Genomic DNA, 53,753 nt, shown 5'->3' on the forward strand with positions numbered 1-53,753 from the left:
GCAACATCATGGAACGCCTGCCGAAAGAGCATCATGCGGCCACCCGTCGGGTGCTGCGCCAGGCCTGGGAGCTCGATGACGCCGACAAGGCCGAAAAATTGATCCGCAATCTCGCGCGTCGACTCGACCAGCAATGGCCCGGCGTAGCGGCGAGCATCCTCGAAGGCCTCGACGAAATCCTGACCGTCGTCCGGTTGAAGCTGCCGAAGGAGCTTCGTCGATCGCTCGCCTGTACCAACATCGCCGAGAACATGATGGGCACCATTCGCCGCGTCACGCGCAACGTCAAACGCTGGCGGGATGCCGGTATGGCCTTGCGATGGGTCGCGGCCGGCATGATCGAGGCCAACAAGGGCTTCCGGCGATTGAAGGCGCATAAGCAATTGTCGGTTCTGCGTGCGGCCCTTCAAGCTCACCACGATCGCATGACGATCAAGCCCGTTGCCCATGTCACGAGGGCCGCGTAATCATTCGTTCCGGCAACGTCGGCCCGACGTAGTTCAACAGCGATCGGGACATCTCCACGGGCGGGGTAGGGACAGCGTCTGCTCCAGCGCAACCAAACGGCGCCGAGTCGCACCCACACTGCTTCCGATCAATTTTCGCCAACACTCAGCAAGGGAAAGGAGAGTGCTTTGGCTTAGTCCAGTGCGCTGTTGTCTTGATGCAATTGTGTTCGCCACGTGTGGCGACGACGACGCCCGCAGCGTGGTCGATTCTTCAACGCGGTACTTCCTGTCGCGGCTTTCAAGGTCTCGGATAATCTTCTCATTCTATCGCGCTTCGTCTGGACTTGCCCTGCCAACATTCTTGCGCCTCTCATGTGCGTTTGGCCTGACATTGGCTTTTATGCACTGTTTTCTATCTACGCCCACGTGTCTGGTCATGCTGGTGTCTCCAATCGCTTTAAGGCAAAGGCCCAGTTTAGAGGGGCGACGATGAGATGGGGCCGACCTATTTTGGTAGGTGCCCTTCATTACTTCTCGCAGATATAACTTAGTGACCCTTGAGAATTTGAGCCTCATGGGAGCAAAGGTGGCCAGCCCCAATCCTTGTGACCGGGTTGGCCACCAGCGCTTGCGACACCATGCCTAGGGCAGCTACAGGCCAAAAATGCATATATTGGAGCGGCATATCACGACCCTGCGGTCGCAAGCGCTTGCGGTGCTTGTAGCCAAGCAGGTCCGTGCCTCCGATCAGTCTCTGGGACTATCAGATCGCAAGGTCGCCACATTGAACATGGACGAAGTCCAGGCAATGCTAACCATACTCGATTGCATGAAACCCAACCTGCGGCCGAAGGAAGCACGGCAGATCGCTGCGCGCATACGCGCGCTTTTAGAGGGGGCGCATGAGTGTCAGCCGGTTCGGGTAGCATGTCTGTGAGCCCACTAGTGTGAGCTCTCGGTAGGTTGTCCAACAGGTCATGAACGAGGAAGCTGGAGTTAGCGAAGGTTTAGCCCACTCCTGGAGAATTGATAGGCATGCATAAGGACGCGGCTTTGACGCCGAGAGATCGGGAAACCATGGTGCCGAGCGTGAGAGCCTGACAAAGGCCAACCACGCTGCAATTCAGGCCAAGTCCGTCGCCAAGTGGGTCAAGCGTTCCGCAAGGGCAGGTGTCGATAGCGTGATCGCTCTACAAGGTTTCTTTGAACGCCGAGCCAAACTCTGCCTGCCACATGCGCCGAAGTCGGAGTGCGACGACCATGAACGTGAACATCCCGTGAGCTGACACATCGATATCAAAAAGCTGGGCAAGTATAACCGTGCCGGCCGGTTGAAAGAGCAGCCTGCGGGTACGCGGCGAAGAACCTGGCCAGGATTATGTCGGCATCTAAATCGAGGATGCCTCCCGAAATACCTTCAGCAAGGCGATGAAGAGCGATCGTCAGGGCTGCGCCGCGGCCGTCCTCAAGCCGGGGACGCCACAAGCGTCGGCGTCAAGACCAGCAAGTCAGGACCGACAACGGACCCCGCTACGAACCTTTGCTTCCCGCTAAAGCGGGCGAACGCCTCGGCCTCGAGTAAATCGGCACCAAGTTCTATTGGCCTCTTTAGCGATCGAGATCTGCTGCTGCGGTGCTTGGAAATGCGATCTTTGTCAGGCCGCAGTATTAGCTGCTCTAGAGCAGACCGGATCGGTCGCCGACAGCGGCAGCCGGTCGGCGAATCGGCGGAAGCCGACGCACGCCTGCATTACTAACAGACAAGCGAAGAAAGTCTCGCGGCAATGATGGCGCAACTAAAAGGATTTTCATCCATTCCCGGGCCAAATTTGAGCCGTCGATTTCTTTTTCTCTTGTGCAAGTTGACAATTTTCTTCCACGCTCTCTAGGAAGTACCGTTTGCGCGGAAGGCTGAATTTCTTCAAACGAGAACAGTATACGCCGCGAAGCATGAGACGGAGGCAATCTTCATTACCACGGTTCCATCAGCCCTCGATCCACCCCCTTATCTCGCAGCGGCCCTCCACCATGAAGATCGTAAACATCCGCAACAAGAACTCCGGGACGCGGTCAGTTAAGTTAAAGCCGAAGAGGTTCACCTGCGTTTCGCAGCAACTAGACTGCTGATCACCCGACATATTCGATCATTTCGTCGCTGTGGATAGCTATGACTTCGAAGTCGTCGGCGAGTTAACCGAAGTTCAAGCTTTGCCACATTCGCACCTGCAAAATCGAACTGAGGTCCAAATGAGCCACGTTTCGGAGAAGCCGATCGATCGCATCACAATTCCCATGCTGCAGCGGTGGAAGCAGGACGGTCGGCGTCTCGTCATGACGACTGCCTACGACGCGGTTGCGGCGCGTATCGCGGATCCGTCCGTGGACATCATTCTTGTCGGTGACAGTGTGGGTAACGTTTGCCTTGGATTCGAAAATACGCTTCCAGTGAGCGTTGCGATGATGAACCATCATCTGGATGCCGTGGTACGTAGCAAGCCTCGTGCTTTACTCGTCGCCGATATGCCGTTTCTAAGCTTCCACGTCAGCGTCGAGGAAACGATACGCAATGCCGGCGGATTCCTGCAGCGAGGCGCAGCTGCAGTGAAACTCGAGGGCGGTGGCAAGAGAATCGAGATGGTACGGGCCCTCGCCGATTGCGACATTCCTGTGATGGGTCATCTGGGTCTTATGCCTCAGAGCGTTAACGTGATGGGCGGCTTCAAAGTGCAGGGTCGGAAAGCGGATGAAGCGTTGCGTTTGCTCGATGATGCTCACCTTCTGCAGGAGGCCGGCTGTTTCGCCTTGGTCTTGGAGGGCATTCCGGCCGAGCTTGCTGCTCGAGCTACCAAGTCCTTGACAATACCGACAATCGGGATCGGCGCCGGCCCGGACTGTTCAGGCCAGGTGCTCGTGTTTCACGACGTACTGGGCCTCACTGGAGGTCATCGCCCCAAATTCGTTCGCGCCTATGCAGAAGGCTTTCAGCATTTGCATGATGCGCTCTCGCGCTGGGCCGCGGATGTCCGCGGTGGTGCATTCCCGGGACCGCAAGAGTCCTATAGGCTTCCCGAAGGCGTCGGAGAGTCAATTGCCACCTGGGCGCCGTCCAACCCAACTTGATATAGAGCTCCACATGCAAACAATCACGACGGTCGCTGAACTTCGCCGTACTCTCGCTAAATCCCGCGGCGCCAATCGACGGGTCGGATTGGTGCCGACAATGGGCTATCTTCACGATGGCCACATGGTGCTGATCGCGGCGAGCCAGGCGCAATGCGACGTCACGGTCGTCAGCATCTTCGTCAACCCCACTCAGTTCGGACCAAACGAGGATCTCAGCAGCTATCCGCGCGACTTTCTACGTGATGAGGAACTGTGCCGTGATGGCGGTGTTGCGATCCTCTTCGCGCCGGATACACAGGAAGTTTATAGGAGCCATTTCGAAACCTTCGTTGAACCGGGCGACCTCGCCAAACCTCTGTGCGGAGTCCTCAGGCCTGGGCATTTTCGCGGTGTCGCGACCGTCGTATGCAAGTTGTTCAACATGGTGCAGCCCGATGCCGTATTTTTTGGGCAGAAGGATTTTCAGCAATGCGCAGTCGTGCGTCGCATGGTGATTGATCTCAATCTCCCAATCGAGATGGTCACTGTACCAACCGTTCGCGAACGCGATGGGCTCGCAATGAGCAGCCGCAACCGCTATCCCAGCAAAGAAGAGCGTCAGCGGGCTCTTGCGATCAACCGGGGACTATCCGCCGCGCTCGACGAATTTCGCTCGGGAGAGCGCAACATAGAAAAGCTGATTGCGGTCGCCAAGGGGCATTTAGAGGCAGTTGACAGACTGCAGTATCTTGAACTTGTCGACGGTGACACGCTCAAAACCGCCGATAGTCCACTGCGGCGCCCCGCGGCGCTTTGTGCGGCAGCCTACGTTGGCTCAACGCGTCTGATCGACAACGTCTTACTGGGTTGCCAACTCGGTAGCGAAATGCGTGGCTAAACCGCGCGCAGCATATTGAGCGGCAAGAAATGCTCAAAGCACCTCCGAAAGGCGCGTCGAGCTGGTAGCGAAGGGCCAACTCCAACGCAACTTTGTTTAGCGACTTAGCGAGGATAGGTAGCCGGTGCGCATGGAATATTGTGGGACCTAAAACTTTGTGTCCGGCAACATCACCAGATTTGCTCTACGGCGATCAGCGATCAATTCGACAAACCTTCGTATAGTGCTCTATAGCTCAGGCTATATCACCCATTTACCTTTGTAGAGTTGAGCGCCGGTCACGTCGCCTGTACTTTCGACGTCGAACCTCAATCATTGGTCTGCGGGTCAGTGCGAAACCTGAGCTGCTGCCTTGCATAATTCGTTAAGCTCCAATCAGTCGTTACGACGAACATCTGGAGTCAGGACCTCCGGCTGAGAAGACAGGGGCTTTATAGCAGGCGCCGATCATCGAGACGAGGATTTAGCCATCAGAGCAGCGGAATAACATTCACTCGAGCGACGAACATGGAAGCGAAGGATAGTGCGTCCGCACCCGCGAGCACGTGAGCTCTTAGAGTAGCCAATAGCGCGTCCCTCGTACCGGGGGCTAGCACAGCCGCAGCATTGGTGATCATTGCCGCTTTATAAGTGCGGCGAATTTGCATCCCACTCTTGATACATGAGTTGATATGGCATTTACCGAGCTTTTCATCAAACGTCCGGTATTGTCTATCGTCGTCAGTTGCTTGATTTTGCTGATCGGCTTGCGCGCGGCCACCGTACTGCCGATCCGGCAATATCCCAAGCTATCTAATACGGTCGTCAATATCACGACGTCCTATCCTGGCGCTTCTGCCGACATGATCCAGGGGTTCATCACCTCTCCCCTGGAGCAGGCTGTCGCGTCCGCCGGGGGGGTTGACTACATTAGTTCCTCGTCTGTGCTTGGTACTTCGACCATCAAAGTCTACATAAAGCTCAATTTTGATCCCAACGAAGCGCTCACGGAGGTGCTCTCCAAGGTCAACTCAGTCAAATACCTGATCCCAAAGGAATCAAGTGATCCAGTTGTCACGAAGTCGACGGGTCAGAAGACTGCTGTCATGTACATCGCCTTCTCCAGCGAGGAACTGGCGGCAAGTGCGATCTCCGACTATCTCTCACGCGTTGTGCAACCGGTTATCTCAACGGTCGACGGCGTTGCAGCGGCAGACATTCTGGGCGGCCAGAATTTTGCGATGCGGCTATGGCTTGATAGTGCGAAAATGGCCGGGTACGGCGTGTCGCCGGCTGAGGTTTCGGCTGCAATCGCCGCTAACAACTTCCAGGCCGCGGCGGGTCAGACCAAGGGCTATTTCACTATCTCCGATGTCACGGCAAACACGGATCTGCGGAGTATCGAAGATTTCAAGCGCATGATCGTGAAGGCCAATGACGGTGGCTTTGTGCGCATGGAGGACATTGCGGTAGTGGAGCTTGCCGCGCAGACTGCTGACGTTAGTGTCGCGATGAATGGCGAGCACGCGGTCTTTGTCGGCGTGCAGGCGAGCCCGCAAGGAAATCCTCTAAACATAGCGCGAGGCGTTCGAGGGCTGTTGCCAGAAATTGAGCGTAACCTGCCGCCGTCATTGAGAATGAAAGTAGCCTACGACTCCACCAAATTTATTCAATCATCGATCGATGAAGTTGAGAAGACGCTCATTGAGGCCGTCGTGGTCGTTGTGGTCGTGATCTTCCTGTTCTTGGCCTCGCTGCGCTCGGTCATCATTCCTGTTGTCACTATTCCGTTGTCGCTCGTTGGTGTCTGCAGCATGATGCTCGTGCTGGGGTTTTCATTCAATCTCTTGACCCTCCTTGCAATGGTACTCGCTATCGGTCTCGTAGTCGACGACGCGATAGTGGTGGTAGAGAACATTCACCGCCATTTAGAAGAAGGTGCAACGCCGCGAAAGGCTGCCACAGCTGGAGCGCGCGAGATCGTCGGCCCCATCGTCTCGATGACGATTACTTTGGCTGCGGTGTATGCCCCAATCGGATTTCTGGGCGGCCTCACCGGTGCGCTGTTTCGCGAGTTCGCGTTTACGCTAGCGGGAGCGGTGATCGTCTCGGGCGTGATCGCTTTGACGCTGTCGCCGATGATGTGCTCGCTCCTCCTGAAGCGCGACGAGGAGGGACGGTTTGCACGATTTGTGAACCGTGGGTTCGGCGCCATGACACAGTGGTACGGCCGCAAGCTCGACCGCTCGCTTGACTATCGACCGGTTACGGGCCTGTTTGCGCTAACCATGCTTGGCCTCGTCGGCTTTCTCTATATGCACACTTCCAAAGAACTCGCCCCCGAGGAGGATCAAGGGATCGTATTCGCTTTAACGAAGGCGCCGAAATACGCCAACATCGACTACCTCGACTATTACGGCACCAGGCTCGAAAACGCGTTCCAGAAATTTCCAGAGACTGACTTGAGCTTCGTGCTCAATGGCGTTAGCGGCCAGCAGAGTGGCCTCGCGGGCATGCTGCTCAAGCCCTGGGACGAGCGCAAGCGATCATCGATTGTACTAAAGTCCCTCGTCCAGGCCGAGCTGTCAAAAATCGAAGGCATCAACGCGTTTGCCTTTAGCTTGCCTCCGCTTCCGGGCGGTTCGGACGGGCTACCAGTGCAGATGGTGATCAATTCAACCCTTGGCTTCCAATCCATCTATGAGCAGATGTCAAAGCTGAAGGATGCCGCGCGAAAGAGCGGCCTGTTCATGGTGAGCGACTCCGACCTGGAGTTCAACCAGCCGGTGGTACGAATCAAGGTCGATCGATCCAAGGCTAACGAGCTTGGCATCACCATGCAGACCATCGGGAATGCGCTTGCCACGTTACTGGGGGGAAACTATGTGAACCGCTTCAATTTGCAGGGCCGCTCATACCAGGTGATCCCGCAGGTTCCCCGAGGGGAACGTCTGGTGCCGCAAGCAATCGGGAGCTATTACGTAAAGAACGCGACAGGCTCAATGCTTCCACTGTCTACTGTAGTCTCCATCGAGACCGCCACCGATCCGAACGCGCTCACCCACTACAACCAGCTCAATTGCGCGACTTTTCAGGCAGCGCCGATGCCTGGCGTCACGATCGAACAGGCTGTGGATTTCCTGGAAGCCGAGGCGAAGAAACTACCCGCAGGCTTCAGCCACGACTTCCTGGCCGACGCGCGCCAGTATGTGCAAGAGGGTAATCAACTGGCCATTACATTTGTATTTGCACTCATCATCATATTCTTGGTGCTTTCGGCTCAGTTCGAAAGTCTGCGCGACCCGCTCATCATTATGATCAGCGTGCCGATGGCAATTGTCGGCGCGTTGATTCCGCCGTTCTTTGGCTGGGCGACCATGAACATCTACACCCAGGTTGGACTGTTGACACTTGTCGGGTTGATTTCTAAGCACGGCATCCTGATGGTTGAGTTCGCCAATGAGCTGCAGCTCAATGAGAGATTTGACCGTCGCTCGGCTATAGAGATGGCGGCGCGCGTCCGATTGCGCCCAATATTGATGACCACGGCGGCGATGGTCACGGGCTTCATCCCCTTGTTGACTGCAACGGGAGCTGGAGCGGCGAGCCGCTTCTCGATCGGGCTCGTCCTCGCCGCCGGCATGTCTGTCGGCACTCTGATCACGCTGTTCGTTCTCCCAGCCTTCTACGTGGCGATCGCGTCCGATCACCGTGACGACGCGAGCGCCGACCACGCGAACCTAACCGAGCTCGACTTCACCGGCACTGCTGATGCCGAGATGGCTAGGTAATGACATCAAATAGATGTGGGTTTGCTCCGTGGTGCGCGCGAAGGAGCCTAGGACCGCTTCAAGTTACTGGCGCGTCGAGACTTCGCGCACTTGGCGCCGAGCTGGGCGCCTCATCTGCTCGGAGAAGAATACTTCGGTGGTCCGCTGGTGGCTGCTAGGCGAAGCGGCGCCGGATATTCACGGCATCGGAACCAAGCTCGACCCACCGGAGGGGGGCAAAAGACAGTTGGTGCTCTCTTGATAAAAAGGTGGATTTACCAATCATCGTGAATGGCTCGGCCCGCCATTCGGATCGTTGGTGGGGTTGCTCTAATCCGTGATGCAGGCGTCCTTTTCGAGAACAAGCCGATCACTCTTGTGCCCTCGATCGCTCTCAATGCGAAACGCCCGGTATGCCAGCTGAATGCCCTCCTTGAGCGAGGTGGTGGCGCGCCAGCCGAGCCCGGATAGCCGACTGACGTCGAGCAGCTTGCGCGGCGTTCCGTCGGGGCGCGACGTGTCGAAACTGATCTCACCGCGAAAGCCGACGGCGGCCGCAACCATGAGTGATAACTCGGCGATGCTGATGTCCTCGCCGGTGCCGATATTGACCGGTTCTGGCGAGGAGTAGGTCTTCATCAAATGGATGCAGGCGTCGGCGAGATCGTCGACGTAGAGAAATTCGCGGCGCGGCTTGCCGGTACCCCACACCACGACGTTGCTTCCGCCCGCAATCTTGGTCTCGTGGAAGCGGCGGATCAGCGCGGCCATGACGTGGCTGTATTCGCGGTGATAATTGTCGCCAGGCCCGTATAGATTGGTCGGCATCACGCTAATGAAATCGGCGCCGTACTGCCTGCGATACGCCTCGGCCATCTTGATGCCCGCGATCTTGGCGATTGCATAGGGCTCGTTGGTCGGCTCCAGCGGGCCGGTCAGCATCGAGTCCTCTCGCAGTGGCTGCGGCGCCAGGCGTGGATAGATGCAGGAGGAGCCGAAGAACATCAGCTTCTCGCATCTGTTGGCATGGGCAGCCTGGATCACGTTGCTCGATATTGCGAGGTTGTCGTGGAGAAACTCGGCGCGCAGGGTGTTGTTGGCGACTATACCGCCGACTTTGGCTGCGGCGAGGAACACGGCCTGCGGCCTCTTCGCTGCAAACCAGGCAGTCACCGCGGCTTGGTCACGCAGGTCAACCTCGCTTCGTGACACCGTCAAGAGATCGACCTGCTCGCGTGCCAGTCGGCGCATCAGAGCCGCGCCGACCATGCCGCGATGGCCGCCGACGAAAACGGTCTTGCCTTTCAGCTCAAACGCCGCGATTGCCATTTGCTGCGTCCTGTCTGGCTTGGACGAGATCGCTGGCGACCATTTCCTTCACCATTTGCGAGAACGACGTTTTCGGCGCCCAGCCGAGTTTTTCGCGCGCCTTGCTGGCGTTCCCGATCAGAAGATCGACTTCGGTTGGACGGAAATAGGTGGGATCGACCTGTACCAGGGTCTTGCCAGAAGCCTTATCAACGCCGACCTCCTCGACGCCCTTGCCACGCCATACGATGCAGCGCCCGACCTCGGCAAACGCCAGCTCGACGAACTCGCGGACAGACCGCGTCTGGCCGGTCGCAAGCACGAAGTCGCCGGGCTCGTCCACCTGCAGGATCCTGTGCATGCCTTCGACGTAGTCGCGGGCATGGCCCCAGTCGCGCTTGGCGTCGAGATTTCCGAGATAGAGCTTGTCCTCGAGGCCGACCTCGATGCCGGCGACGGCGCGGGTGATTTTTCGAGTGACGAAAGTCTCGCCGCGGGTAGGACTCTCATGATTGAACAGGATGCCGTTGCTCGCGAACATACCATAGGCCTCACGGTAGTTCACCGTAATCCAGTAGCCATACAGCTTGGCGACGCCATAGGGCGAACGCGGATAAAATGGCGTGGTTTCCGTCTGTGGCACCTCTTGCACGAGGCCGTAAAGCTCGGAGGTCGAGGCTTGGTAGAAGCGCGTCTCCTTTTCCATGCCGAGAATGCGGATAGCTTCCAACAGGCGCAGCACACCGATCGCGTCGGCATTGGCGGTGTATTCCGGGCTCTCGAAACTGACCTGGACGTGGCTCTGTGCGGCCAGATTGTAGATTTCGGTCGGCCGAATCTGCTGCACTAGCCGGATCAGGTTGGACGAATCGGTCATGTCTCCATAGTGCATTAAGAACGGCACATCGGCGGCATGCGGGTCCTTGTAAAGATGATCGACGCGCGCGGTGTTGAAGGAGGACGACCGGCGCTTGACCCCATGCACGGTGTAACCGAGACCGAGCAAATGCTGGGCGAGATATGCGCCATCTTGCCCGGTGACACCAGTAATCATCGCGACGCGCCGGTTTGAATTGTGAGCCACCATGATGTCTCGCTTACTTGCGCCGAAAGAGTTCGCTATGAAAAGCCATTGCGTAGTCGCTTCCCGAAAATCGAGATGCGCACGCGCGCGCCAATCTCACTAAAGGAGCGCGATCGTTAGCCCCTGTCATACACCTCATGAAGGAATACAACACCATATACGTTGATTTATAGATGGACCTGCCAACACATTGAACTTAAGGGGATGAAACTCAGGCGACGTCGCAACGGCGATGATCCTAGGCAGGTGAGATGAATTGTAAGCGCCGGTACGCCCGCTCGGGCGCGCTTTCCGGCTGGCTATATTTCCAATGAGACAGATGGCGTCCATCTGTGAGGCTTATCTGTCCTCACCCGCATGTATGCATCCGCGCGCTCTCAGGGAGGCGCAGAGGAGCGGCGGGTTGCGGCTTCCGAATAGGAGACCCAGTCTTAACGGTCGGCATAACAACTATAGTCCCCGCCGGTCCCAAATAGCTGGTTTGCAGTAAGCGATGCACAGCCGACGTAAAACAAAATGAGAAGGACTGGCAAACGTTGGTATAGACCGTCGAACGTTTCGATAACGAAAGTTTACGTTAGTACAATGGAGCTTCGACGCCGATCCTCTAATCTTGACTGAACGTAAGTTGCCTCAGTCCCAGTATGACAAGTCTCTTGAGCCCGCGCCTGAAATTCGTTCTCAGGAGAACTAGACAATTCAAGCTAGAGCCGCCGCGCAGGTATATCACCAGCAGACCATGTAGAGGATGTGGGCAGTGTCTGAGGCGAGCCGAGACAAAACGTGACCGCTCTCTCGACTCGATCCTGAGACGCATAGACTCAGTTGTTGCGCATCAACTTCATCGCGGGGGGCGGTGTCGCTGCTCCTTGTTTTGGAAACTTAGAAGGGGGGTCGTGAGACACTCATTAGTTCGGGTGAGTCTGTTTGTGCCGAGCTGGATGTCGGCGCGCAGGCGCAACTGCACGTTCGGCTCTCGTCGAGGCGGTCACGGCGTTGGCGACACCATCGCAGCGTCTATTCGACTAGCTAGCTAAAGGAAGAAATGAAGCGGATGGCTGGAAATAGATCTAAATCACGCGGGCGAATGCAGATGCGATAAAGGCGCCCGCGGAAGATTCGAACTTGAACCCCGTTGTTGTCGGGCAAGCGAGTTCTATCACGGGCTCCTATAGCGCGGACGCCAGGCTCCTCGAAGTTGGGCTGCATGGATTGATATGTGTGGAATTATTGGCATTTTGGGACGTGGTCCGGTCGTTGAGAAGCTGGTCGCGTCGCTCAGGCGACTGGAATATCGTGGCTACGACTCAGCGGGTCTCGCGACTCTCGAAGGTCTCCGTATCGAGCGCCGCCGCGCTCAAGGTAAGCTGAGAAACCTTGAGGAGCAGTTGCGCTATAGTGCCCCTGTAGGTCAAAGCGGCATCGGTCACACCCGCTGGGCGACTCATGGAAAGCCGACCGAGAGCAATGCTCATCCGCATGCGACGGAAAATGTCGCGGTCGTTCATAATGGGATCATTGAGAATTTCCGCGAACTCCGAGCTGAGCTGGAACGAAATGGAGCTGAGTTCTACTCAGAGACGGACACCGAGGTTGTGGTGCATCTCGTCGAGTTCTACCTCGAAAACGGCTACTCGCCGCAGGATGCGGTGCAGGCGTCGTTGCCGCGCTTGCGCGGTGCCTTCGCGTTGGCATTCCTTTTCAAGGACCACGAGGATCTTTTAATCGGTGCGTGCAAGGGATCGCCTCTTGCGATCGGACATGGTAACGGCGAAGTGTATCTAGGATCTGATGCGATCGCGCTCGCGTCTCTGACCAATACCATTACCTATCTTGAGGACGGTGACTGGGCAGTGCTTACGCGCGCGACGTGCACGATCTATGGTGCAGACGGCTGTGTCGCCCGACGGGAAACATCAAAGTTTGCTGTGTCGTCTCTGCTTGCGGACAAGGCGAATTATCGCCACTTCATGGCTAAAGAAATCCACGAGCAGCCGACAGTGGTCGCGCAGACATTGGCGCATTATCTCGATGAGGCGGCCAAGCGGGTAGCGCTGCCGCTCGCATTGCCCTTCGACTTCAATTCCATTCAGCGCATTTCAATTATTGCGTGCGGCACGGCAAGCTACGCCGGGCATATCGCCAAATACTGGTTCGAACGGCTGGGGCGCTTGTCTGTGGAGATAGATGTAGCCTCTGAGTTTCGATATCGGGAGGCGCCTCTGCGCCGGGGCGATCTCGCGATCGTCATCTCGCAGTCGGGCGAGACTGCCGACACACTAGCTGCGTTGCGATACGCCAAGGGCCAGGGCCTGCATACGATATCTGTAGTTAATGTCCCGACATCGACGATTGCGCGCGAGAGCGAATCCGTTCTGCCGACGCTGGCGGGGCCGGAGATCGGCGTCGCTTCCACCAAGGCATTTATCTGCCAGCTGATGGTACTGGCGGTGCTTGCCATCGCAGCAGGGAGAGAGCGAGGTAAGCTGTCTGAAATCGATGAATCGAAGCTCGTGCAAGAGCTCATCGAGGTGCCGCGGTTGGTCGCTGCGGCCTTGTTAGTCGAGCCGCAAATTGAGAAGCTCGCGCGCTATATCGCCGGCGCGAGGGCGGCACTCTACCTCGGTCGTGGCACATCGGCTCCGCTGGCCTTGGAGGGCGCGCTCAAGCTGAAGGAAATTTCGTATATCCACTCAGAAGGTTACGCCGCCGGCGAGCTTAAGCACGGGCCGATCGCACTGGTCGATGAGGCTATGCCTGTGGTGGTAATCGCGCCTTACGATGGCGTTTTCGAGAAGACCATTTCGAACATGCAAGAAGTGGCGGCTCGCGGCGGCAAGATCATCCTGATCACCGATGCGAAGGGCGCTTCGAAAGCGACGGTGGACACGCTCGTGACCATCGTTCTGCCAACAATGGTCGCAAGCTTTACGCCGATGGTCTATGCCATTCCGGTCCAGCTCTTGGCTTACCATACCGGCCTCGTAAGCGGCGCGGACGTGGATCAGCCGCGCAATCTCGCGAAGTCCGTCACTGTGGAATGAGACTGCAGTGTTGCTATCGAAGCGTCAGGTTTCGGCGCCGACGCGTTTGGCTTGCGGCTCCTTTCCTCGGTTGGTGGGTCATGGATCTCGACGAGTTCCTGATCCGGAGTCGCTGGTAGCTGCCGTGGGGTCTGCCAACCTCGATCGATGCTACCGTCAGCCCGCCTCAGTGTAGTAGGATCGGCTACCCTATAGGAGGCTTTGGGTGCCTGTCGGCCTGCAAGGTGCTGCCGAAGCCGTTCAGGAGCCATTTGCAATCCGCCACAGGAGCCAAGAGTTCCGCCTTGATTGGCCTGATGATGCTCCAAACCGTATGCTGGGATTGGAGGGGTCGCGATGCAGCCGTCATGAAGCGCGCGCTCTACAATGCGCTTCTGCCCAGTATCGCGATCGATGCAGAGGAATCCAATTGGCATCGGCAGTGAATCGTGGATCGACCGTTCCCAACGGAGGAGGATCCTCGCACTGCTCGCTTCTCATCCAACCTAGTGAATCAATGCGCAAGCGCGCCACGTTCCATTAGAAGCAGACCCTGCGTCAGCTAGCGTGAGGGCGGCCGGCAGCCTCACGTCAGATTTTCGTAAGCCTGAGTCCCTATCTGCGCCGCAGGGCCTAGCAAGCCTGAACCAGACGTGGAAATTCATGTCCGACCGGAGCACCAATTGCATGTATAATCGGATCAATGGCTCGTCCTATTTCACATCCTCTCCCCTTGACGAGACTGATGAGCAAAACGACGCAGACAGTTTCGCGGATACGTTTCGGCAGCTGCGTTTAGCCCCGTCAAACCCCAGCGGCACTTCGTCTTCGACAACACGGCCCTATTGGCTTGATTCAAGCCCGCCTATCGTAGAGCTCGATAAGCGGTCGTTCAGAATGGCAGCACAGCGCTATCACAGCGACGAAATCAGGAAAATCGCCGAGAACCCACAGGAATATTCGGACTTCGTCTCTCGGAAAGCGGCACGAACTGCAGAGGTTGCGCAGAGATATGGAACAGCTTCAGATTCTGATAACGCGCGATACTTCAGCTATCAATTAGGAAGCGAGAGTGTCGGTCTTCTACGAATGGAAGGGGGCGACAGCATGACGAATTTCGAGGTCGAAAACTGGCAGGAGCTGTTTCCCGGGCGATCTGGGACGACTGCTACTGTAGATCTTCAGGTCGTTCATCCGCTTGTCGAGAACGCTGGCGATATTCTGCTCGAGCATCAACTTGGAATCGCCGGTGAGCGGCCGCTGCTAAATTTGCGTCCGGCGAATCCGGAGGCAAGAGCCCGTGCTGCAAAGATGGGGTTCGTCGAGGTTGACGCCGATAACATGGTCCTCGACCCAGCGAAGTCAGACAAGTGGGTGAGGAATGGCGAGGGCAAGTGGCAGCGAGAAGGCACCGCTTCGCGGTATCTTCGCAAAGCTGACGACAGCCAAGACCGCAAAATCGAGATGCCAGCGAGTGCTTCAACATACGATTATGAAGATGATTTCATGTGACCATGGAATCACCGGGCATTTGGCCCCTGGTGATCTAGCCTGCTCCGCACTTCCGTGCGGCGGGCGACGGTTAGCCAGAGTGCCTTGCTTAGCTCAGAATGCTCTCTCCTCAATTCTCCTTGGCTGAGCAGTTGCTGATTGTTCGCGCCTGCGCAATTAGGGGCCTATTGAACGAGCCTATTGCTGAGAATGCTCGCCTGCGGCGACGACCTGTTCTGCCCCCCCCGCCAACCGGAGGCGGGACGGGTGGCGCCGAGCACGTTGGACGGCTTGAATCACAAGTCTTCTGCAGATGAAGCTTGCGAAGAAATAATCGCGTGGACGCCGGACGAGAGTCTGTAGCAACAATGTACAGCGAAGCGGCTGCCCAATGGACAACCCGGGCCCGCTGAACGGACGTAAGGATCTGGTGAACACGAGGATCGTGCAGAACACTCTCACCAGAGAAGCGGTGCGTAGGACATGAGGGGCTACACGCGAAGCCCCATTTTCGTAGTCACCGCGGTACGGCTGAGCATAGCCAATCTCGTGCGTGCCGGGCGCACTCGGGCAACTCTGCTCTGCAATGGAATAGATAACCTCGCTCCAGATGGAGCTAAGAAGTGCTTAGGCGCAACGACGGCTCTGCATTACCATGAGCGTAGGCGTGGAATGAGCCCGTGCCAGCGTCTCCGCAGGATAGTCTGTCTGCAGCCGCCCAAATCCGTAAAGCCTAGAGGCGCAAGAAATTGCTGGCCGTAGCATATTTGGAGTTAGCCGGGGTTCGGACTGAGAACACGTTGCCAGCCGACTTGATTGTTGCCCACGAGCTTTTAGATCGGACATCAACTCAAGCTGCAGGTTGGAATCAGATACCGCCTCGGGCGTTATATGCCTTCAGTGCGTTGTCGAGGCACTTAAGTAACTCTTGTCCGCCAAATGGTTTGGCTAGGAAGCCAATTGCGCCCGCCTCCAGGGCTGACGTGCGCACACGCTCGCTGGGGAACGCTGTAATAAAAATGAATGGTGCTTCGTAGCCACGCGTCCGCATTTGCGCCAGCAGCTCCAGCCCGCTCATGGCCGACATCTGCACATCGGTAATGACACAGGATATCTCGTTCAACTGCGGCGACCGCAGGAGCGCCTCGGCCGACGCAAATATCTGCACGACGTAGCCACGCGATTTCAAGAGGTTCCCTGTCGCCGCACGGACTGAGGCGTCGTCGTCAACGACAGAAATCAAAGGCGTGGACAAGATAAGCCCTCCTGACGCGGGAACAGCGGCTGCCAAAGCACTAGCCACCTTCGGCGAAAGATGGGCTGGAGAGATGAAGCTGTAAAATCATACTTGCGTTTGTTCAGGACGACTTGCGCGAAGCCCCAGCGTCTCGCTCATTCTGATCAGCTCGGCGAGCGACCGGGCACGCATCTTTTTCATTACGTGACCCCGGTAGATCTTGACCGTAATCTCGGCGAGCCCAAGTTCGGCGGCTACCTGCTTGTTCATCAGGCCGGCCGTGACCAGTTTCATCACAGCCTGCTCTCGCGGGCTTAAGGTCTCGAATAGACACTGCAGGTTCGCGACGGTCCGCTGAGCTTCCCGTCTTTTGCGATCGCGTTCGGTCGCCGCAACCACGGCATCAAGCAGTTCCTGATCGCGGAAGGGCTTACTGAGAAAATCGACCGCACCTCCCTTCATGGCCCTGACGGTCATGGGAATGTCCCCATGACCAGTGATGAAAATGATCGGGATGTGTATGTTCAACCTGGCCAGCTCGGTCTGGTAGTCAAGGCCGCTCAGGCCTGGCAGCCGGACATCAAGAACTAGACAGCTCGGGACGTCCGGAATTGTGCTCTGCAGCATTTCCCGGGCCGATCCGAACGCAACGGCCTCCAATCCTACCTGTTTAAAAAGGTTAGTAAGCGAGCGGCGCACGGAGATGTCATCCTCAACGACAAAGACGATCGCCTTCGTCGAGGCCTCGGCACTGCTACCCTCACCTGGCGAGTCAAACGGTCCTGTCACTGGATGGCCTCCTTATGCACGGGCAGGACAAACTGGAAGGTCGCGCCCGGTTCATTTTTCTGAAGAAACGACAGCCGCCCTCCGTGAGCTTCCACGATAGAACGGCAGATCGAAAGTCCCATTCCAAGGCCACTCGACTTGGTGGTGAAGAAGGGATCCAAGACGTGGTCAGCGTCCTTCTCAGCGATCCCGACGCCGCAATCGGTCACGGCAAGCTGCACGCGCCCCAGATCGTCCTTGGATGATTGAATCAGGAGCTCGCGCGGCCGGTCTGCAATTGCGTCCATCGCCTCGATTCCGTTCATTACCAGATTGATGATCACCTGTTGTAGCTGAATTCGATCACCGAGGGTCCTAGGCAGCACGGCCATCAACTCGGTTCGTAACGTCACCCGGTGGCTCACCAGCTCTCGTGTTACCAGCGCAATGACGTCCCTGACGACATCATTAATGTCGAGCGGCACCATCTCAATCTCGCCTTTCTTCGCGAGTGCGCGAACACTACGGATCACCTCGCTTGCCCGGATCGCGTCTTCGATGATCCATTCCACTGAAGAGCGCGCTTCGGCAAGATCGGGAGCTTCGCGAGCCATCCATCCAAGGCACGCATCGGCGTTGGTGAGAATAGCGGCGAGTGGCTGGTTTATCTCGTGGGCGATGGAGGTTGTCAGTTCTCCTAACGCCGTTACACGCGTCACATGGGCAAGCTCCGCCTGTGCCTTTCGCAGGTCTTGTTCGGCCTGATCGGCGCGAATAATGGCTGTGATGTCAGTGCTGACGCCACGGTAACCCAGAAAATTGCCGTTTCCGTCGAAGAAAGGTTTGCCACTCGTGCGGACGTAGATCGGAGATCCCATCCTATTCACTGTGCGGTAGACGAGATCCCGAAACGGCTGATGCGCCTGCAACGTCGCCCGATGTTGCCGCCACTTTTCGGGCTCGTCTTCGACGTCGCACGCAATCTCCCAGCGAGGCAGGTCTATCAATCCTGTGGCCAAAATTCCTGCAGTGCTGGTGTGCTCGGATAAGCGAGTGACCCGATGATCTGGACCGGTCTCCCAGAGCCAGTCGGAAGCTGTTTCGGCGTAGTCGCGAAAGCGCTGTTCGCTTTCGCGCAGCGCGACAAGTGTGTTTTCCAGGCGTTCCCTAGCTGCGTGTTGATCGGTGACATCCATATGTGTTCCAATCAGCTCGCCGACCTTACCATCGCTAGTGGCGACAACATGCGCAACGGAGTGTATACGCCGTATCCCGCCATCTGGCAGAAGAACACGGAAATCATATTCGAACCGCTCCTGCTCCTTTTCTCTCGCCTGGCGCTGCACCTCCTGCAACCGCGGCAAGTCTTCCGGATGGATGCGCGAGCGAATGGTCTCTATCGATACCGGCTCTTGCGGGTTAAAGCCAAACAGTCGATCAACTTCCGCGGAGCGATAAACGAAATCTAGACCGTGGACGTCCCAGGACCAGCTGCCTGTGTGGGTGAGATGCTGGGCCTCGGCCAGATAGGCCTCGCTGCGACGCAACTGCTGTTCTGCTCTCCTCGCTGCCGTAATATCGGTAGCTGCCCCAACAAACTCGACTTCACCAGAAGCGGTTCTCGTGAGCCGTGCCTTCGCATGGATGTGCTTCACAGAGCCGTCTGGCAGCAGCAATCGATACTCGTGCTCGAAACCGCTCAAATCTCGCATCGCTCCATCGATAACCTCTTTAACCGAAGCCCTATCATCTGGGTGAGTGCGATCAACGACAAGCTGCGGCGAGGGGATCGTTTGAGGATCTAATTGGAAAATCCGAAATGTTTCCTTTGACCAGAACGCCTCGCCAGTGGTGGCGTTCCAGCTGAAGCTGCCTGTATGACTCAACTCCTGCGCCTGGGTTAAATGCGCTTCGCTCCGCTGCAGGGCAAGTTCGGTCTGCTTTCGCTCGGTGACATCTTCGCAGGCGATAAGGACAATGGGTCGGTCCTCGGCCCAAAGCATGGCCTTGGCGTTTTCACGTACCCACAATACGGAGCCGTCCTTCCTGACTTTCTGGACGTCCCACGTGCGCGATTGTCCAATATCCTCAAGGCACGCCCGAATGCATTTGTGAACGAATGCGCGATCCTCCTCAAGAAATATGCCGAGCACGGAGTGGCCAATCAGTTCTGCAGGAGCATAGCCGAGTTGTGTCGCGCCGAATGTATTGACATTAAGGACCGTGCCGGCTTCATCGACCATGAAGTACATGGCCGGATTGTGCTCGAAGATTGCTCGCCACCGTTTTTCACGATCCTCCAAATCCGCCGCACTCCGCTGAAGCTTGACCGCAGCTACACGCGCTGCCTCTCTTTCCTGGCGGAGCTTTCCGATCAGGTACGTTCCTACAATTGAGACAATAAAGAATGCGACAACCGCTGGCAGATCGCGGGGGTCATCGATTTGGAGGCTGAACGCCGGCGGCGCAAAGTAGTATGCGAGAGCAGCGATTGCCATGATGCAAAGCGCGGATGACGCGATGAAGCTGCCCATCAACGAAAATAGCAAGACTACTAGCAAATAGGCGAACGCCGTCGCGGCGAAATGGGCATTAAGATATACGCAACTCAATGTAACAGCGGCTAGCGTTATGCCGCCGAAGGTCAACTGAGGGGCTGAACGTTTAAGACTGCTGATCTGGATAGACATTTTAGACCGTCCGGGCTGTTCTCCGGCGGGAGAGCTATAGCATTTTAGGCAAAAATGGGGCAATCCTCGACGCTTGGATCGAGCGTGTCCGAGATTGATCACCTGCGGCCGAACTCAGCACACGCGGGGAAAAAACGCATTATAAACATGCGTATAGTTGTCCTAAACTTTTGATGAGGTGCCGCTGACGGGCAGCACTCGAAGCTGAAACTTCTGCTTTCCGCCCCTGCCGATAGCCCTCCCGGCATTCGTTTGAGCCTCCCCCGACGCGCCCTGCTTACGCCCCCGGGAACGAGGACCTTCGGCCGAGAAGTTGAAGCTAAATGATGAGGCGCGCCTCCGAACCGGCAATGAACAGAAACAAGCGGCCGACCCCCGGCACAGTCGGCGGAGGAAAGCACAGCCTTCACGTGCCGAGATAGGAACGAAAAGTTGCGCGAATCCTACCTGGCGATTAGGCCATCACGCCTAGCTGCGGAGGAGTCGTCTCCAATTGGTTTCGGTGGAAGGGTGCCGTAGACGACTGGCCGCATTCAGATGGACGGTAGCCTTGACCGCCCAGGAGGCGCCTTGAAGAAGCCCCTAGTTCTTTGATCGCGTGCTTTTCAGGGGGAGTTGCCTGGCCGGCGGTTAGGATCCAAGACCTACTTCATTGTGCTTGTAGGGTCGATAGTGGTCGAAACTGTAGGCTGGTTGAGCCGAGCCTGCAGCGTTCCGTGCTCCAGCTCGTCTTCCCACCAGGATACGAACACGGCCGCGATGCCATTGCCGATGATGTTTGTCAGGGCGCGCACCTCGCTCATGAACTTGTCGATCGAAAACACGATTGCCATGCCCGGCACCAGCGCTGGGTTTACCACCGACAATGTCGCAGCGAGGGTGATGAAGCCAGCGCCGGTGACGCCGCTCGCTCCCTTCGACGTTAGCATTGCCACGAGTAAGATCGTGAGCTGCTGGTTAAAGGAGAGATCGACCCCGAGTGCTTGGGCAATGAACAATGTTGCAAGTGTCATATAGATGTTGGTGCCGTCGAGGTTGAAGGAATAGCCAGTTGGCACCACCAGTCCGACGACCGTCTTCGAGCAGCCCAGCCGCTCGAGCTTCTCCATCAATTGCGGCAGCGCGCTTTCGGAGGATGACGTACCGAGCACGATCAGAATCTCGTCTTTGATATAGACAAGAAATTTGAAAATTGAAAAACCGACGAGGCGCGCGATCAGGCCGAGCACCACCACAACAAACAGCGCGGCTGTCGCGTAAAACAGCGCGATCAGACCGATCAAATTACCGAGTGCTGCCGGCCCAAACTTGCCGACCGTGAACGCCATGGCGCCGAAGGCGCCGACCGGGGCAGCTTTCATTATAATAGCGATTACGCCGAACACTGCGTGCGCGACGTCGTCAATCATGCCGCGCAGCCGCTCCCCACGCTTTCCCAGAGCCATTAGAGAAAAGCCGAAAAGGATCGCGAACAGGAGAACCTGCAGAACATCCCCGCGAGCGAAGGCGCCGACCACGCTATCGGGAATGATGTTGAGAAAAAAGTCGACGGTCTTCGAAGCTTCCGCCTGCTTGACGTAATTGGCGACGGCCGCAGCATCCGGCTTGACCGCAAGGCCATGGCCGATTTGGACGAGATTGCCCATAACAAGGCCCAACAGCAAGGCAAAGCTGGACACGATCTCGAAATAGAACAGCGCCTTGACGCCGACGCACCCAACTTTCTTCGCATCCTGAATATGCGCAATACCAGATGTGACGGTGCAGAAAATAATCGGCGCGATCACCATCTTGATGAGCTTGATGAACCCGTCACCGAGAGCCTTAATCCAGTCGTTGGTGGCTAGAGATGGCCAGAGGCAGCCGACCACGGCGCCCAGAAAAATCGCGATCAGCACCTGAACGTAGAGTATCTTATACCAAGCTTGCGACGCGCGTGCAGGCGCCGCAGTTGCCATGGTGGTCATGACGCTTCCTTCCCGAATATACTCGAATGTGAGCCGCCGCGCTTCAGAGGCGGCAGCGTCATACGAGACTCATCATTTTAGCCGTGTCCGATTAAAGACGGTTCCGGGGAGCCGGCGCGTCCTTCCAAAGGCAGGCGTGTAGTTACGTTGTCCATTCTCGTTAAGCAAGATATGCACCAGATGCCTAAACGGCGGCCGATTGATCGGTCGTGGACAAGTGGTCTGCCTGAGCGGCATTGGCTGAGTCGAGCGCGGACCGCATTCGCAAGGTCGCAAAAATAATTGCAGCGTAGCGCACATTGGCGGAGTTACGTCTCGACTGGGAGCCTTAGCGTGCTCGATATGCACACAGTGCTGAGATCGATGCAACAACACGTGGCATCGGTAAAATCGATAGTTTGGATCGCACGCATTTGTCGGATGGAAGCGCGGCCTGGGAAACAAGATTGTTCTGAAAAGCCTTTGATGGATGAACTGCGTTGTGGCTAGCGGCAAAGCGCGCTGTGCACGGGGCGTTTGTCCCCAGGTCTGTGCTGACGATCCGCATTGGCCAGGGCGGTCACGAGGCCGCCTCGCTCGCGGCCCCTCGCGCCTTTTGCGGCCTCGCAGAAGCAGCCTTACAACGAGTTCTCAGCTAACGCGTTCGTGTTGCTGCCAAACGGCGGGCTCCTGCCGTCCGCTCCACTACGGGCGCGGCGAGCCGTCGATCAACCACACAGGCATCTCTTCGGCCGATAAATTCTATCGCTTCGTTGCGAGGCCGTCACTGTCTGCTCGGGAACAAAGATGCCTGAAACCGGACAGGGTGTTAGGTCCACTCCAAAGTGCGTCGCCGTCCACGCGAATTTCTCTCGCACTGAGCATGGAGCTACCACTGTCCGCACCCGGCACACGAATTGCTGATCGCAAATGAGAAGTTGCCGCCGTCATATGATCCGAAGCGGACCTGCCACTGGAGTTGTCGATGAGGCTTGCGATGCCGCTCTTGCCGGTACAAACGAAGCGCGTGAATTTGGCGGCCGCCACGAGCGGCAGCGCGACCAACTGGCGATTTGCGACACCTCGCCGCGTGAGCCGCACGTGCAAGCCGCCACTGTCAGGATACGCCGGCCCGCGCTCCCTGGCGGGTTGACGCAGATGGATGTGGTTTGGGCAGAGATCTCGCAATCCCTTGCGCTCACGATTGAGCTCGCCAGCGTGACGACCGTGATCCTTCTCTTGATTAGTGTGCCCCTCGCTTGGTGGCTAGCACGCTCAAAGACTCTTGCGAGCGAGGCGGTGGCCACGATGATCGTCCTGCCGCTGGTCCTGCCGCCAACGGCTCTCGGTTTTTGCGTCCTCGTTTTGCTCGGTCCCCACGGACCGGGTGGCGTTCTCGCCTCTTTCTGGGGCGAGCACACGCTTGCCTTTACTTTCGCCGGAATCGTGGTCGGTTCGGTCCTCTCGGCGCTGCCGTTGGTCGTGCAGCCGATCCGTAACGCCTTTGTTGCGATAGGCGATTTCCCGTTGGAAACGACCGGGCGCGTTTCGCCGTTGTATGCCTTCATTGCCATCACGGCGCCGCCGGTGCGACTGGAGTTTGTTAAGGCCGCTGTGGTTGGCTTTTCTCATACAATCGGCACATTCGGCGTCGTGATGATGATCGGCGGCAATATTCCTGGGCGCACCAAGGTGTTGTCGGCCTACGTCGTAGACTACGTCCAAGCGTCGCGCTGGCGTGAGGCAAGTGTGGTTGCCGGTGGTATGGTGATGTTCGGCTTTGCGACAATCTTCACTTTGGCACTCATCGACAGACACTCTGCCAGGAGGGGCACCGAATCGTCTTAGGACTGCCGCCCGACATATCCGATAATGCCGGGCAGCAGCCTTGCGAACTGGATCCATCCATCCTTCCGAGGGTGCAATGAACAAGCTTGCTATCGCCGCGGCAGCTGCTGGACTCGCTCTCAATTCGGTGCACTGCGCGCCTCTGCCCGAAGTAGCGACCGATGAGGTCGGCGTTTTTCAGCAGCGCCTTGCCAAGCTAGACGAGTTTTTCGCCCGCGGGATCGCAAGTAAACGCGTGCCAGGCGCGGTGATTGCAATCGCGAGAGATGGCAAGCTGATTCACTACAAAGCGTACGGCCAACCCGACCCCGTAAAAGGAAGGCCGATGCGGCTCGATGCGATCTTCGCGCTTGCTTCTATGACCAAACCGATGGTGGCCGTTGCTGGGCTCATCCTTATGGAGGAAGGTCGGCTTCCTCTAAGGCCAAGCTTACGGATTATTACCCGGAATTTGCAAACATGAAGGTGGCAATGCCACAGCATGACGGCTCATTAGAATTTCAAAAGCAGAGTTCTGCGATCCACATCCACGACCTTTATCGCCTCACATCCGGACTCACCTACGGTGCGCCCGACAGCTCAGACCAAGTGGCGCGTCTCTATCCCGGTTTCGGCGATCCGCCCCCTAAGAGGCGATAAGCAGGCTTTCATCCAAGCGATTACCAAGCTGCCGCTAGCGCAGCAACCGGGGATGGAATTCGAATACGGCTTCTCGACCGATGTGCTGGGAGCTGTCATTGAACAGGTCAGCGAGCAGCGATTGGGCGACTGTCTCACCCGCAGCCTAGGAAGTCCATCACAATGCAAGATGCCACTTTCTATTTGTCGGAATGGCAACGCGAGCGTCTCGCGCGTCCATTTTCGGAGGACCCCCTGACGGGAAAGCCGCAAGACATCAAGCTCCTCGAAAGCCAGACGAAGTTTGACTGCGGGGGAGCCTGCGCATTTGCGATAGTGGGTGACTACGTGCGCTTTGGACAAACGCTGCTCAATGGCGGGGAGCTCGAGGGGCAGCGAATTCATGGTCCGAGGACTGTGCGCCACATGATCTCCATCCACCTTGGGCCAGGGATCAAGAATAGAGTCGCCAATGTCGAGCCGCATCGTGCCGGCTTCGGCTTCGGGCTTGGAGTGGCTGTACGGCTGACCGGCGCGCTCTCGGCGGTTCCGGGCAACCCAGGAGAGTTCACCTGGACTGGCGCCTACGGCACACAATTCTTCTGCGACCCAAAAGAGCGTCTGGTCGTGCTGGTCGGAACGGCGGCGCCCGGGGAAATCCGGAAGTGCTACCACGCACAAGTCCACTATACGTCTATGCCGCGATAGTGCGATAATTTACTTTCCACCGAAAGGTTCGATGATCCGCTTTGGGTACTAGGCAAACAGTGTTGCTAGTACGGATGGATGTCGACTGAGTGTTGCCGTTGTCATCTATCCGTGTCGGATTGATTGGACCAATACTTCAAGACGCGATCGCCTTCCGAAGAAGCCCCTGCAAGCCGGTGAGTGTCGCGATGCGCCCAGACGTCGCGCCTTGCCAACGATTGGCTTGCGTGATGAACGCTCCTTGATCATAACTCTATCTCTTGCCTACAGCGCCGTAGCGATTACGTGCGACCAGCCGCTATTACCAAAGTCAGATCGAATCGAGCCAGACCCTAAAGCAACGTCAGCGGGGCGCATCGCGGCTCGGTCCATTGCGGCCTCTCTTCCTCGCTCGACGGCCGCTTTTGGACGCCTGTGCAGTCGCGATCATGAGAGCTTGAACGCCTCGTTGATCAGCAATCGGGAAGCCTGATTTGGGAGCGGGCAGTGCAGTGCCGTCAACTGCACCAATTCTATTCGAAAATCAGGCTGATGAGTGTAGCGATTGTAGGGTAGTCTGCGTGCAGTGGTAAGCCATCGTACTGATTTGTTGATGTGCTCACATCTCCGAAACTGAACACCATTAGCAAGACGGATCCATGGCAAAGCTACTGGTGGGTGGCTGGGTTCACAATTTCGCAAATCTCAGCGGTCGCTTGATGTCTTAAGTGTTTCGCTTCGCTGGCCTGGTTCTTGCTAAACCGTCAGCAGTTCGTAGCGGCCACGACTACTCACTTGGAATGTTTCATGGATGATGCAACGGAAACGTTCTATAGCGTGATCAGACGTCAGGGTATCACGCGTCGTAGTTTCCATAAATTCTGTAGCGTGACGGCCGCGAGCCTGGGGCTTGGTTCGCTCACCGCAAGCAGTATTGCCCACGCCCTGGAGACCAAACCGCGTGTGCCCGTCATCTGGTTGCACGGGCTCGAGTGTACCTGTTGCTCGGAAAGCTTTATCCGCTCGTCCCATCCCTTGATTAAAGACGCGCTGCTGTCGATGATTTCGCTCGACTACGACGATACGATCATGGCGGCGGCTGGACACCAGGCTGGGGCCATCCTGGAAGAAACCCGTGCCAAGTACAAAGGCAGGTATGTGCTCGCAGTCGAAGGCAATCCGCCGTTGAAGGAGGGTGGCATGTTCTGCATTGACGGCGGCAAGCCGTTCGTTGAAAAGCTCAGGTGGATGGCAGAAGAGGCCATGGCAATCATCGCTTGGGGCACTTGTGCGTCCTGGGGATGCGTGCAAGCCGCCAAGCCCAATCCGACTGGCGCGGCGCCAATCGATAAGGTGATCACCGACAAGCCCATCATCAAGGTGCCAGGGTGCCCTCCTATCGCAGAGATCATGAGTGGTCTCGTGACGTTCATCGTCACGTTCGGAAAGCTTCCGGACCTCGATCGCCTAGGACGTCCAAGTATGTTTTACTCCGAGCGCATTCACGACAAGTGCTATCGCCGTTCCCATTTCGACGCTGGCCAATTCGTCGAGGAGTGGGACGATACGTACGCCCGCAAGGGCTATTGCTTGTACAAGATGGGCTGCAAGGGGCCAACGACCTACAATGCCTGTTCGGCCGTTCGGTGGAACGGCGGCGTTTCATTTCCCGTTCAATCCGGTCACGGCTGCCTCGGCTGTTCTGAGGACGGCTTCTGGGACAAAGGGTCATTTTACGACCGACTTACAACCATCAAGCAGTTCGGCATTGAGGAGAACGCCGACAAGATCGGCATGGCCACTGCCGGGGTGGTCGGGCTAACCGTCGCTGCCCATGCGGCGGTCACCGCCGTGAAGCGGTTGACCCACAAGCCGGATCGCGCGGCCGATAAAGGCAAACCGAGTTGAGGAGATACGACGGTGGCCGTCCAGACGCCGAATGGGTTTAGTCTCGATCGTTCCGGCAGGCGAATCGTCATCGATCCGCTGACGCGGATCGAAGGCCACTTGCGCGTCGAAGCCAATCTCGATTCCGACAATGTAATCCGCAATGCGGTCTCAAGCGGGACGATGTGGCGTGGCATCGAAGTCATCCTGCGCGGGCGCGATCCGCGCGACGCCTGGGCGTTCACCGAGCGGATCTGCGGGGTCTGCACCGGCACCCATGCGCTTGCCTCCGTGCGCGCGGTTGAAAATGCACTAGGAATCACCATTCCGGAGAATGCGAATTCGATCCGTAACATCATGCAGCTGTGCTTGCTCGTGCATGATCACCTCGTACATTTCTATCACTTGCATGCGTTGGATTGGGTCGACGTGGTTTCCGCGCTCAACGCCGATCCCAAGTCGACCTCCGCACTGGCGCAGTCTATCTCGCCCTGGCCGCTGTCATCCCCCGGCTATTTCAAAGATTTTCAGATCCGGCTCAACAAATTCTTCGGGTCAGGGCAACTCGGTCCGTTCAAGAATGGCTATTGGGGGCATCCGGCCTACAAGCTACCACCGGAAGCAAACCTGATGGCGGTAGCTCATTATATGGAAGCGCTCGACTTCCAGAAGGAGATCGTCAAGATCCAAGCTATCTATGGTGGCAAGAACCCGCATCCGAACTGGCTGGTCGGCGGCGTACCCTGCGCGATCAACATCGACGGAATCGGTGCGGTGGGTGCGATCAATATGGAACGACTGAATATCGTGTCCTCGATCATCGCTCGCTCGATCGAGTTTGTCGAGCAGGTCTATCTACCCGACATTGCTGCAATCTGCTCGTTCTATAAGGACTGGCTCTACGGCGGTGGTCTTTCGAGCAAAAGCGTGATGTCCTATGGCGACATCCCCGAAAACGCCAATGACTGTTCTGCGAAAAGTCTCAAGCTGCCGCGCGGGGTCATTCTTAATGGCAATCTCAAGGAAATACTGCCGATCGATCATGGTGATCCCGAGCAGATCCAGGAATTCGTGGCACATTCATGGTATAAATACCCCAGCGATTGCGGTGCGCTGCATCCCTGGGACGGCATCACTGAGCCGAGTTTTAAACTTGGGCCAGAATTCAAAGGCAGCAAGACAGATATCAGGGAACTCGACGAAGGCGGCAAGTATTCCTGGATCAAAGCGCCGCGCTGGCGCGGCCACGCCGTCGAGGTCGGGCCGTTGGCACGATACATCGTTGGTTATGCGCAAGGCAAAGCCGAGTTCAAGGATCCCGCCGAGAGACTGCTCAAGGGGCTCAATCTCCCTCTGACTGCGCTGTTCTCGACCCTTGGCCGTACAGCGGCGCGGGCGCTCGAATGCCAGTGGGCGGCGCATCAGATGCGTTATTTTCAGGATAAGCTCGTAGTCCAGCTCAAGGCAGGCAATACGGCAACTGCCGACGTTGGCAGGTGGCGCCCGGAAAGCTGGCGTAAGGAGGCCAAGGGCTATGGGTTCACTGAGGCGCCTCGCGGTGCACTCGGCCACTGGATCAAGATCAAGGACGCTAAGATCGACAATTATCAATGTGTCGTTCCGACGACGTGGAACGGATCTCCTCGGGATTCCAAAGGCAATATTGGCGCTTTTGAAGCTTCGCTGATCGGTACCCCGATGGCCGATCCGCAGCGGCCCCTGGAGATCTTGCGCACCATCCATTCCTTTGACCCGTGCTTGGCTTGCTCGACCCACGTGATGAGTCCTGAGGGCCAAGAAATGGCTTCAGTCAAAGTGCGTTAGGTCCATGCTGGATAGGGCTCGGAAGCTCCTCACGGCCGACGATGCGGCACCGACTGATCGCAGCATTGGCGTTGGCGTCGCCTACGTTTATGCGCCGGTCCGACTGTGGCATTGGGCTAACGCGGCGGCCATTCTGGTACTAAGTTTAACCGGCTACCTTATTGGGACCGGCACACCAGCGATGGAGGGAGAGGCAAGCGGCAATTTCCTGTTCGGCTATATCCGCTTTGCCCATTTCTCGGCGGGATATGTGGCCAGCGTTGGCTTTCTTCTGCGCATCTACTGGGCCTTGATGGGAAATGCGCATGCCATCCAAATCTTTTGCGTGCCGCTCTGGCGCGGGTGCTTTTGGCGGGAGGTGTATCAGGAGATTCGCTGGTATGCGTTCCTTACAGTGGAGCCTGACAGGCGCCCCGGGCACGATCGGCTTGCTCAGCTCGCAATGTTCTTCATGTTTACACAGACGATCACCTTCATGATCGTCACAGGCTTTGCACTTTATGGGCAAGGTGCCGGTACTGACAGCTGGCAGTACAAGGTGTTCGGCTGGGTGTTTTCAATCTGGCCGAACAGTCAGGACGTCCACACCTTGCATCATCTCGGCCTGTGGGTCATCGTGGTGTTCACGCTGGTCCACATCTACGCGGTGATCCGGGAACACATCATATCGCGCCGCAGCTTCTCTTCCAGGATATAGGCTGAGCGCGGGTTTGGCGATTGACCGGGAAGCGGATGCTCGATCCAAAAGACAAAAAACGGATCCTCGTGCTCGGCATCGGGAATATCCTGTGGGCCGATGAGGGCTTCGGCGTGCGTGTGGTCGAGGAGTTTCATAGCCGCTACGCCGTCGATAGTAATGTCACCGTCCTCGATGGCGGCACCCAAGGGCTCTACCTTGTCAGTTTTCTTGAGCGGGCTGATTGCCTGATCGTGTTCGATGCCATCGACTATGGATTGCTGCCCGGGCAGTTGGAGCTTGTACGAGATGACGAAGTGCCAAGATTTACTGGTGCCAAGAAAGTGAGCCTGCATCAGACCGGTTTTCAGGAGGTCTTGAGCGCGGCCGATTTTCTTGGCCGCCGCCCGCGAGAGCTCGCTCTCATCGGCTGTCAGCCGTTGGACCTGGAGAATTGGGGCGGTGCTCTGACCGCGCCGGTACGCTTTCAGATTGGGCCTGCGATTGAACTGGCTTGTAAGCTCCTGGCGCAGTGGGGCTCGCCGGCAAAACCGCGGGGCGCGCCGCTGCCTGCATCAGAACGGCTGTTGGCGAACAATATTGACCATGCGAATTATGAGATGAGGGCGCAGCCCGTCTAGCCTGCGACTGACAATGTGCCTTGGTTTGCCAATGACGATTGCTGAGACCGACGGCATCACGGCGCTGTGCGAGTATGGCAATGAACAGCGGCGTGTCTCGGTCATGCTGCTCGCCGATGTACCGGTCGGCGCCAAGGTGCTCGTTCATATCGACAGCGCGGTGCGCGTTTTAGACGACAAAGAAGCAAGGCTGATCTCGGAAGCACTTGACGGGCTTGAGGCCAGCCTCAAAGGCCAGGACATCGATCGATTCTTTGCGGACTTGATCGGTCACGAGCCACAATTGCCGGAGCACTTACGCTAGCCGTTCCGCTCGCTTGCGCCGACTGAGGGTTCTCACAAATCGAATTCCAATCGCAGGTAACGTTTGCCTGCAAAATATCAGGCGCTTCGCCGTTGGTCCGAGTGCGAGGCGCGGCCAGAGCATGATTGGCATGCGCCTTGCTAGCCGCCTGCTAGCAGAACCGAACAATATGAGAAAGGCGTCTGATGAAATTGCAGCCGGCGCAGCGTGGATCGGCGCGACCCCCTCCCTCCGACGTGGAGGGCGTCAGCGTCCATGCGCGCCTAGCCGCGCACGCTCAGGTGACGGTGACCGTGATGCCGCTGTCCGCGGCAGAGCTCCGGATCATCCAGCTCGCTTTCTTTCTTCCTGAAGTTGTCAGGAAGTTTCGGGAAGGCACGCAAGTCGCAGTGGTTTCCCGCATCGTTAGTGGCACACGAATCGGCAGGCTCGGCCGACGTAAGAGGCCGAGCGCATATGCTAGGCACGATGAACTCTGCCTGTTAGGCAAGAGATCGGGCCGTTTGCTTGCGATCAACCGCATCTCCCTACCGACCATTCGGGCACACGCCGCCAGCACTTGCGTCGGCAACTGCATTGCCCCTCGATGCAGAGAACGGAACATCGCATGATGAAACCAGCGATCCCCGTGGTATCCGGCGGCGCCGACCGGGCAACGAGCGACCTTGCCACTGGCTCTGCAAGTCTCGATGTATTCCATACCGACCCCATGAGTGCGCTCGCCGGCTGCGCCTGGCGCGATGCGCACGAGCGTGGAAGGAACTATCCGAACGCCACCTTGCTGGTAGCAAACGCCGCTGCTGCCGTTCGCGGTCAGGGAAGCGGTGCTCGGACACAACTGTACGGACTCGCACATCTCAACGATGACGAACGCAAGTTGATTGACGAATTGCTCGGAGCAGGTGAGGTGGCCGGCGTGGTTGCGCTGCCAGATGGTTCTTCGGCGCAAATCCGGGAGTCTGTGCTTGCGGGAATCTGGCGCCTGCGCATCGGCACCGAACCCGCGCATGAATATGTTGAGGTCGGGTCGATTCCGCAGATTGTTCGGCGTGCCGCAACTGACCTGACGTCCGCCGATCTCGTGATCGGCCTGCCGCCGAATGGCGCGATGAACGTTCAACCGGTGCTGGCCGAAATACGCGAGCGGGCGAGGGTCTGGCGATTAGGCATGCATGCCCATGTCATCAATCTGACGTCACTGCCAATGAGCATTATGGACTTGGCATTCCTACAGCAAAGCTTGGGCAATGGACCGGTCCAACTCATGTTGCGCGGCTACGGCGCCTGCCGAGTGCGGGCGACGGGGATCAGGAACGTCTGGTGCGTGCAGTTCTTCAATTCTACGGACGACATCATCCTTGATACGCTCGAGGTCGGCGGCGTGCCGATTGTTGCGTTGGCTGCCGATGAGGATTTCCAGGACTCAGCCGAGCGCATGCAGGAAATTATCGAGGCGTATTTCACATGAAGACGCCGGGCATTCGGCATCGGGTGGGATCCCGCAGACGGCGCATGCGCATGGACTACAGCTTACGCGGGATGATGGCGGAGTGTTGCGCATGAGCCTTGTTGCCCGCAACAAAATCGATGTCCGCATATTGCTAGCTGACGACAAAGTCGCCTCGGTCGAGATCCTGCCGCGAGTCCGGCCGCCGCTGGCGGGGGTGTTCGCCGGAAAGGAGCCTTCGACAGTGCTCAACGTGCTGCCGCGGCTTTTCGCGTTGTGTGTCGCTGCGCAGCAAACTGCATTATTGTCCGCCATCGAGACGGCGCGCGACGAAGTGATCACCCGCGCAACAAGGCAGCAGCGTATTGCACTTATCGTGACTGAGCGCATCGCGGATTTGGCGCGGAGCCTTTTTGTCGGACATCTTACGTTAGATGTCGCCAGTGCGGCGGCAATCCGTTCCCTGATGTCGGAATTGTCAGCGTTTGTCCGCTCCGCACAGCCAGCCTGGAGCTCCGCTCAACGCGAAGCAACCGCGCGGATTGTCGCTGCAATGGCCGCGCTCGGTCTACATGAGGGGGAGGCGCTGAGGTCCGATAGCCCGCTGGCGCTTCGCGTTGCGGCGCTTAATGACGTGGACGTGAAGTCAATTTCCGCGGGGCACTCATTCCTGTCTGTTGCTGACGACCCCAACATCACGAAACGGTTGCTCGGGGATGACTCGACGTTCTGCTATTGTCCCGATGTTGACGGACATGTGCCCGAGACGGGTCCATGGGCGCGCCAGGTCAGCCGGGATCGGGTCCCGCTGGGACCCTTCGGTGCGGCCGAGCGGCTGATGGCCAGAATTAATGAAGTCCTCCGGCTATGTGCCTGGCTCAAGGCCGGCGCACAGATTGGCGCCGCGGAGCATGGGATCATCGAAAGATATAAGCTAGGGCCGCGCCGTGCAGCGGCCGCGGTCGAATGCGCTAGGGGCCGTCTCTACCACGCGGTTGAACTCGATGCTCAGGGCCGAATATCCCGCTTCGAATTCCTTGCGCCGACGGAGTGGAATTTCCACCGGCGCGGACCGCTTGTACGGAACCTGCAAGGCGCGGTGCTGACGGCTCGGAGACGCGAAGATGCAGTCCACGCGGTGATTACATCGCTCGATCCGTGCGTCGCGTTCACCCTCAACGTTAGAGAAGTTCGCGATGCATGAAATGGCGATTTGTCTTGGCATCATTCAGATCGTCGAGGAGAAGGTACACGAGCGATCCTCTTCGCGGGTGCGAAGCATCTGTCTGGAGATTGGAGCGCTGAGTCATGCGGCGCCTGAAGCGATCAGGTTCTGCTTTGCTGCCGCTGCAAGGCGGACCGTTGCCGAGAGCGCGGCTCTTAACATCGTCGAACTGCCAGGTGTTGCCTGGTGCATGGGGTGTTCGAAGAGCGTCGAAATTGCTCGGCGCGGTGAGTGCTGCCCTTGCTGCGGCAGCTATCACTTGCAGGTGACCGCGGGCGAACAGATGCGCGTGAAAGAGCTGGAGATCGATTGATGTGTACTGTTTGCGGCTGCCACCAAGGGACGCCGTCCACAAAACGCGCCGAGAGCCATGAGCGATCCCTTCAGGACGATCGCGATTGCCATTCTGCCCTTCCGCCGGGCGGCCGGTGGCCGCCGCCGTCAAACCACGCTGGTGATAGCCATAATCACTGTGATCGCTCAGCCAATCACCAGGCGCATAACGCACAGGCGCTTCCGAGCGGCGGCGATCCGCCTTATTTGAGTGGCTGTGGCATGAGAAAAAGGCGGCGCGTTGAGATTGAGCGCGATATTCTGGACAAGAATAATGGAATTGCGGCGAACAATCGCGCGCTCTTCGTAGCCGATGACCTGCTTGTATTTAATCTTTTGTCCAGCCCCGGTGCCGGCAAAACGACACTGCTCGTCCGCGCGGTGTCCGAGCTCAAGTGCAGCCGGTGGGTCGGGGTCATCGAAGGGGACCAGCAGACCTCGAATGATGCCAAACGTATTCAGGCCGCCGGCGTCCCAGCCGTTCAAATCAATACCGGCAAGAATTGTCACCTCGACGCTGCAATGATTGGCGAGGCTTATCGCCGCCTGCCGCTGCTCTCGGGCGGTATTCTCTTCATCGAGAACGTTGGTAATCTGATCTGTCCCGCTGCCTTCGATCTTGGCGAAACCTGCAAGATCGTTGTGTTCTCGATTACTGAAGGTGAAGACAAGCCGCTCAAATATCCTGATGTGTTTGCCGCTTCGTCGCTCATGGTGATTAACAAAATTGATCTAGCGTCGCTGGTCGAATTCGATGTGGGCAAGGCCATCGAATACGCCAGACGGGTCAACCCAAAGATCGACGTGATTGTAGTTTCGGCTCGGACTGGCGAAGGCTTTGCCGCGCTCTACGCCTGGATCGATAGACAGGCGGGCCGTCAGAGGCGCGCCTTCGAGGACACAGGGCGATGAGCGCCGCAGCCACCTGCGACCGAACACGGCTGCGCGTGGTCGTGAGTGGGGCAGTGCAAGGGGTCGGCTTTCGTCCTTACGTCTATGGACTTGCCATTCGGTATGGATTGGCGGGGTTTGTCATCAATGGCCCTGAGGGCGTTATCATTGAGGTTGAGGGCCACCGTGCCTCGGAGTTTGTCGCCACGTTGCCGCTCGAGGCGCCTCCATTGGCACGGATAGTAGACATCTGCGTTCGCGAGACTGCGGCGCTCGCAGCGAAGGGCTTTTCGATCGGGACGAGCGAAGCCGGCAAATTGTCAACGCAGATCGTCGCTGACGCCGCGGTCTGCCAGCAATGCCTCAAAGAGCTATTCGATCCAGAAAATCGGCATTTCCTTTACCCTTTCATTAGTTGCTGCCATTGCGGCCCACGCTACACCATCGCCGAACGGCTTCCGTACGATCGCCGCAACACTGTGATGAGGGCTTTTAGTTTGTGCGCCGCGTGCGTGGCTGACTATGCCAATCCGGCAAGCCGCAGGTTTCACGCGGAGGCGATCGCGTGCCCAGCATGCGGTCCTCGGCTTAGCCATGGGATCAGCGATATTGTCGCGGCAATCGCGCGGGGGCAGATCGTGGCGATAAAGGGGTTGGGAGGATACCAGCTTCTTTGCGATGCGCGTAATCAGGACGCCGTGCAGCGTTTGCGCAGGAGAAAGCACCGCCTCCAGAAGCCGTTCGCGGTTTTGGTCGACTCCGTCGAGCGCGTCAGCGAGATCGCGGAGGCGAACGCGCCCGAGCTAGCGCTGCTAGAATCCGTAGCTCGTCCGATCGTCCTCCTGCCATCGCGCCACAATCTGGCGCCCGCCATATCTCCTGGTTTATCGCGAGTGGGTATCATGCTGCCCGTAGTGCCGCTGCATCACCTCATCTTCCATGCGCTTCGCTCGCGAGGTGTGCGTGCGGGTTGTAGCCCGGTCATGGTGGCCACCAGTGCCAATCTTTGCGGCGAACCGCTCCTGATTGATAACGCGCAGGCGTTGCGGCGGCTCAACGGAATCGCCGATCTTGTTGTGACCCATGATCGCGATATCTTGACGCGTGCTGATGATTCCGTGGTTTCGGTGGTGGCTGGCCGGCCGCAATTCGTTCGTCGTGCCCGTGGCTATGTTCCTGAGCCGATCCGCCTTGCGAGAGCCGTCCCGCCCGTGCTCGCCGTTGGCGGCGAACTGAAATCAACCGTCACCATCACCCGGGACAACCAAGCGTTCGTCTCTCAGCATATTGGCGATCTAAATACGGCCGAAGGTATCCGTGCATTCGAGAAGACGATCCGACACCTCACATCGAGCCTTGACGTGGAGCCTGTCGCGTTCGCCCATGATCTGCATCCCGATATGGCTTCTACCCGCTTTGCGCAAGCAAATGCTCGGGCGCTGGTCGCGGTCCAGCATCACCACGCACACGCTGCCGCAGTGATCGCCGAGCATGGCCATGCGGGACCAGCGCTTGCCCTGGTGCTCGATGGCCATGGCTTCGGCTCCGACGGCGGTAACTGGGGTGGCGAACTATTGTTGTGCGAAGGGACGTGGTTCCGACGCATCGGGCACTTAGCGCCCCTGCAGATGCCTGGTGGAGGTCGTGCAGCCCGCGAGCCGTGGCGCATGGCGAGCGCAGTATTACACGGGCTCGGTAGGGGTAACGAAATCAGGCAGCGCTTTGCGGCGCAACGGCAAGCCGGGCGTGTGTCGGACTTGCTCGATCAGCCCGGCGGGACCACCACGACCAGTGCGGGACGGTTGTTCGACGCGGCTGCGGCGCTGCTGGGGATTGCGCATTTGCAGAGCTATGAGGGCGAAGCAGCGATGAAGCTCGAAGCGCTGGTGCGGCGGCCTGTGATTCTCGAAGCCGGCTGGACGATCGATGGCGGCGTGCTGTCGCTTGGTCCGCTATTTTCGCGGTTGATTGCTGACGACATTGACGCCGCAGGCGGAGCCGGGCTGTTTCATGGCACTTTCGTCGCGGCCTGTGTGGACTGGGTCACACGCTCTGCGCGGACAAGCGGCGTCAATACCGTCATTCTGAGCGGCGGCTGCTTCCTGAACGCGGTGCTGGCGGACGAGATCCCGCGCGGTTGCAGCGCTGCCGGTCTTACACCGTTGGTGCCGCGGCGGCTGCCGCCCAGTGATGGCGGTTTGAGCCTTGGCCAAGCCTGGATTGCTGCACTACAGATTGCTCAACAGTCGTCCGCCAGGGGAGGAACTGCCTGACATGTGTCTTTCGGTTCCGGCGAAGATCGCGAAAATTCTACCCAACGACATGGCTCTCGTGTCGATCGAAGGCATCAGCCTGGAGATATCGATTGCCCTCGTCGACGAGCTCCATGTCGGCGATTACGTCCTTATCCATGTCGGCTACGCGCTCGCCAAGATCGATCCGACAGAAGCCAAACGCACGCTGGAGCTCCTGCAGGAGCTAGGCAGTGCCTCGCAGGAATGCCGATCATGAAGTATTCTGATGAATTTCGCGACAAGATCATCGCGCAGGGACTTGCGCGTGCGATTGACGCCGAGGTCAGTTCGCAAAGAGCCTATCGGTTCATGGAATTTTGCGGCGGACACACTCATGCGATCTCCCGCTACGGACTCGAGGATCTGCTGCCCGCGAACGTCCGGATGATCCACGGGCCCGGTTGTCCCGTCTGCGTTCTGCCCGCGAGCCGAATCGACATGGCGATCCGGCTCGTCGACCGACCAGAGGTCACTCTCTGCGTCTACGGCGACTTGATGCGCGCGCCCGGGTCGCAAGGACAATCCCTGTTGCGAGCCCGAGCGCTGGGCGCTGACATTCGTATGGTCTACTCGACGCTCGACGCTATCGGGCTCGCCGAACAGATGCCGGGCCGCGAGGTGGTCTTCTTTGCCATCGGATTTGAGACCACGACGCCCCCAACGGCGGTCATGATCCGGATTGCCGAGAGCAAGCGGATGGAGGGCCTGAGCGTGTTCTGCAATCACGTGCTTACACCCTCTGCGATGCACAGCATTCTCGAGAACCCGAAGATCCGCAACACCGGCGGCGTCCCAATTGACGGGTTCATCGGGCCTGCACATGTCAGCACCATTATTGGTACGCAGCCTTACGAGCCCCTGGCAGAACAGTTCGAGAAGCCGATCGTGGTCGCGGGATTTGAACCCCTCGACGTGCTGCAAGCTATATTGATGCTGGTGCGGCAAGTGAATCAACACCGCTACGAGGTAGAAAACCAATACAGCCGTGCAGTGACACGCGAAGGCAATCGCCGCGCCAAGGGCGAGGTGTCGCAGGTATTCGAACTGCGTGATCAGTTTGAATGGCGGGGGCTTGGACTCGTACCCAACAGCGGACTGAAGCTGAAGCGGTCTTATGCAAACTTCGACGCCGAGACGCGTTTTGGGATCCACGACATGCGTGTCGCAGACAATCCGGCGTGCGAGTGCTGCGCGATCCTGCGTGGCGCCAAACGGCCGGTCGATTGCAAGTTGTTTGGAAACACCTGCACGCCGGAAACGCCCATAGGGGCCTGCATGGTGTCATCAGAAGGCGCTTGTGCGGCGTATTGGACCTATGGCCGAGTTCACGATGAACAGGTGAGGCAGAGGTCATGAGCGTGAAAGCCTATCCACGCAAGCTCGACGTAAAGAACGGGCGCGTTGAACTTTGCCACGGATCCGGGGGCCGTGCCATGGCACAGCTGATCTCCGGCCTTTTTCACCAAGCCTTCGGAAATGAATGGCTCGCCCGCTGCAATGATCAGTCGGCGTTTGACGTTTCGGCCGGCAGGATGGTGATGACGACCGACGGCTATGTGGTTACACCACTGTTCTTTCCCGGCGGCAATATCGGGTCATTGGCTGTGCACGGCACGATTAATGATCTTGCGATGTCCGGTGGGCGTCCCCTCTATTTGTCGGCCAGCTTTATCATCGAGGAGGGTTTCCGGTTTTTGGATCTGAAGACGATCGCGGATTCGATGGGCGCGGCAGCACGCGGGGCCGGCATTTACATCATTGCCGGGGACACCAAGGTCGTCGAGCGCGGCAAGGCAGACGGTCTGTTCATCTCCGTGGCCGGGATCGGGCTTGTGGCCGATGGGCTGGATCTATCCGCCGACAAGGTAAGGGTCGGTGATCGTGTGCTGGTGTCCGGAAGCCTCGGCGACCATGGGGTGGCGATCATGTCAAAACGTCAGAACGTCGCTTTTCAAACCGAAATCGTCTCGGACTCAGCAGCGTTGCATAATCTCGTAGCGGTCATGATTGCCGCCGGCGGCGGCGGCATCCGGGTGATGCGCGACCCCACGCGCGGCGGGCTAGCTGCGGCTCTCAATGAGATTGCGCATCAATCCGACCTTGGGTTCCATCTGCAGGAATCAACCATTCCTGTGAAGCCTGCGGTTGCGGCTACTTGCGAGCTGCTTGGACTCGAGCCGATCCATGTCGCCAACGAGGGCAAGCTCGTTGCGATCGTCGCGCCTGGTTCGGCCGATGCCGTGCTTGCTGCCATGAAAGCGCACCCGCTCGCGACCGATGCAGCTGATATTGGCGAGGCGGTGGCTGACGATCACAAATTTGTGCAGATGACCACCGGTTTCGGCGGTCGACGCGTCGTCGACTGGCTGTGGGGCGAACAATTGCCTCGGATCTGTTGAACAGGGTCCGCAGCGTCCATTTTCTGGAAGCCATCAGTGGCCATTGGCCATCAACTCCTGGAGCGCTATCGCTTGATAGGCAATCCTGCCAAACACGCGAAACGTCATCTTTACTGCTTTCGAACTTCGGCAGGCTGTGATTTCGGTCGTTAGCTTCTCTGCGAGCCGAGACCGCAATTCGGAACTATTTATCGCTATCGCTCAGTATCGACGGTTAAGCTCAGCGAGCAAGGTCACACGATCCGCTCGGCACCCGTGGGTTTGAAATCCTGCGAAGCCTGTCAAATATCGCTGAATTCCTGCGCCATTTCGGTCGGCTGCGTCGCGATATCGCTGCTCGCTTCCGATAAGAAAGGCCGCGTCAGGCAGGGAGTTATCAAATGAAGGTCGGGGTCCCAAAAGAAATCAAGGCGCACGAATATCGCGTGGGCCTTACTCCTGGAGCTGCCCGCGAATACGTGGCAGCGGGCCAGAGCGTGATGATCGAGACCGATGCGGGCGCTTCCATTGGTGCAACCGATGACGATTATCGCAATGCTGGCGCAACGATTCTAACTTCCGGCCTTGAGGTATTCGCCTTGAGCGAGATGATCGTAAAGGTCAAGGAGCCTCAGCCGTCCGAATGGTCTCAGCTGCGTGAGAATCACATCCTCTTCACACATCTGCATCTGGCTCCCGACCTGGACCAGGCTACCGGCCTCCTGGAATCAGGATGCACCGCGATCGCCTATGAGACGGTAACTGATACGCATGGTGGTCTTCCACTGCTGGCGCCGATGAGCGAGGTCGCGGGTAGGCTTGCGATCGAAGCGGCGGGTAGCGCCCTAAAGCGGAGTACAGGCGGACGAGGGCTGCTGATCGGTGGGGTGCCCGGTGTTCAGCCTAATCGTGGTGATCGGAGGTGGCGTCGTCGGTACGCACGCGGCACGCATGGCGGTCGGTCTGGGCGCAGAAGTGACCATCATCGATCGTTCGATAATCCGGCTCCGCGAGCTGGACGAGCTATTCGAAGGACGCGTTCGCACCAGATTTTCAACAATCGAGGCCTTAGAGGAAGAGGTATTTGCGGCGGATGTGGTGATTGGTGCCGTGCTCGTTCCAGGTGCGAGCGCGCCGAAGCTGGTCCGCCGGAGCATGCTGAGCTCGATGCGCAAGAGGGCGGTACTCGTGGACGTCGCTATCGATCAGGGCGGCTGCTTTGAGACATCACACCCAACAACTCACGCGGATCCAACTTACGATGTAGATGGCATCATTCATTATTGTGTGGCCAATATGCCCGGCGCCGTTCCGCTGACCTCGAGTCAAGCACTGAATAACGCAACTCTGCCGTTTGGTTTGGCTCTGGCCAACAAGGGCTTTTCCGCCGTTCTCGAAAATCCCCATTTGCGCGCAGGCCTCAACGTCCATCGGGGCCGGCTAACTTACAAAGCGGTGGCCGAAAGCCTCGGGCTGCCCTTCTCACCGATCGAACAGGCTGCGGCCTGATCCCAAAGGCTCTCATGGGCGTTTCCTCCGTGACTAGGCCACCCTTTGGGGTGGCCTTTTTTCGGCTACATCAATCGACTGACGCCGCCGGCATCTATTTTGAGCTCGGAGCGTAGCGTAGGATCACCAGACGAACACCTGGCTTAAGTCGCCCGCACGAGGGGGAGACAGTGTACTTTTGCCCCATACAGCGGATGTGAATGCCAGTTTTGCTCGCAAGACGGGGCAACTGAAAATGCGTTCCGCAGGCCCTGAGAGGGACGCGCATCACGCGTGTGACGTATCTGGAGCGACCGCCGCGACCTTCTGACTGGCTGTGGCGAGGCGGACTGGTGAGGACCTGCCGGTTGCTGCCCCTGATGCTGTCGCGTAAGCCGCGGCTGTCCCGGTGAGTGGAATTAACAAGTTGCGCTCTGGTTTAGACCCGTGGAGAACTTCGTGATGCCGCGCGACGCATCGATCTTAGCCGCGGCACGAAGCCGTTGGGGAGGATCTCAGATCGTCCCCCTGAGTCTGGCGAAGGTGGTTCACCTGATCTGACTGCTGTGAATCAACCATGCGCAAATCAAAGCATCGAGATCAAGCCGCCACGCCCCTTGTAGGATTTGCGACAGCGTGTCGAGGCGGCGATTTGCGTTATCGAAATTACTCCAGACGAATCAAGCTCAAACTGTCTGGCACAAGACTTGATAGCAAGAAACTGTCCCGCACCTTTTGCTTATGGAATCGCAGTGATGGCTTACAAGATAATCGCATCCCAGTGCACCGTCTGCGGTGCGTGTGAGTTCGAGTGTCCCAATGCCGCGATCAGCCTGAAGAACGACATATATGTGATCAATCCGTCCCAATGTACCCAATGTGAAGGGCATTTTGACGCGCCACAATGCGCGGTCGTTTGCCCGGTGCCCGATACCTGCGTGCCGGCAAAGGTAGCGTAGCCGACGAGAGGAGCTCCCGCGCGAAACATAATGAAGACGCTCTCGACACCGCCGCCTTCCTAACCGTCTCCTGTTTTTCTCACTTGCTAGCCGCGAGTTCGTGGTGACTCGCGCGAGCCGCTCGCAGAGCTTGCGGCGGAACGAGCGCGCCGCCCCGAGACCCCGACAAAGGGACAGGAGTTGGCTTTAGTGCTTCTAAATTTTTCTGGCGAAATTTGATCACGACTAAATACAGCAGTCACCGCATCGCTGAAATGCGTCAGCTTTTTAGCTTGACTGAAGCCGCGGGCTCGATGCCCCTGGGCTGAAATGATGCATGGGAGAGCGACATGGATGGTCGCGGCGATAGCAACGGCACCAAGGCCGCTTCGACCATCGAAGCTGACGATGCGGTCGACCAGCGCCTGGGTCAAACCGTGCGGCTGCTGCGGCAGCGCGCCGGCCTCTCGATCCAGGACGTCGCCAACAAGACCGGCCTGTCCACCGGCATGATCAGCCAGCTCGAACGCGCACGTGCGATGCCGTCGATCCGCACGCTGCGCCTGCTCGGTATCGCGCTCGACGTCCCCATCTCCTATTTCTTCGAGAGCAGCGATCCCGCCGATGGGCAGCGCTACATCGTGCGCAAGACCAACCGGCGGCTGCTGCGGCTCACCGCCAGCGGCGTGGTCAAGGAAGCGCTGACCCCGGAAGGCAAGGGCCAGCTCGAGCTCTACGAGCTCACGCTCAATCCCGGCGCCTCCTCCGGCACCGACTTCCTGCAGCACACCGGCGAGAAGGCAGGCTACATCCTCTCGGGCAGCCTGCTGCTGTGGCTCGACAACCAGGCCCATGTGCTGGAAACCGGCGACAGCTTTCGTTTTCCCAGCATCGTGCCGCACATGTTCGACAACCCGACCCAGCAGGTGGCGCGCGTGATCTGGGTGACGACGCTGCGCCAGACCGATTCGCCTGCGGTTTGAGGCGCGCCAAGGGGTGTTCCGTATCCGGTTGAGTTTCCGGCGTGACTACAATGAACTTGCGGGCCGCACTGAACGCCCGACGCAAGGCGCGCGGCGAGCAGGAATTCTACACCCGCGAATTTCTGAAATGAGACGGTTGGCTTAACTTCGCCCACGACATGCTCAAGCGCGGCTTCAATGTCGGCTTCTTCGGTCGCGAGAAGAAGCGCAACGAAGTTTTGCAGATGGCGCTGTTCGAGCCGAGCCTGTGCGGCCTGGACGAGATCGATGCTGGCCTCGACATCGACGCGCTGCGTATCGTCGCCAACGCAATCAACGGCTTGCGTTCGCCGGGTCGACGGCTCGCAAGGAATGCGTCCATCTGAACGCCGACTTCTGCGAGATCAATTGCGATTTCTAAGTCATGACGGGTCACAAACTGTACAGTCCGACTGAGGTCGGGGTACTTTACGGCAAGTCTGAGCACTGGCCTCGATGTCGCCCTTCCACCGGAAGATGATTCGCGAGGTTGCGTTCCAGTGTCATTTACGGCGATCCGCCACGCCGGGTCAAAGCGGGACGCCGCCGATCGTCGAAGCCCATCGGTTTAGGCGTCGCTGTCGATTACATCAGTTCAATAGGCAAGGTGCAGAACCACACGCACGAGAAAATACTGCTCGGTTACCCGGAGGAGGGGCTCAGGCCATCAACTTCGTGCGCATGATCGGGACTCCGGCCGAGAAGGGCCTATCATTTCGTTTGAAGTGAAGGGAACACATGCGCATGACATTGCCGCCGTCCTCGACCGCGCCGGTGTAGCCGTTCGGACGGGGGCGCACTGTGCGATGCCGCTGCTCAAGTGTTTCAGCCTGCTGGCGACGTGCCGTGTGTCGCTTGGACTTTTACAATACACGCGAAGAGATCGATGTGCTCGTGCGTGCCCTTATCAGGCCGTACCAACTGCTCGCGTGACCTGGCGAGCGTACACGAGGCGACGCAGCTCGCGTTGAGCTCTGCAGCATGGGATCGTGCACGTCGCTATCATCGCAGCAGGTGAGCATCTGTAGGTGTCAATAAGTATAGAAGCATTGGCAAGCCTGTGTCGGCCAGCCCGCTAGCGGCCGACTTGCGCGTTCAATCGCAGAGCACTGCAGTCGCGGTAAGATCCAGAACTGGGCAGGAATTTCAGGCAGAGCCCGCCTTGTTCCATTTCGAACGGGGCCACGCCAAGAGTTCTCTGCAAAAGCGCGATGTCGGATTCGCAACAACGCCCGTGTCACCGCACGAGGCGCGCTAAGTAGCTTTGATTGTTACGGTTTTGGTGCCCACGAGACGCTGGCATGCTGGTTGCAAAAGTCTTGGTCAAGAAGCCGCCCTCGCAACAGCTAACGTTTGAAGGACATCAGATGAGTCTCGCCACGACCCAGAGCATCGCAGAAATCAGGGCTCGCAACAAAGAGCTGATCGAGGAGGTGCTGAAGGTCTATCCGGAGAAAACGGCGAAACGGCGTGCCAAGCACCTCAATATTCACCAGGCCGGAAAGTCAGACTGCGGCGTGAAGTCCAACATCAAATCCATACCTGGCGTGATGACGATCAGAGGCTGCGCCTATGCAGGGTCAAAGGGGGTGGTCTGGGGACCAATCAAGGACATGGTTCATATCAGCCATGGCCCCGTCGGCTGCGGTCAGTATTCGTGGGGCTCGCGTCGCAACTATTACGTTGGCACCACAGGTATTGATAGCTTCGTGACCCTGCAGTTCACATCCGACTTCCAGGAAAAGGACATCGTATTCGGCGGCGACAAAAAACTGGTCAAAATTCTTGATGAAATCCAAGAGCTGTTTCCACTCAACAACGGCATCACGATCCAATCGGAATGCCCGATCGGATTGATCGGCGACGATATCGAAGCCGTGTCACGAGCGAAATCCAAGGAATATGGCGGCAAGACCATCGTGCCGGTCCGTTGTGAGGGCTTCCGGGGCGTGTCGCAGTCACTGGGCCATCACATCGCGAACGATGCGGTGCGCGACTGGATTTTTGGCCATCTCGAGGGCGATGGCAAACCCAAGTTCGAGCCGACGCCGTACGATGTTGCGATTATCGGAGACTACAATATCGGGGGCGACGCCTGGTCATCACGAATTCTGCTGGAGGAGATGGGCCTGCGGGTAATCGCGCAGTGGTCCGGCGACGGCTCACTGGCTGAGCTCGAAGCAACGCCGAGGGCAAAGCTCAACATTCTGCATTGCTACCGTTCGATGAACTACATCTCACGCCACATGGAAGAGAAGTTCGGTATCCCGTGGTGCGAGTACAATTTCTTCGGACCATCAAAGATCGCAGAGTCCTTGCGCAAGATTGCGGGTTATTTCGACGACAATATAAAGGAAGGGGCCGAGCGGGTAATCGAGAAGTATCAGCCGCTCGTGAGCGCGGTGATCGCTAAATATCGGCCTCGCTTGGAGGGCAAGACGGTGATGCTGTACGTCGGCGGGCTCCGTCCGCGTCATGTGATTGGCGCATATGAGGACCTTGGGATGGAAGTCATTGGCACCGGATACGAGTTCGGTCACAACGATGACTATCAGCGCACAGCTCAGCACTACGTGAAGGACAGCACGCTTATCTATGATGACGTCAATGGCTACGAGTTCGAGCGCTTCGTCGAAAAGCTCCAGCCTGACCTTGTCGGGTCAGGTATCAAGGAAAAGTACGTTTTTCAAAAGATGGGTGTGCCTTTCCGGCAGATGCACTCTTGGGACTATTCGGGTCCATATCACGGCTATGACGGATTCGCGATCTTTGCGCGCGACATGGACATGGCTGTCAACTCGCCGATTTGGAAGAAAACGAAGGCCCCCTGGAAGGAAGCTTCGAGGGCCAAGCTCCAGGCTGCGGAATAAAGCAACTCATCTCGCTTGGGAAAGCCGGGCGATACCAATCTCGACGATAGTGAAGGATTTCACCAATGGCGCAGAGTGCCGAGCACGTGATCGATCATGTCGAACTGTTCCGCGGTCCAGAATACCAGCAGATGCTGGCCAAGAAGAAGATATTCGAGAACCCTCGCGATCCCGCCGAGGTCGAACGTATCAACGAATGGACGAAAACCGCCGAATATCGCGAAAAAAACTTCGCGCGGGAGGCGCTAGCGGTAAATCCGGCCAAGGCGTGCCAGCCGCTTGGCGCCGTATTCGCCTCTGTTGGCTTTGAGCGCACGTTGCCCTTCGTCCACGGCTCGCAAGGCTGTGTGGCCTATTACCGCAGTCATTTGTCCCGGCACTTCAAGGAGCCGAGCTCCTGTGTCTCTTCGTCAATGACGGAAGACGCTGCCGTATTCGGCGGTCTGAACAACATGGCCGACGGGCTGGCGAACAGCTACAACATGTACAAGCCCAAGATGATTGCGGTTTCCACAACCTGCATGGCCGAGGTGATCGGCGATGACCTCAACGCCTTCATCAAGACGTCGAAAGAAAAAGGCTCGGTTCCGGCGGACTTCGACGTGCCGTTCGCCCACACGCCGGCGTTTGTCGGCAGCCACGTCACGGGCTATGACAATGCGCTCAAGGGCATTCTGGAGCACTTTTGGGACGGCAAGGCCGGGACAGCGCCGAAGCTTGAGCGCAAAGCGAATGGGGCGATCAACATCATTGGCGGGTTCGACGGCTATACCGTTGGGAACCTGCGCGAGATCAAGCGCATATTGGAATTGATGGGCATCCAGCATACGGTTCTCGCCGACAATTCGGAAGTCTTTGATACTCCGACCGACGGCGAATTCCGGATGTATGACGGTGGTACGACGCTGGAGGATGCGGCGAACGCGATTCATGCCAAGGCGACTATCTCCATGCAGCAGTGGTGCACGGAAAAGACGCTGACATTCGTGGCGGAGCATGGCCAGGACGTCGTATCCTTCAACTACCCGGTGGGCTTATCTGCAACGGATGACTTCATCGTCGCGCTGTCACGCCTCAGCGGCAAGGAGATTCCCGAGCAACTTGCGCGAGAACGTGGCCGCCTGGTGGACGCCATCGCCGACTCCAGCGCGCATGTTCATGGCAAGAAGTTCGCGATCTATGGCGATCCGGATCTTTGCTATGGGTTGGCTGCGTTTCTGCTCGAACTCGGCGCCGAACCGACCCATGTGCTGTCTACCAACGGCAACAAGGCATGGCAGGAAAAAATGCAGGCGCTGCTTGCAAGCTCGCCATTTGGACAGGGCTGCCAAGCCTATCCCGGCCGAGACCTCTGGCACATGCGCTCACTTCTGTTTACCGAGCCCGTCGATTTTCTGATTGGCAACACTTACGGGAAGTACTTGGAGCGTGATACCGGAACGCCACTGATCCGCATCGGCTTTCCGATCTTTGATCGGCATCACCATCACCGCTCCCCCCTATGGGGCTATCAGGGCGGCCTGAATGTGCTGGTGAAGATCCTGGACAAGATCTTCGACGAGATCGACATGAACACCAACGTTCTTGGCAAAACGGACTACAGCTTCGACATCATTCGCTGATGAGCGACTGCGCGTGCCATCGCCCAAGCAATGGACGATGGCACGAGCACATGATGGTTGACTTTGCAATTTGTTCGCCCTGAGAGGAAACAGGATGAGTTCACTAGCGGCCACGGTCCAGAATATCTTCGACGAGCCGGGCTGCGCCAAAAATGGAAGTAAGTCGGAGGCTGAACGTAGGAACGGCTGCACCAAACAGCTGCAGCCGGGTAGTGCTGCCGGCGGCTGTGCTTTCGATGGCGCCAAGGTTGCGCTGCAGCCGTTCACCGACGTGGCTCACTTGGTACATGGTCCGATCGCGTGCGAGGGGAATTCCTGGGACAATCGCGGTGCGGCGTCGTCCGGCTCGGATCTGTGGCGCACCGCATTCACAACCGATTTGAGCGAAACCGATATTGTATTCGGAGGCGAGAAGCGGCTTTGCAAAGCTATCAAGGAGATCATCGACAAGTTCGATCCGTCCGCCATCTTCGTTTATCAAACCTGCATCCCGGCGATGATCGGCGACGACATCAACGCAGTTTGCAAGGCGGCGTCTCGAAGATTCTCAAAGCCGGTGATCCCGATCAATTCTCCGGGCTTCGTCGGTTCGAAGAACCTCGGCAACAAGCTGGCCGGCGAGGCCTTGCTTGACTATGTGATCGGTACGCAAGAGCCGGACTACACCACCCCGTACGACATCAATCTGATCGGAGAATACAACCTTTCGGGAGAGCTCTGGCAAGTGAAGCCATTACTAGACGAGCTTGGAGTGCGAATTCTCTGCTGCATCTCAGGCGATGGCAAATATCGCGAAGTCGCTTCATCTCATCGCGCACGGGCGGCGATGTTGGTGTGCTCAAAGTCCATGATCAACGTCGCACGCAAGATGGAGCAACGCTATGGGATTCCATTCTTCGAGGGGTCTTTCTACGGTATTCAAGATTCGAGTGAATCGCTACGCCAGATCGCCCGCTTATTGGTTGAACGCGGCGCCCCGACAGATCTGCTCGGGCGCACCGAAGCGTTGATCGCGCGCGAGGAAGCGTGGGCCTGGGGTGCGATCGAGCCGTATAAGCCACGGTTCGAAGGCAAAAAGGCGTTGTTAATGACCGGCGGCGTCAAGTCATGGTCGGTCGTTGCAGCACTCCAGGAAGCCGGGCTAGAGTTAGTCGGTACCAGTGTGAAAAAATCGACCAAGGAAGATAAGGAGCGCATTAGGGAGCTCATGGGGCATGATGCCCACATGATCGAGAATATGACGCCCCGCGAAATGTACGAGATGTTGAAGGGCGCGAAAGCGGACATCATGCTATCGGGCGGCAAATCGCAGTTCGTCGCGCTGAAGGCAGCGGTGCCTTGGCTCGATATCAACCAGGAGCGTTGCCACGCCTATATGGGCTATGTCGGAATGGTCAAGCTGGTGGAGGAGATCGATAAGTCGCTCTCCAGTCCGATGTGGAAGCAGCTACGTCGACCGGCGCCATGGGAGGCGTTGGCCAAGGCGATGGAGCAGATGAAATCGCCCGCGATCCCGCTCGCCGATCCGGCGCTCGCCGAAAAATCGCGCCGCGCCAGGAAGATCTGCATGTGCAACAGGGTCGATCTGGGCACGATCGAGGATGCAATTTACGCGCATTGCCTGAGGAGCGTCGAAGCGGTCAGGGAGCATACCAATGCGGTCGGTGGCTGCTGCCAAAGACGTATCGAGGAGATCTTGATGTCCGAGCCATCTGCCATGCGACAGGCCGCAGAGTAGGGAGGCGTCATGGCCATCGTCACGACGCCGACAAAAGCCTGCGCTGTCAACCCGCTGAAGATGAGCCAGCCGATCGGCGGCGCATTCGCCTTCATGGGGCTGGGCGGGGCGATGCCGCTTCTGCACGGCTCCCAGGGGTGCACATCCTTCGGGCTCACGCTCTTTGTCCGGCATTTCAAAGAGGCTGTACCGCTGCAGACCACCGCGATGAGTGAGGTCACGACTGTGCTGGGTGGTTATGAGAATCTCGAGCAGGCGATACTGAACATCGACAAGCGAGCTAAGCCAAAGATCATCGGAATCTGCTCGACTGGTGTCACCGAGACCAACGGCGACGACGTGGATGCCTACCTCAAGCTGATCCGGAGCAAGCATCCGCAACTCGCAAAGTTGCCGCTCGTTTACGTCTCGACACCTGATTTCAAGGGTGCGTTCCAGGACGGCTGGGAGAAGGCTGTCGCGCGCATTGTGGAGGTGCTGGTGGATGGGCCAAATGCCAGTCGCCTGAGGGATCCATCGAGGGTGAATGTTCTGCCGGGATGTCACCTCACGCCCGGCGATCTTGATGAACTCCGTGTCATATTGGAGGATTTCGGGTTGTCTCCGTCGTTCCTCCCTGACCTGGCGGGATCGCTCGATGGGCATATCCCCGATGAGTTTACGCCAACGACCGTCGGCGGCATCGGCGTCAGCGAAATTGCGAATATGGGCCGCGCCGGGTGGACGATTGCAATCGGCGCGCAGATGCGGCGAGCTGCAGAGGTCATGCAGGCAAAGACCGGCGTGCCTTTTCGTGTCTTCGAGCGGCTGTGTGGCCTTTGTCCGAATGATGAGTTCATGACGTTTTTGAGCGAGATCAGCGGCCGCCCGATACCCTTGAAATATCGACGCCAGCGCAGTCAGCTCGCAGATGCTATGCTGGATGCGCACTTCCATATTGGCGGTCGCAAACTTGCAATCGGTGCCGAGCCAGATCTTCTGCTCGATTTGTCCGGCATGCTGAGCGACATGGGCACGCAGGTGATCGTTGCCGTGACGACGACTCAGTCGGAGGTGATCGAGCGGATCAAGACCAAGGAGGTGATCATTGGCGATCTCGAAGATCTGGAAGACCTTGCCAAAGAGAGGCATTGTGACCTGCTGATCACGCATTCGCATGGAAGGCAAGCGGCGGCGCGGCTGAAGGTGCCGTTCTATCGCGCAGGTTTTCCGATATTCGATCGATTTGGCGCGGGACACCAGCTATCGGTAGGCTACCGTGGTACGCGGAATGTGATCTTCGAAATCGCGAATCTCGTGATCGCGCATCGCGACGAGAACGATCAGCCTACGCCCGATAAGTGGCGGACTGGGCGCGTACTGCCACGATGCGCGGGCCATCGCAGCTCCACCGTCGCGACTGAGAGGTCGGTTGCATGAAAGTTGCGTTTGCCACTCAGGACCTGAGACGCGTCGATGCTCATTTTGGTTGGGCAAAGAATATCGCAATCTACGATGTCGCTCCTGGAGGGCACGTCTTTGTTAAAGCGATCGAGTTTGATGGCGATCTTAAGGAAGACGGCAGCGATGATAAGTTGGCGCCAAAGATAGAGGCTATCAAGGATTGCGCAATCCTTTACGTCGCTGCCATTGGTGGTGCAGCGGCTGCTCGAGTGGTGGCCAACAAAATCCATCCTATCAAGGTGAGCAAACCAGAAAACATTCTAGTGCTCCTGGAAAGGCTCGAGCGGGTGCTGAAGGGCACACCACCTCCCTGGCTGCGCAAGGTCATGGCAAAGGACCAGGGGAGAACGTTCGAGTTTGATGAATGAGGTGATATGACCGCAAAAATAGAGCAGCAGGCCAGCCCGGTCGACGCGCCATTCCTCATCGATTTGGTCAAGATTTGGCGTGCTCAGGATACTAACGGAGCCTGGGAAGGGAAGAGCGATCGTGATCTGCTCGAACCCTATATCCTGAACATGGAGAAGCGGCGCGCATTGCCGATTATCGGTGATCCCGATGCCAAGACACTGTGGCGGCTTGAGCTGTTCTTCAATGCAGTTGCGCTGTCAGTAGAGAGGGAGACCGGCGTTATGATTCAGCCGATTCTGAAGCTGCATCATGAAGGCTTCGGGCGCATAGTGCTCATCGCAGGGCGGTTGGTCGCCGTAAACAAGCAGCTGCGCGACGTGCATCGCTTCGGATTCGACAGTTTTGTCAAGCTGGCTCAGGAGGGGGATAAATATGTCAGGGATGGAGTTGACCTGATTCGGAAATTCCCCGACGTGGCGAACTATTGAGGATGCACACTCATGAGCGATCGTGAAACACTGAAAGACGAACTAAGGAAGGTGTCCGCCAAGGCGATTCAGGCCAAGATGGATCTGCACGACCTTTCGGAAGAACTGCCCATCAACTGGACCTCGATCATGGTGGTCGCGCAGAAGGCGTACGATACTTATGCCGAACTTGAGCGCAAGAGCCTCGCCTTAAAGGCGCTGGAGAATACCTAGAGGGAGCAATGCATGTCGTTTCAAACACGAGACGGACGCGACTGGACGCCACAATACTTGATCACGATCGATTCAAAGAAATGCATCGGCTGTGGCCGCTGTTTCAAGGTGTGCGGTCGAGATGTCATGACCTTGAAAGGAATCAACGAGGAAGGCGAACTTATCGACCTCGACAATGACGAGGACGATGAGATCGAGAAGAAGATCATGGTCCTGAACGATCAGGGTGCCTGCATCGGGTGCGGTGCGTGCGCCAGGGTTTGCCCGGCCGACTGCCAGACCCACGTTTCAGCTGCAGCCGAAGCTGCATGAGCGAAGGCAGCTCTCCGGGGCCTTTAGGAGCAGCAGCTTTAAGAGCAGCAGGCCCGGCTCGGATTGAAGGAGAGCATTTTCAGGAACAGCTGGGCCGCAACGATATCATGTCCGTGGTAGGTCTTCAGGTTACTCATCCGCGCGAGAACGCGGGCGATATCTTCCTGGAACATCAAATCCGAGAGGAGGGCGATCATCCGTTGGTCTTGTCACGTCCTGCCAGGAGAGGCATGGAGGCTGTTTAGCGGAAATGGGTGTTGTTCACGTGGGCCGCAACAACCGAGTGCTTTGATCCTAACCAGCACCCCGAAGTGTGGATGAACGAGAACGACGAGTGGAAGCGGGTCGACAGGCCTACCCCTCGTTCGTTCTTTAATCGCAGGCACGGGTCAACTCCGATAGCGAACGTGATCCACTGGGGTTCATGGTTCTTTCCGCGGTTGTCTCCACAGGGACTCGGCGCATGATCGCGCTCAAAAGGTGTGCATCTCGACGTGAAGAGTGCGGCGCGTAAAGCCCGCAGGTATGACTTCAACGTTGCCAAGACCTTCGTCGCGGCGGGGACGCTTGTTCCGCCGAAGGCGCATCTAGTGTGGTTTAAGACTGCCTCATGCGGCGCGCACCTCTGGCCGGAACTCGGTGCTATCGGCGGTCAGGAAGAGACGCCGTAGAGTCTTCAGCCAGGCGCGCAAGATGACCAGCTGCCGCTGAGAGTCGCCGGCGAGCAAAATAGCTGGAGTCACAACCGCAGGCTGTGTGCATCCGATGCTGGCCGCTCGAAACAAGCTCGTGGTCCTGCGGCGCGCCGGCTGTTCTCGCTGACAGCGGCGGATGTCGATCCAGTCCCAATCGACCTTGGCGGCGAGCTGAACCGCGAGTGCTTCATATTGATCATCTGGTCCAGCCTGGCCCGGAACAGATTGCCCGATCCCGTCGTCCTATGCTTCTTCGGCCGCATTGCAACCTCCGGTGCGACGACGGAATCATGGTTGTCGAGTTCACGGAATCCTGAAAATGAAATTTGGAGACTCCGATGCCCGGTGTACCAAACCGTGCATTCGCAGATCAGTCCACAACGACGAGACACGGTTATAGCGCATTTGCTTAACGGTTATTTACTGACGAGGCGTTAGCTTCCTTTCACAAAAGCCGGCGACAGATGCTCAACCTCGGCGCGTCAGCTCGTGGTCAGCTAGACCCCTTACCATCGTCGGTAGAGCTCGAGCAACGCGAGCTCAGCACCCGCAAACCCTACCGATAGGAGAGCGATCCGATGTATGGCCGAATTGTTGGCTCATCTAGCCAATCCACAAGCGCTACCCAGGCTGATCAAGCAAGTCATTCAGATGATGAGGGCTTTGCGGAAAGGCTTGCAGGCATGACGCCCGATGCTGGCCCAAGTTCGTCTCAGGCAGCGACACGGCCGTACTCCGTAATTTACGAAACTCCGATCAAAGAGATCGATATTCGTACCTTTGGGAAAGAAGTGGAGGCCTTCTATGGTGACGACATCAAGTACATTGCCGAGCGTCCACTGGAGTACTCGGATTTCATATCCACAAAAGCTGCGCGCGCGGCATTCGTTGCTAGAACCTATGGTCACACCGACGAAGATACGGACCAGGCGCGATATTACGCCTATCGTTTGGGTGACAAAACTGTCGGGCTTCTGAGGACAGAAGGCGAACTTCGGGTAGGAGGAAGGCGATTCAGCGCCCAGTTTCCCGGTCGAAACGCGGTCACATCCCAAGTAGATCTTCGGGTTACTCATCCGCTCGTCGAGAACGCTGGCGATATTCTACTTGAGCATCAGCTTCGGGAAGACGGAGAACAAGCATTGATTATGTCAAAACCTGCGCTCCCAGGCATGGAGCCCCGTCTGGCTCAGATGGGCTTTGTTCGTGTGAGTGATAAGAATCACTGGGTACTTGATCCTCACCAGCATCCCGACAAGTGGACGCATAACGCTGAAGGTAAATGGCAACGTGTAGGCAAAGGTGAAGGATATCTTGCCGCCGAGAGTAGTGGTGCTCAGGCAAACATCAAGCGAGCGTCGAGTGAAGCAAGTGATGAGACAGAGTCGTCAGGCGATGACACGTCTTGGTACTTCGAGCGCCTCAATCTGGGTCCGGGGCCGGCTACAGAATAGTCGCTGTGGACGAGGTCGGGCCTGAAAGCGGTGGCTACTCGAGCTCATTGAGTATGTTGCTGCAGGAATGGCTCGCCACTTCAACACGCGCTTGCGTCAGGCGGCGGGATCGCGCCCAGAGTGCTGCCCGATCAGCGCTGGGCCGCTCGCCGCCAACGCGGCTTAGCCCTCAGCTGCCTGCGCTGGCGCTGCGCAGCCCGGTGCTCCCCCACCGCGGTTGGCTAGGGGCGGCGGTCGACCGACCAATCCTGCTTGAGTGGGGCATCTTGATACAGTCGGCGACATCGTCAATGCACCAAAGCAGAGCGGTACTGTCCAGAATCTTTCGCACTTTTGATCAGG

At 57.8% G+C, this 53,753-nt stretch carries 39 protein-coding genes and 3 pseudogenes; 35 read left to right on the forward strand and 7 right to left on the reverse strand.

Features of this window, described 5'->3' with window-relative positions:
* The 4 genes from XI05_RS12125 to XI05_RS12140 form a co-directional block, all read left to right on the forward strand.
* Nucleotides 1-467 (forward strand): transposase (locus tag XI05_RS12125; RefSeq protein WP_271501817.1); only part of this gene is annotated, 467 nt, incomplete at its 5' end.
* Nucleotides 468-2,696: 2,229 nt separating this feature from the next.
* Nucleotides 2,697-3,569: a 3-methyl-2-oxobutanoate hydroxymethyltransferase gene (panB, locus tag XI05_RS12130; protein WP_271501818.1), complete on the forward strand. Its 873-nt coding sequence runs from the start codon at nt 2,697-2,699 to the stop codon at nt 3,567-3,569.
* A gap of 13 nt (nt 3,570-3,582) precedes the next feature.
* Nucleotides 3,583-4,449: a pantoate--beta-alanine ligase gene (gene panC / locus XI05_RS12135; RefSeq protein WP_271501819.1), complete on the forward strand. Its 867-nt coding sequence runs from the start codon at nt 3,583-3,585 to the stop codon at nt 4,447-4,449.
* A 671-nt stretch (nt 4,450-5,120) separates the two neighbouring features.
* Nucleotides 5,121-8,219 carry an efflux RND transporter permease subunit gene (locus XI05_RS12140; protein WP_271501820.1) on the forward strand — a complete coding sequence of 1,033 codons (3,099 nt, stop codon included), beginning with the start codon at nt 5,121-5,123 and terminating at the stop codon, nt 8,217-8,219.
* Between the two features lie 309 nt (nt 8,220-8,528).
* On the opposite strand, the gene XI05_RS12145 is transcribed toward XI05_RS12140, so the two are convergent.
* Entirely contained in the window at nt 8,529-9,527 is a 999-nt protein-coding gene (locus XI05_RS12145; RefSeq protein ID WP_271501821.1) for a GDP-L-fucose synthase family protein, read from the reverse strand.
* Nucleotides 9,508-10,593, reverse strand: a complete 1,086-nt coding sequence (gmd, locus tag XI05_RS12150; protein WP_271501822.1) for a GDP-mannose 4,6-dehydratase — start codon at nt 10,591-10,593, stop codon at nt 9,508-9,510. Before gmd ends, XI05_RS12145 begins: the two co-directional genes overlap by 20 nt.
* 1,214 nt (nt 10,594-11,807) lie before the next feature.
* Here gmd and glmS point away from each other — a divergent pair.
* Together glmS and XI05_RS12160 are read left to right on the forward strand one after the other, a co-directional pair.
* Complete coding sequence (glmS, locus tag XI05_RS12155; RefSeq protein WP_271501824.1) at nt 11,808-13,634, forward strand: glutamine--fructose-6-phosphate transaminase (isomerizing); 1,827 nt, start codon at nt 11,808-11,810, stop codon at nt 13,632-13,634.
* A 666-nt stretch (nt 13,635-14,300) separates the two neighbouring features.
* Nucleotides 14,301-15,125 carry an Effector protein NopP gene (locus tag XI05_RS12160; RefSeq protein WP_271501826.1) on the forward strand — a complete coding sequence of 275 codons (825 nt, stop codon included), beginning with the start codon at nt 14,301-14,303 and terminating at the stop codon, nt 15,123-15,125.
* 847 nt (nt 15,126-15,972) lie between these two features.
* Here the strand turns inward: XI05_RS12160 and XI05_RS12165 are convergent.
* The 4 genes from XI05_RS12165 to dctA form a co-directional block, all read right to left on the reverse strand.
* Nucleotides 15,973-16,359, reverse strand: a complete 387-nt coding sequence (locus XI05_RS12165) for a response regulator transcription factor (protein WP_271501828.1) — start codon at nt 16,357-16,359, stop codon at nt 15,973-15,975.
* 87 nt (nt 16,360-16,446) lie between these two features.
* Complete coding sequence (locus XI05_RS12170; protein WP_271501830.1) at nt 16,447-17,130, reverse strand: response regulator transcription factor; 684 nt, start codon at nt 17,128-17,130, stop codon at nt 16,447-16,449.
* Nucleotides 17,127-19,799, reverse strand: coding sequence for a PAS domain S-box protein (locus XI05_RS12175; RefSeq protein ID WP_271501832.1), 2,673 nt, complete (start codon nt 19,797-19,799; stop codon nt 17,127-17,129). Before XI05_RS12175 ends, XI05_RS12170 begins: the two co-directional genes overlap by 4 nt.
* A 644-nt stretch (nt 19,800-20,443) precedes the next feature.
* Nucleotides 20,444-21,766: a C4-dicarboxylate transporter DctA gene (dctA, locus tag XI05_RS12180; protein ID WP_271501833.1), complete on the reverse strand. Its 1,323-nt coding sequence runs from the start codon at nt 21,764-21,766 to the stop codon at nt 20,444-20,446.
* Between the two features lie 1,137 nt (nt 21,767-22,903).
* Between dctA and XI05_RS12185 the strand changes: the two genes are divergently transcribed.
* The 28 genes and pseudogenes from XI05_RS12185 (at nt 22,904) to fdxB (ending at nt 51,262) form a co-directional block, all read left to right on the forward strand.
* Entirely contained in the window at nt 22,904-23,593 is a 690-nt protein-coding gene (locus XI05_RS12185; protein ID WP_271501870.1) for a molybdate ABC transporter permease subunit, read from the forward strand.
* 76 nt (nt 23,594-23,669) lie between these two features.
* Nucleotides 23,670-24,927, forward strand: a pseudogene (locus XI05_RS39755) (serine hydrolase domain-containing protein).
* Between the two features lie 778 nt (nt 24,928-25,705).
* Nucleotides 25,706-26,806: a hydrogenase small subunit gene (locus tag XI05_RS12205; protein WP_271501839.1), complete on the forward strand. Its 1,101-nt coding sequence runs from the start codon at nt 25,706-25,708 to the stop codon at nt 26,804-26,806.
* A gap of 12 nt (nt 26,807-26,818) precedes the next feature.
* A complete protein-coding gene (locus XI05_RS12210) occupies nt 26,819-28,609 on the forward strand; it encodes a nickel-dependent hydrogenase large subunit (RefSeq protein ID WP_271501840.1) in 1,791 nt (596 codons plus the stop codon).
* Nucleotides 28,610-28,613: 4 nt separating this feature from the next.
* Nucleotides 28,614-29,306 carry a Ni/Fe-hydrogenase, b-type cytochrome subunit gene (gene cybH, locus XI05_RS12215; RefSeq protein WP_271501841.1) on the forward strand — a complete coding sequence of 231 codons (693 nt, stop codon included), beginning with the start codon at nt 28,614-28,616 and terminating at the stop codon, nt 29,304-29,306.
* 35 nt (nt 29,307-29,341) lie between these two features.
* Entirely contained in the window at nt 29,342-29,926 is a 585-nt protein-coding gene (locus XI05_RS12220; protein WP_271501842.1) for a HyaD/HybD family hydrogenase maturation endopeptidase, read from the forward strand.
* Nucleotides 29,927-29,939: 13 nt separating this feature from the next.
* The gene (locus tag XI05_RS12225; protein WP_271501843.1) at nt 29,940-30,230 is read left to right on the forward strand and encodes a HypC/HybG/HupF family hydrogenase formation chaperone; all 291 of its coding nucleotides are present in this window, start codon (nt 29,940-29,942) and stop codon (nt 30,228-30,230) included.
* 610 nt (nt 30,231-30,840) lie between these two features.
* Nucleotides 30,841-31,698 (forward strand): hydrogenase expression/formation protein, encoded by an 858-nt coding sequence (locus XI05_RS12230; protein WP_271501872.1) that lies wholly within the window; start codon nt 30,841-30,843, stop codon nt 31,696-31,698.
* A gap of 91 nt (nt 31,699-31,789) precedes the next feature.
* Nucleotides 31,790-32,881, forward strand: coding sequence for a hypothetical protein (locus XI05_RS12235; protein ID WP_271501844.1), 1,092 nt, complete (start codon nt 31,790-31,792; stop codon nt 32,879-32,881).
* The gene (hypA, locus tag XI05_RS12240) at nt 32,874-33,215 is read left to right on the forward strand and encodes a hydrogenase maturation nickel metallochaperone HypA (protein WP_271501845.1); all 342 of its coding nucleotides are present in this window, start codon (nt 32,874-32,876) and stop codon (nt 33,213-33,215) included. The genes XI05_RS12235 and hypA overlap by 8 nt, the downstream gene beginning before the upstream one ends.
* The gene (gene hypB, locus XI05_RS12245) at nt 33,215-34,147 is read left to right on the forward strand and encodes a hydrogenase nickel incorporation protein HypB (RefSeq protein WP_271501846.1); all 933 of its coding nucleotides are present in this window, start codon (nt 33,215-33,217) and stop codon (nt 34,145-34,147) included. Before hypA ends, hypB begins: the two co-directional genes overlap by 1 nt.
* Nucleotides 34,144-36,399, forward strand: coding sequence for a carbamoyltransferase HypF (gene hypF / locus XI05_RS12250; RefSeq protein WP_271501847.1), 2,256 nt, complete (start codon nt 34,144-34,146; stop codon nt 36,397-36,399). The genes hypB and hypF overlap by 4 nt, the downstream gene beginning before the upstream one ends.
* 1 nt (nt 36,400) lies before the next feature.
* Nucleotides 36,401-36,637, forward strand: a complete 237-nt coding sequence (locus XI05_RS12255; RefSeq protein WP_271501848.1) for a HypC/HybG/HupF family hydrogenase formation chaperone — start codon at nt 36,401-36,403, stop codon at nt 36,635-36,637.
* Complete coding sequence (gene hypD / locus XI05_RS12260) at nt 36,634-37,776, forward strand: hydrogenase formation protein HypD (protein ID WP_271501852.1); 1,143 nt, start codon at nt 36,634-36,636, stop codon at nt 37,774-37,776. The genes XI05_RS12255 and hypD overlap by 4 nt, the downstream gene beginning before the upstream one ends.
* Nucleotides 37,773-38,819 (forward strand): hydrogenase expression/formation protein HypE, encoded by a 1,047-nt coding sequence (gene hypE, locus XI05_RS12265; protein ID WP_271501854.1) that lies wholly within the window; start codon nt 37,773-37,775, stop codon nt 38,817-38,819. Before hypD ends, hypE begins: the two co-directional genes overlap by 4 nt.
* A gap of 380 nt (nt 38,820-39,199) precedes the next feature.
* Nucleotides 39,200-40,307, forward strand: a pseudogene (gene ald, locus XI05_RS12270) (alanine dehydrogenase).
* 734 nt (nt 40,308-41,041) lie between these two features.
* On the forward strand, nt 41,042-41,245 hold the full coding sequence (locus XI05_RS12275) for a 4Fe-4S binding protein (protein ID WP_225124662.1): 204 nt from the start codon (nt 41,042-41,044) through the stop codon (nt 41,243-41,245).
* Nucleotides 41,246-41,574: 329 nt separating this feature from the next.
* Complete coding sequence (locus XI05_RS12280; RefSeq protein ID WP_271501856.1) at nt 41,575-42,207, forward strand: cupin domain-containing protein; 633 nt, start codon at nt 41,575-41,577, stop codon at nt 42,205-42,207.
* A 32-nt stretch (nt 42,208-42,239) separates the two neighbouring features.
* Nucleotides 42,240-42,551: pseudogene (sufC, locus tag XI05_RS12285) on the forward strand (Fe-S cluster assembly ATPase SufC); the annotation flags it as partial.
* A 399-nt stretch (nt 42,552-42,950) separates the two neighbouring features.
* Nucleotides 42,951-43,196 (forward strand): aminotransferase class V-fold PLP-dependent enzyme, encoded by a 246-nt coding sequence (locus tag XI05_RS12290; protein ID WP_271501858.1) that lies wholly within the window; start codon nt 42,951-42,953, stop codon nt 43,194-43,196.
* A gap of 396 nt (nt 43,197-43,592) precedes the next feature.
* Nucleotides 43,593-45,095 carry a nitrogenase molybdenum-iron protein alpha chain gene (gene nifD / locus XI05_RS12295; RefSeq protein WP_271501873.1) on the forward strand — a complete coding sequence of 501 codons (1,503 nt, stop codon included), beginning with the start codon at nt 43,593-43,595 and terminating at the stop codon, nt 45,093-45,095.
* A gap of 65 nt (nt 45,096-45,160) precedes the next feature.
* Entirely contained in the window at nt 45,161-46,717 is a 1,557-nt protein-coding gene (gene nifK, locus XI05_RS12300) for a nitrogenase molybdenum-iron protein subunit beta (protein WP_271501859.1), read from the forward strand.
* A 94-nt stretch (nt 46,718-46,811) separates the two neighbouring features.
* Nucleotides 46,812-48,455, forward strand: a complete 1,644-nt coding sequence (gene nifE, locus XI05_RS12305; protein WP_271501860.1) for a nitrogenase iron-molybdenum cofactor biosynthesis protein NifE — start codon at nt 46,812-46,814, stop codon at nt 48,453-48,455.
* Nucleotides 48,456-48,464: 9 nt separating this feature from the next.
* Entirely contained in the window at nt 48,465-49,874 is a 1,410-nt protein-coding gene (nifN, locus tag XI05_RS12310) for a nitrogenase iron-molybdenum cofactor biosynthesis protein NifN (protein ID WP_271501861.1), read from the forward strand.
* Entirely contained in the window at nt 49,871-50,266 is a 396-nt protein-coding gene (gene nifX / locus XI05_RS12315; protein ID WP_271501862.1) for a nitrogen fixation protein NifX, read from the forward strand. The genes nifN and nifX overlap by 4 nt, the downstream gene beginning before the upstream one ends.
* Before the next feature lie 6 nt (nt 50,267-50,272).
* Nucleotides 50,273-50,737 carry a NifX-associated nitrogen fixation protein gene (locus XI05_RS12320; RefSeq protein ID WP_225124657.1) on the forward strand — a complete coding sequence of 155 codons (465 nt, stop codon included), beginning with the start codon at nt 50,273-50,275 and terminating at the stop codon, nt 50,735-50,737.
* Nucleotides 50,738-50,749: 12 nt separating this feature from the next.
* Nucleotides 50,750-50,950 carry a CCE_0567 family metalloprotein gene (locus tag XI05_RS12325; protein WP_271501863.1) on the forward strand — a complete coding sequence of 67 codons (201 nt, stop codon included), beginning with the start codon at nt 50,750-50,752 and terminating at the stop codon, nt 50,948-50,950.
* A 12-nt stretch (nt 50,951-50,962) separates the two neighbouring features.
* On the forward strand, nt 50,963-51,262 hold the full coding sequence (gene fdxB, locus XI05_RS12330; protein WP_271501865.1) for a ferredoxin III, nif-specific: 300 nt from the start codon (nt 50,963-50,965) through the stop codon (nt 51,260-51,262).
* A 38-nt stretch (nt 51,263-51,300) separates the two neighbouring features.
* Here fdxB and XI05_RS12335 read toward each other — a convergent pair whose 3' ends face one another.
* A complete protein-coding gene (locus XI05_RS12335; protein ID WP_271501867.1) occupies nt 51,301-51,459 on the reverse strand; it encodes a hypothetical protein in 159 nt (52 codons plus the stop codon).
* 1,076 nt (nt 51,460-52,535) lie between these two features.
* On the opposite strand from XI05_RS12335, the gene XI05_RS12340 reads away from it, so the two are divergent.
* Nucleotides 52,536-53,411 carry a host specificity protein gene (locus tag XI05_RS12340; protein ID WP_271501869.1) on the forward strand — a complete coding sequence of 292 codons (876 nt, stop codon included), beginning with the start codon at nt 52,536-52,538 and terminating at the stop codon, nt 53,409-53,411.
* Nucleotides 53,412-53,753: the final 342 nt, after the last annotated feature.

Source organism: Bradyrhizobium sp. CCBAU 11357 (assembly GCF_028128865.1).
GTDB lineage: Bacteria > Pseudomonadota > Alphaproteobacteria > Rhizobiales > Xanthobacteraceae > Bradyrhizobium.

What these genes read in the sequence shown, in the direction of transcription:
- fdxB (WP_271501865.1), top strand. Translation starts at nt 50,963, where the DNA reads ATGTCGTTTCAAACACGAGACGGACGCGACTGGACGCCACAATACTTG.
- hypF (WP_271501847.1), top strand. Translation starts at nt 34,144, where the DNA reads ATGAGCGCCGCAGCCACCTGCGACCGAACACGGCTGCGCGTGGTCGTG.
- XI05_RS12225 (WP_271501843.1), top strand. Translation starts at nt 29,940, where the DNA reads ATGTGCCTTGGTTTGCCAATGACGATTGCTGAGACCGACGGCATCACG.
- XI05_RS12205 (WP_271501839.1), top strand. Translation starts at nt 25,706, where the DNA reads ATGGATGATGCAACGGAAACGTTCTATAGCGTGATCAGACGTCAGGGT.
- XI05_RS12320 (WP_225124657.1), top strand. Translation starts at nt 50,273, where the DNA reads ATGACCGCAAAAATAGAGCAGCAGGCCAGCCCGGTCGACGCGCCATTC.
- gmd (WP_271501822.1), bottom strand. Translation starts at nt 10,593, where the DNA reads ATGGTGGCTCACAATTCAAACCGGCGCGTCGCGATGATTACTGGTGTC.
- XI05_RS12185 (WP_271501870.1), top strand. Translation starts at nt 22,904, where the DNA reads ATGGATGTGGTTTGGGCAGAGATCTCGCAATCCCTTGCGCTCACGATT.
- XI05_RS12340 (WP_271501869.1), top strand. Translation starts at nt 52,536, where the DNA reads ATGTATGGCCGAATTGTTGGCTCATCTAGCCAATCCACAAGCGCTACC.
- nifE (WP_271501860.1), top strand. Translation starts at nt 46,812, where the DNA reads ATGAGTTCACTAGCGGCCACGGTCCAGAATATCTTCGACGAGCCGGGC.
- nifK (WP_271501859.1), top strand. Translation starts at nt 45,161, where the DNA reads ATGGCGCAGAGTGCCGAGCACGTGATCGATCATGTCGAACTGTTCCGC.
- XI05_RS12325 (WP_271501863.1), top strand. Translation starts at nt 50,750, where the DNA reads ATGAGCGATCGTGAAACACTGAAAGACGAACTAAGGAAGGTGTCCGCC.
- glmS (WP_271501824.1), top strand. Translation starts at nt 11,808, where the DNA reads ATGTGTGGAATTATTGGCATTTTGGGACGTGGTCCGGTCGTTGAGAAG.
- XI05_RS12235 (WP_271501844.1), top strand. Translation starts at nt 31,790, where the DNA reads ATGAGCCTTGTTGCCCGCAACAAAATCGATGTCCGCATATTGCTAGCT.
- panC (WP_271501819.1), top strand. Translation starts at nt 3,583, where the DNA reads ATGCAAACAATCACGACGGTCGCTGAACTTCGCCGTACTCTCGCTAAA.
- panB (WP_271501818.1), top strand. Translation starts at nt 2,697, where the DNA reads ATGAGCCACGTTTCGGAGAAGCCGATCGATCGCATCACAATTCCCATG.
- XI05_RS12160 (WP_271501826.1), top strand. Translation starts at nt 14,301, where the DNA reads ATGTATAATCGGATCAATGGCTCGTCCTATTTCACATCCTCTCCCCTT.
- XI05_RS12175 (WP_271501832.1), bottom strand. Translation starts at nt 19,799, where the DNA reads ATGTCTATCCAGATCAGCAGTCTTAAACGTTCAGCCCCTCAGTTGACC.
- XI05_RS12140 (WP_271501820.1), top strand. Translation starts at nt 5,121, where the DNA reads ATGGCATTTACCGAGCTTTTCATCAAACGTCCGGTATTGTCTATCGTC.
- cybH (WP_271501841.1), top strand. Translation starts at nt 28,614, where the DNA reads ATGCTGGATAGGGCTCGGAAGCTCCTCACGGCCGACGATGCGGCACCG.
- nifX (WP_271501862.1), top strand. Translation starts at nt 49,871, where the DNA reads ATGAAAGTTGCGTTTGCCACTCAGGACCTGAGACGCGTCGATGCTCAT.
- XI05_RS12230 (WP_271501872.1), top strand. Translation starts at nt 30,841, where the DNA reads ATGAAACCAGCGATCCCCGTGGTATCCGGCGGCGCCGACCGGGCAACG.
- hypB (WP_271501846.1), top strand. Translation starts at nt 33,215, where the DNA reads ATGTGTACTGTTTGCGGCTGCCACCAAGGGACGCCGTCCACAAAACGC.
- XI05_RS12280 (WP_271501856.1), top strand. Translation starts at nt 41,575, where the DNA reads ATGGATGGTCGCGGCGATAGCAACGGCACCAAGGCCGCTTCGACCATC.
- XI05_RS12275 (WP_225124662.1), top strand. Translation starts at nt 41,042, where the DNA reads ATGGCTTACAAGATAATCGCATCCCAGTGCACCGTCTGCGGTGCGTGT.
- XI05_RS12335 (WP_271501867.1), bottom strand. Translation starts at nt 51,459, where the DNA reads ATGATCGCCCTCCTCTCGGATTTGATGTTCCAGGAAGATATCGCCCGC.
- XI05_RS12220 (WP_271501842.1), top strand. Translation starts at nt 29,342, where the DNA reads ATGCTCGATCCAAAAGACAAAAAACGGATCCTCGTGCTCGGCATCGGG.
- dctA (WP_271501833.1), bottom strand. Translation starts at nt 21,766, where the DNA reads ATGACCACCATGGCAACTGCGGCGCCTGCACGCGCGTCGCAAGCTTGG.
- hypA (WP_271501845.1), top strand. Translation starts at nt 32,874, where the DNA reads ATGCATGAAATGGCGATTTGTCTTGGCATCATTCAGATCGTCGAGGAG.
- nifD (WP_271501873.1), top strand. Translation starts at nt 43,593, where the DNA reads ATGAGTCTCGCCACGACCCAGAGCATCGCAGAAATCAGGGCTCGCAAC.
- hypE (WP_271501854.1), top strand. Translation starts at nt 37,773, where the DNA reads ATGAGCGTGAAAGCCTATCCACGCAAGCTCGACGTAAAGAACGGGCGC.
- nifN (WP_271501861.1), top strand. Translation starts at nt 48,465, where the DNA reads ATGGCCATCGTCACGACGCCGACAAAAGCCTGCGCTGTCAACCCGCTG.
- XI05_RS12255 (WP_271501848.1), top strand. Translation starts at nt 36,401, where the DNA reads ATGTGTCTTTCGGTTCCGGCGAAGATCGCGAAAATTCTACCCAACGAC.
- XI05_RS12145 (WP_271501821.1), bottom strand. Translation starts at nt 9,527, where the DNA reads ATGGCAATCGCGGCGTTTGAGCTGAAAGGCAAGACCGTTTTCGTCGGC.
- hypD (WP_271501852.1), top strand. Translation starts at nt 36,634, where the DNA reads ATGAAGTATTCTGATGAATTTCGCGACAAGATCATCGCGCAGGGACTT.